The 57,671-nt window shown below is 72.4% G+C and carries 46 protein-coding genes (2 of these 46 only partly in view); 28 read left to right on the forward strand and 18 right to left on the reverse strand.

From position 1 onward, the window contains the following. The 3 genes from ACSNN8_RS02815 to ACSNN8_RS02825 all read right to left on the reverse strand — a co-directional run. Positions 1-43: the beginning of an ABC transporter substrate-binding protein gene (locus ACSNN8_RS02815; protein ID WP_436646788.1), read on the reverse strand. 1,646 nt of this gene lie to the left of the window's left edge; 43 of the gene's 1,689 nt are visible here — the first part of the coding sequence; its start codon is at positions 41-43; its stop codon lies off the left edge, out of view. Positions 44-144: 101 nt separating this feature from the next. Continuing rightward, entirely contained in the window at positions 145-1,146 is a 1,002-nt protein-coding gene (locus tag ACSNN8_RS02820; protein WP_436646790.1) for a LacI family DNA-binding transcriptional regulator, read from the reverse strand. A gap of 154 nt (positions 1,147-1,300) precedes the next feature. After that, the gene (locus tag ACSNN8_RS02825) at positions 1,301-2,161 is read right to left on the reverse strand and encodes an NAD-dependent protein deacetylase (RefSeq protein ID WP_436646792.1); all 861 of its coding nucleotides are present in this window, start codon (positions 2,159-2,161) and stop codon (positions 1,301-1,303) included. Between the two features lie 47 nt (positions 2,162-2,208). On the opposite strand from ACSNN8_RS02825, the gene ACSNN8_RS02830 reads away from it, so the two are divergent. The 3 genes from ACSNN8_RS02830 (at position 2,209) to ACSNN8_RS02840 (ending at position 3,622) form a co-directional block, all read left to right on the forward strand. Continuing rightward, positions 2,209-2,517: a TM2 domain-containing protein gene (locus ACSNN8_RS02830; RefSeq protein WP_436646794.1), complete on the forward strand. Its 309-nt coding sequence runs from the start codon at positions 2,209-2,211 to the stop codon at positions 2,515-2,517. Positions 2,518-2,605: 88 nt separating this feature from the next. Continuing rightward, positions 2,606-2,968, forward strand: a complete 363-nt coding sequence (locus tag ACSNN8_RS02835; protein ID WP_436646796.1) for a DUF2203 domain-containing protein — start codon at positions 2,606-2,608, stop codon at positions 2,966-2,968. 33 nt (positions 2,969-3,001) lie between these two features. Continuing rightward, a complete protein-coding gene (locus ACSNN8_RS02840; protein WP_436646798.1) occupies positions 3,002-3,622 on the forward strand; it encodes a hypothetical protein in 621 nt (206 codons plus the stop codon). A 422-nt stretch (positions 3,623-4,044) separates the two neighbouring features. Here the strand turns inward: ACSNN8_RS02840 and ACSNN8_RS02845 are convergent, their stop codons facing one another. The 4 genes from ACSNN8_RS02845 to ACSNN8_RS02860 all read right to left on the reverse strand — a co-directional run bounded on the left by ACSNN8_RS02845 (position 4,045) and on the right by ACSNN8_RS02860 (position 10,537). Then, positions 4,045-4,212 (reverse strand): hypothetical protein, encoded by a 168-nt coding sequence (locus ACSNN8_RS02845; protein ID WP_436646800.1) that lies wholly within the window; start codon positions 4,210-4,212, stop codon positions 4,045-4,047. A gap of 958 nt (positions 4,213-5,170) precedes the next feature. Further along, positions 5,171-7,693, reverse strand: coding sequence for a DNA gyrase/topoisomerase IV subunit A (locus ACSNN8_RS02850; protein ID WP_436646802.1), 2,523 nt, complete (start codon positions 7,691-7,693; stop codon positions 5,171-5,173). 14 nt (positions 7,694-7,707) lie between these two features. Continuing rightward, positions 7,708-9,747, reverse strand: a complete 2,040-nt coding sequence (locus ACSNN8_RS02855) for a DNA gyrase/topoisomerase IV subunit B (RefSeq protein WP_436649383.1) — start codon at positions 9,745-9,747, stop codon at positions 7,708-7,710. 157 nt (positions 9,748-9,904) lie between these two features. Beyond that, positions 9,905-10,537 carry an adenylate/guanylate cyclase domain-containing protein gene (locus ACSNN8_RS02860; protein WP_436646803.1) on the reverse strand — a complete coding sequence of 211 codons (633 nt, stop codon included), beginning with the start codon at positions 10,535-10,537 and terminating at the stop codon, positions 9,905-9,907. A 179-nt stretch (positions 10,538-10,716) separates the two neighbouring features. Here ACSNN8_RS02860 and ACSNN8_RS02865 point away from each other — a divergent pair, with 179 nt between their 5' ends. The 5 genes from ACSNN8_RS02865 to ACSNN8_RS02885 all read left to right on the forward strand — a co-directional run bounded on the left by ACSNN8_RS02865 (position 10,717) and on the right by ACSNN8_RS02885 (position 18,825). Further along, entirely contained in the window at positions 10,717-13,512 is a 2,796-nt protein-coding gene (locus ACSNN8_RS02865) for a helix-turn-helix transcriptional regulator (protein ID WP_436646805.1), read from the forward strand. A 160-nt stretch (positions 13,513-13,672) separates the two neighbouring features. Beyond that, positions 13,673-14,449, forward strand: coding sequence for a DUF5995 family protein (locus ACSNN8_RS02870; protein ID WP_436646807.1), 777 nt, complete (start codon positions 13,673-13,675; stop codon positions 14,447-14,449). A 184-nt stretch (positions 14,450-14,633) separates the two neighbouring features. After that, on the forward strand, positions 14,634-17,642 hold the full coding sequence (locus tag ACSNN8_RS02875) for a discoidin domain-containing protein (RefSeq protein WP_436646809.1): 3,009 nt from the start codon (positions 14,634-14,636) through the stop codon (positions 17,640-17,642). Between the two features lie 123 nt (positions 17,643-17,765). After that, entirely contained in the window at positions 17,766-18,140 is a 375-nt protein-coding gene (locus ACSNN8_RS02880) for a VOC family protein (RefSeq protein ID WP_436646811.1), read from the forward strand. A gap of 70 nt (positions 18,141-18,210) precedes the next feature. After that, complete coding sequence (locus ACSNN8_RS02885) at positions 18,211-18,825, forward strand: DUF305 domain-containing protein (RefSeq protein WP_436646813.1); 615 nt, start codon at positions 18,211-18,213, stop codon at positions 18,823-18,825. Positions 18,826-18,874: 49 nt separating this feature from the next. Here ACSNN8_RS02885 and ACSNN8_RS02890 read toward each other — a convergent pair whose 3' ends face one another. After that, a complete protein-coding gene (locus ACSNN8_RS02890; protein WP_436646814.1) occupies positions 18,875-20,272 on the reverse strand; it encodes a DUF1996 domain-containing protein in 1,398 nt (465 codons plus the stop codon). Positions 20,273-20,429: 157 nt separating this feature from the next. On the opposite strand from ACSNN8_RS02890, the gene ACSNN8_RS02895 reads away from it, so the two are divergent. Beyond that, positions 20,430-21,461: a LacI family DNA-binding transcriptional regulator gene (locus ACSNN8_RS02895; RefSeq protein WP_436646816.1), complete on the forward strand. Its 1,032-nt coding sequence runs from the start codon at positions 20,430-20,432 to the stop codon at positions 21,459-21,461. Positions 21,462-22,146: 685 nt separating this feature from the next. On the opposite strand, the gene ACSNN8_RS02900 is transcribed toward ACSNN8_RS02895, so the two are convergent. The 3 genes from ACSNN8_RS02900 to ACSNN8_RS02910 are packed head-to-tail and all read right to left on the reverse strand — an operon-like array spanning position 22,147 to position 25,996. Continuing rightward, positions 22,147-23,247, reverse strand: a complete 1,101-nt coding sequence (locus ACSNN8_RS02900) for a calcium:proton antiporter (RefSeq protein WP_436646817.1) — start codon at positions 23,245-23,247, stop codon at positions 22,147-22,149. 26 nt (positions 23,248-23,273) lie between these two features. Beyond that, complete coding sequence (locus ACSNN8_RS02905) at positions 23,274-23,912, reverse strand: response regulator (protein ID WP_436646818.1); 639 nt, start codon at positions 23,910-23,912, stop codon at positions 23,274-23,276. Continuing rightward, a complete protein-coding gene (locus ACSNN8_RS02910) occupies positions 23,909-25,996 on the reverse strand; it encodes a sensor histidine kinase (protein WP_436646819.1) in 2,088 nt (695 codons plus the stop codon). Before ACSNN8_RS02910 ends, ACSNN8_RS02905 begins: the two co-directional genes overlap by 4 nt. Positions 25,997-26,160: 164 nt before the next feature. On the opposite strand from ACSNN8_RS02910, the gene ACSNN8_RS02915 reads away from it, so the two are divergent. Together ACSNN8_RS02915 and ACSNN8_RS02920 are read left to right on the forward strand one after the other, a co-directional pair. Beyond that, a complete protein-coding gene (locus ACSNN8_RS02915) occupies positions 26,161-26,799 on the forward strand; it encodes a hypothetical protein (protein ID WP_436646820.1) in 639 nt (212 codons plus the stop codon). An 89-nt stretch (positions 26,800-26,888) separates the two neighbouring features. Continuing rightward, entirely contained in the window at positions 26,889-27,896 is a 1,008-nt protein-coding gene (locus ACSNN8_RS02920; RefSeq protein WP_436646821.1) for a glutathione S-transferase family protein, read from the forward strand. Positions 27,897-27,933: 37 nt separating this feature from the next. Here the strand turns inward: ACSNN8_RS02920 and ACSNN8_RS02925 are convergent, their stop codons facing one another. After that, a complete protein-coding gene (locus ACSNN8_RS02925) occupies positions 27,934-28,569 on the reverse strand; it encodes a MarR family winged helix-turn-helix transcriptional regulator (protein ID WP_436646822.1) in 636 nt (211 codons plus the stop codon). A gap of 94 nt (positions 28,570-28,663) precedes the next feature. On the opposite strand from ACSNN8_RS02925, the gene ACSNN8_RS02930 reads away from it, so the two are divergent. The 7 genes from ACSNN8_RS02930 to ACSNN8_RS02960 all read left to right on the forward strand — a co-directional run bounded on the left by ACSNN8_RS02930 (position 28,664) and on the right by ACSNN8_RS02960 (position 39,856). Next, a complete protein-coding gene (locus tag ACSNN8_RS02930; RefSeq protein ID WP_436646823.1) occupies positions 28,664-30,247 on the forward strand; it encodes a DMT family transporter in 1,584 nt (527 codons plus the stop codon). Between the two features lie 9 nt (positions 30,248-30,256). Next, the gene (locus ACSNN8_RS02935; protein ID WP_436646824.1) at positions 30,257-33,028 is read left to right on the forward strand and encodes a DUF5691 domain-containing protein; all 2,772 of its coding nucleotides are present in this window, start codon (positions 30,257-30,259) and stop codon (positions 33,026-33,028) included. Between the two features lie 73 nt (positions 33,029-33,101). After that, positions 33,102-34,163: an ATP-binding protein gene (locus ACSNN8_RS02940; RefSeq protein ID WP_436646825.1), complete on the forward strand. Its 1,062-nt coding sequence runs from the start codon at positions 33,102-33,104 to the stop codon at positions 34,161-34,163. After that, complete coding sequence (locus ACSNN8_RS02945) at positions 34,156-36,474, forward strand: DUF5682 family protein (protein ID WP_436646826.1); 2,319 nt, start codon at positions 34,156-34,158, stop codon at positions 36,472-36,474. The genes ACSNN8_RS02940 and ACSNN8_RS02945 overlap by 8 nt, the downstream gene beginning before the upstream one ends. Beyond that, entirely contained in the window at positions 36,471-37,670 is a 1,200-nt protein-coding gene (locus tag ACSNN8_RS02950) for a VWA domain-containing protein (protein WP_436646827.1), read from the forward strand. The genes ACSNN8_RS02945 and ACSNN8_RS02950 overlap by 4 nt, the downstream gene beginning before the upstream one ends. Positions 37,671-37,700: 30 nt before the next feature. Beyond that, positions 37,701-38,462 carry a class I SAM-dependent methyltransferase gene (locus tag ACSNN8_RS02955; RefSeq protein ID WP_436646828.1) on the forward strand — a complete coding sequence of 254 codons (762 nt, stop codon included), beginning with the start codon at positions 37,701-37,703 and terminating at the stop codon, positions 38,460-38,462. A gap of 260 nt (positions 38,463-38,722) precedes the next feature. Next, positions 38,723-39,856 carry a DUF5925 domain-containing protein gene (locus ACSNN8_RS02960; RefSeq protein WP_436646829.1) on the forward strand — a complete coding sequence of 378 codons (1,134 nt, stop codon included), beginning with the start codon at positions 38,723-38,725 and terminating at the stop codon, positions 39,854-39,856. Here the strand turns inward: ACSNN8_RS02960 and ACSNN8_RS02965 are convergent, their stop codons facing one another. From ACSNN8_RS02965 to ACSNN8_RS02975, 3 genes are all read right to left on the reverse strand, one after another. After that, the gene (locus ACSNN8_RS02965) at positions 39,857-41,233 is read right to left on the reverse strand and encodes a multicopper oxidase family protein (RefSeq protein WP_436646830.1); all 1,377 of its coding nucleotides are present in this window, start codon (positions 41,231-41,233) and stop codon (positions 39,857-39,859) included. A gap of 3 nt (positions 41,234-41,236) precedes the next feature. After that, positions 41,237-41,392, reverse strand: a complete 156-nt coding sequence (locus ACSNN8_RS02970; protein WP_436646831.1) for a hypothetical protein — start codon at positions 41,390-41,392, stop codon at positions 41,237-41,239. A 389-nt stretch (positions 41,393-41,781) separates the two neighbouring features. Next, a complete protein-coding gene (locus ACSNN8_RS02975; RefSeq protein WP_436649385.1) occupies positions 41,782-42,075 on the reverse strand; it encodes a DUF1540 domain-containing protein in 294 nt (97 codons plus the stop codon). Between the two features lie 804 nt (positions 42,076-42,879). Here ACSNN8_RS02975 and ACSNN8_RS02980 point away from each other — a divergent pair. Continuing rightward, positions 42,880-45,132 (forward strand): IPT/TIG domain-containing protein, encoded by a 2,253-nt coding sequence (locus ACSNN8_RS02980; RefSeq protein WP_436646832.1) that lies wholly within the window; start codon positions 42,880-42,882, stop codon positions 45,130-45,132. A 139-nt stretch (positions 45,133-45,271) separates the two neighbouring features. On the opposite strand, the gene ACSNN8_RS02985 is transcribed toward ACSNN8_RS02980, so the two are convergent. Then, positions 45,272-45,892, reverse strand: coding sequence for a hypothetical protein (locus ACSNN8_RS02985; RefSeq protein WP_436646833.1), 621 nt, complete (start codon positions 45,890-45,892; stop codon positions 45,272-45,274). A gap of 739 nt (positions 45,893-46,631) precedes the next feature. On the opposite strand from ACSNN8_RS02985, the gene ACSNN8_RS02990 reads away from it, so the two are divergent. After that, positions 46,632-47,627 (forward strand): IPT/TIG domain-containing protein, encoded by a 996-nt coding sequence (locus ACSNN8_RS02990; RefSeq protein ID WP_436646834.1) that lies wholly within the window; start codon positions 46,632-46,634, stop codon positions 47,625-47,627. A 197-nt stretch (positions 47,628-47,824) separates the two neighbouring features. Continuing rightward, positions 47,825-49,627 (forward strand): S8 family peptidase, encoded by a 1,803-nt coding sequence (locus ACSNN8_RS02995; protein ID WP_436646835.1) that lies wholly within the window; start codon positions 47,825-47,827, stop codon positions 49,625-49,627. Between the two features lie 22 nt (positions 49,628-49,649). On the opposite strand, the gene ACSNN8_RS03000 is transcribed toward ACSNN8_RS02995, so the two are convergent. Next, a complete protein-coding gene (locus ACSNN8_RS03000) occupies positions 49,650-50,327 on the reverse strand; it encodes a hypothetical protein (RefSeq protein ID WP_436646836.1) in 678 nt (225 codons plus the stop codon). Positions 50,328-50,461: 134 nt separating this feature from the next. Here ACSNN8_RS03000 and ACSNN8_RS03005 point away from each other — a divergent pair, with 134 nt between their 5' ends. From ACSNN8_RS03005 to ACSNN8_RS03025, 5 genes are read left to right on the forward strand one after another with little or no spacing between them, the layout of a single operon-like run. Beyond that, positions 50,462-52,144, forward strand: a complete 1,683-nt coding sequence (locus tag ACSNN8_RS03005) for a S8 family serine peptidase (RefSeq protein ID WP_436646837.1) — start codon at positions 50,462-50,464, stop codon at positions 52,142-52,144. A gap of 41 nt (positions 52,145-52,185) precedes the next feature. Further along, positions 52,186-52,785: a sulfite oxidase-like oxidoreductase gene (locus ACSNN8_RS03010; protein ID WP_436646838.1), complete on the forward strand. Its 600-nt coding sequence runs from the start codon at positions 52,186-52,188 to the stop codon at positions 52,783-52,785. Continuing rightward, the gene (locus ACSNN8_RS03015; RefSeq protein WP_436646839.1) at positions 52,755-53,513 is read left to right on the forward strand and encodes a ferredoxin reductase; all 759 of its coding nucleotides are present in this window, start codon (positions 52,755-52,757) and stop codon (positions 53,511-53,513) included. The genes ACSNN8_RS03010 and ACSNN8_RS03015 overlap by 31 nt, the downstream gene beginning before the upstream one ends. Beyond that, on the forward strand, positions 53,510-53,776 hold the full coding sequence (locus ACSNN8_RS03020; RefSeq protein ID WP_436646840.1) for a DUF6510 family protein: 267 nt from the start codon (positions 53,510-53,512) through the stop codon (positions 53,774-53,776). Before ACSNN8_RS03015 ends, ACSNN8_RS03020 begins: the two co-directional genes overlap by 4 nt. Before the next feature lie 2 nt (positions 53,777-53,778). Next, positions 53,779-55,782, forward strand: a complete 2,004-nt coding sequence (locus ACSNN8_RS03025) for a HelD family protein (RefSeq protein ID WP_436646841.1) — start codon at positions 53,779-53,781, stop codon at positions 55,780-55,782. A gap of 228 nt (positions 55,783-56,010) precedes the next feature. Here ACSNN8_RS03025 and ACSNN8_RS03030 read toward each other — a convergent pair whose 3' ends face one another. Beyond that, positions 56,011-56,391 carry a hypothetical protein gene (locus ACSNN8_RS03030; RefSeq protein ID WP_436646842.1) on the reverse strand — a complete coding sequence of 127 codons (381 nt, stop codon included), beginning with the start codon at positions 56,389-56,391 and terminating at the stop codon, positions 56,011-56,013. A gap of 204 nt (positions 56,392-56,595) precedes the next feature. Between ACSNN8_RS03030 and ACSNN8_RS03035 the strand changes: the two genes are divergently transcribed. Next, positions 56,596-57,396 carry an SGNH/GDSL hydrolase family protein gene (locus ACSNN8_RS03035; protein WP_436646843.1) on the forward strand — a complete coding sequence of 267 codons (801 nt, stop codon included), beginning with the start codon at positions 56,596-56,598 and terminating at the stop codon, positions 57,394-57,396. Between the two features lie 98 nt (positions 57,397-57,494). Then, positions 57,495-57,671, forward strand: partial view of a PLD nuclease N-terminal domain-containing protein gene (locus ACSNN8_RS03040; RefSeq protein WP_436646844.1) — the 5' portion only. 114 nt of this gene lie beyond the right edge of the window; 177 of the gene's 291 nt are visible here — the first part of the coding sequence; it begins with the start codon at positions 57,495-57,497; the stop codon falls past the right edge of the window.

Raw genomic sequence — 57,671 nt, forward strand, 5'->3', positions numbered from 1 at the left:
GCGCGCCCGCCAGGGCAACCGCGAAAAGTTGCCTTCTCTGCATCGCTGAATCTCCTCGAATGTGACGTGATCGGGCGTGCTTCATCGCGGCGCCGGCTCGATGCGCCGGCCCCGATTTCATGCGTTATTTCGGCCTGTTTGCGACTAGGCCACAGTGGATGGGCGGATGGTGAACGTGGTGGGGATGACGGTCGGACGGTTGGGCAGGGGTGTGCCCTCGAAGTGGGCGAGCAGCGTACGGGCCGCGGCCTCACCCATCTCGCGCAGAGGTTGGTGCACGGTCGTCAGCGGCGGCTGGGTGTGCGCCGCGGTCGGTATGTCGTCGAAGCCCACCACCGCCACGTCCTGCGGGATGCGGTGGCCGGCGTCGAGCAGCGCCTGCATCGCGCCGATCGCGGCGAGGTCGTTGTGGGCGAAGACGGAGTCGAAGGCGACTCCGGACGCGAGTGCGGTGTGCACCGCGTCCGCGCCGCGGGCGACCGTGAAGTCGCCCAGGAACTGCCGGTCGGCGCCGATCGGGTGGCCGGCCTCGGCGAAGACCGACGCGAAGCCGGCGTGGCGCTGCTGGGTGCAGCCGAACCGCTCCGGCCCCGAGATCACCAGGGGCCGGGTGCGGCCGATCTCGAGCAGGTGCCGGGCGGCCGAGCCGGCGCCGAGGTGGTTGGTGGTGCCGACGCTCGGGATCTCGCCGGAGGTCTGGTCGCGGTCGTCGATGAGCACGACGGGCAGGCCCCGGCGGTGCAGCGTGGCGATGTAGTCGAGCGTGCCCTCGGGCTCGATGACCAGCAGGCCGTCGAACGACTTCGCGGAGACCTGCGCGCCGAACTGGCGCATCGACTCCTCGCCGCGGTTGCAGGTGAACAGCAGCAGGCCGTACCGCTCGGTCTCGAGCACGTCGACCGCGCCCTGCAGCACCTCGCCGATCCACGGCCAGGCGAGCGAGGGCACCAGCATGCCGACCACGCGGGTCCGCCCCCGGGCCAGTCCGACGGCGCGCGAGCTCGGCACGTAGCCCAGCTCGTCGATCACCGCGCGCACCCGCGCGGCGGTCGACTCGTCCAGCTCACCCTTGCCGTTGAGCACCCGGGACACGGTCGTCTTGCTGACCTTCGCCCGGGCCGCCACATCGGCGATGGTGATTGGCACTGGTCCTCCTGACGTGTTCCCGCCGCGTTGCCACCGGATTTCGGAACCGGTTTCGGAAGCGGTTTCGGCAGTTAACGCCAGTGAGGACAGTCACGTCAACGGGACGTGTGGATTATTTAGGTTTCAGAACCGTAACCACGTCTGGTAGGGCCGGTTAAACGCCCAGGTTTGCGGGCGAAACGGTCGCAACCGCAGCGACGAGGTTCGGCAGAACAATGCCCAATGGGGCATCGATGACGAGTCCCGCGTACGGTTCCCCGCGCGTCACGCCCCGGTTGACGATCGCGACCCGGATGCCCTCCTTCGCCGCGCGCAGCACGAAGCGCCGGCCCGACATGACCGTGAGCGAGGAGCCGAGGACCAGGAGCGTACGGGCGCTCGTCACCAGCTCGAAGCTGCGCTCGACCCGCTGCGCCGGCACGGTCTCGCCGAAGTAGACGACGTCCGGCTTGAGCATGCCACCGCAGCCCTCGCAGTCGACCGTCCGGAACCCGTCCAGCTCGGCGTCGTCGAGCTCCGCGTCGCCGTCCGCGTTGATCGCCGTGGCGGCCGCCGCGAAGCCCGGGTTCGCCCCGTCGAGCCGCGCGGCCATCAGCTCGCGCGGGGTCAGCTCGCCGCAGTCCAGGCACGTGATGCGGGCCAGGTTGCCGTGCAGCTCCACCACGTGCTCGGCGCCCGCCGCCTGGTGCAGCCCGTCGACGTTCTGCGTGATGATGCCGCCGACCAGCCCGCGCCGCTGCAGCTCCGCCACCGCCCGGTGCCCCTCGTTGGGCCGCGCGTCGCCGATCGTCCGCCACCCCAGGTGGGAGCGGGCCCAGTAGCGCCGCCGGGCGATCGGGTCCCGGGTGAACGTCTGGTAGGTCATGGGCGTGCTGCGCCGGGCCGACCCGGAGGGCCCCCGGTAGTCCGGGATCCCCGACTCCGTCGACAACCCCGCGCCGCTCAGCACCACCACGCCGCCCTCGGCCACCCACGAGCCGAGCTCGGCCACCTGCTCCACAACCTGAAGGTCCACGCTCCCATCGTCTCTCGCCCGGCCTCGTTTCCCCTATCGTTGCCCGCGTGACCTACGCCGAGGCCGGCCCGCTCCCCGAGTGGGAGCGCCTGCGACTGCTGCGCGCCGAAGCCGAGTTCGACTCCGTCAAGAAGGACGTCCGGGTCGCGTACGCCCTCTGGGCTGTTGTCGGCCTCATCGGCGGCCACCGCTTCTACCTCGGGGACACCGCCCGGTCGATCGCCATGCTGTTCACCCTGGGCGGCCTGGGCCTCTGGACCCTGACCGACGTCTTCTTCCTCACCCGCCGCGTCCAGGCCGTCAACCACGCCCGCCGCGCCGCCATCCTCTCCCGCCACGGCCTGATCGACGCCTGACCACCGCCCGCCCTTCCCGCCCTTTGCCGGGGAAGAAAACCACCTCGCGCCCGTAGGCAGTTCGATCTTCTGCTGGCAGGCTCGCCCCATGGGGCTATTCACGGTGAGCGAGGCGCGGGACGAGCTCGAGCGGTTGCGGCCTGTGTTGGAAGAGATCGTGACGCTGCGTGCCGATGCGGCGGAGCTCGGGGCGGTGATCCGGGCAGGCGGCCCGCCCACGCCGCTCGGCGGGATGCCGGAGTGGAAGGCGGCGACCGCGCGGCTCGACGACCTCATGACCCAGGTGCAGCAGACGGGTGCGGTGCTCAAGAGCCTCGCCCCGCTGCTGGTGGACTTCCCCTCGGAGCTCGACGGCGTCGACGTGGACCTGTGCTGGCTGGAGGGCGAGACCGGCCTCGACTGGTACCACCGTTCCGACCTCGGCTTCGCCGGGCGCCGCCGCCTGCCGTGACGAAATCGGCGTCCGTCACTACGCTGGGGCGTGATGGCGGCGATCGCACTGGTGCCTCTGGTCCTGCTGATCGGCTTCGGCGTCCTGGGCACGTGGTATCCGGTCCCGGGCCTGGTCGGCGCCATCGCCGTGCTCGTGGTCGCCCCGGTCGGCTACGGCGTCCTGATGGCACGACGACGCGTCGGCCTGGGCCGGTGGGCGACGGCGAACGGCTGGACGCCGGTGGGCGCGGGCAGCCGCGGCTGGCCCTGGGAGGGGCTGGCGCTGAACGGCAAGGCGGAGGCCGGACGGGCCTGGGCTCGCGAGGATGTCACGTTCGGTGAGGTCCGCTGGTCGGGCGGGGCCTTCGCCGGGGCAGTGACCCAGCGGGAGGGCCACGGCGTGTTCGTGGTGATCCGGCTGCCGGAGCCCCAGCCCGGGATGGCGATGCGGCTACCGTACGTGGTCGTCGGCGACTCGCCGCGGCTGCAACGACCCAAGCTGCGCGAGGCGTTCCTCAACGGCGACATCCCACCGTGGACGGTGCGGGACGGTGAGCTGTTCACCGTAGAGGCCGTCCCGGTGGAGGCGGCCGCCGCGGAACGCGCGATCGGCCGCGCACGGCGGATCGCCGGCCTGCTGGATCTTGACGGGGACTCCTACGCTGACCAGTGATGCGCGTCGATCGCAAGGCCTGGTGGACGGTCGGATGGTCGGCGTTGTCGGCAGGTCTGCTGTTCTGGTGCGGCCTCTCGCTGACGGAGTGCGCGTACCCGTTCGCGGTCGTGCTCGCCGGCTACTCGATCCACGCTGCCCGCCGCGCGTTGTCGCTACGGGCGATCGCCCGGTGGGCCACCGCCGGCGAGTGGGCCGCGACCGACCCGCGCGACCGGGTGTGGCCGTGGCAACCGCTGCATCTCAAGGGCACAAGCCGGGTCGAGTACGCGTTCGACCGCCACGTCGACGGAATGCTCATCACGCTCGGTGAGGTCCGGTGGTCGGGCGGCGCGTTCGCCGGCGCCACGGTCAACGCCGACGGCCGCGGCACCTTCGTGGTGGTGCGCCTGCCTCAGGACGCTCCCCCGATGGCGATGCGGCTACCGTACGTGGTGGTCGGCACGTCCCACCGCCTGGACCAGCCGACCCTGCGCGAGGCGTTCCTCACCGGCAAGATCCCACCCTTCACCGTACGAGGCGACGAGCTGTTCACCCTCGAGCCCCGCGAGGCCGACCTCGACCCGTCCGAAGCCGACCGCGCCGTCCACCGCGCGCTGCTGATCGTCCGCCTGCTGGACCTGGGCCCCGACACCGCCCTCCCACCCCCAGCTGAGCCCGAACCCAGCGCCCCGCGCCAGACCAGCCCACGCCGAACGCCCCGCCAGCCCTATGCCGCACACGAACGACCCGCCAGGCCTATGCCGCACGCGAACGGGCCGCCGCCCATGCTCGAACCACACACGAACGGGCTGCCCAAGCGCGGCCGCATCCCAACCGCCCCTGGCACTAGGCCAGACCGCACACCAACCGGCCGCCCCAGGCGTGGACCGCTTCCCCCACTCCGAGCAACGCCCCGGCCCAGCGCCGCCGGGGCATTGGGCAAGTCTCAGCTGCGTTCGTCCCGGCCCACCCGCATCCCCAACCACCCCAGACGCCAAGCCCAGACCGCACACCAACCGGCCACCCCGGGCGTGGACCGCCTCCCGCCCGCCCCCAGCCGGGCCCCGGCCCAGCTCCGCCGGGGCATTGCGGGCAAGCCTCAATTGCATTCGTCCCGGCCCACCCGCATCCCCAACCACCCCAGACGCCAAGCCCAGACCGCACACCAACCGGCCGCCCCCGGCGTGACCGCATACCAACCGGCCGCCCCAGGCGTAGACCGCCTCCCACCCGCCCCGCGCCGGGCCCCGGCTCCGGCCCCGGCCCAGCCACGCCGGGGCATTGCGGGCAGCCTCCGCTGCATTCGTCCCGGCCCGCCCGCATCCGACCGCGCCGGGCCGGGGCAGCTCCCGAACGAGCTGCGCCAGCTCCGGACCAAACCCCAACCGCCGCCGCCTGGCCCGACCACACCCAACCGCCGCCGCCTGGCCCGACCACACCCAACCGCCCCCGCCTGGCCCGGACCACACGGCGACGCCCCCGGCATGCGGCCCAAGCCGCTCCGACGGAAACCGCACACGAACGAGCGGCCCCGAGCCGGCCCCGCGCCGCGCCTCGGCCCGGGGGTCAGCCGCGTTCGATCAGGTGGCCGATGATCTGGGGGCCCATCAGCACGGCCTCGCCGGAGCCGTCGCGGCGGGCGTCGGGGTCGGGGAGGTCGATCGGGTCGCCGGTGTTGCTCGAACCGACCGGTCGCGGGCCTACCCAGGCGACGGTCAGGCGCGTCTCGCCCTTGAGGAAGCGTTGCACGCGGACGCCTCCGGTCGCGCGGCCCTTGGCAGGGTAGGAGGCGAACGGCGAGACCTTGACCTGGGTGCCCGTGGAGGTGACGACCATCGGCTGGCCGTGGTCGTTGTCGGCGGTGACCACCGCGTTGAACGAGATCACCTCGGCGTCGGCGGACAGGTTGATGCCCGCCATGCCGCCGCCCTTGAGGCCCTGCGGCCGCACGGTCTTGGCGGGGAACCGCAGCAGCGACGCGTCAGACGTGACGAACACCAGCGACTCGGAGCCGTCGGTCAGCCAGGTGGCCTGCAGCACCTCGTCGCCGTCCTTGAGCGTGATCACCTCGAACTCGTCGGAGCGCACCGGCCACTCGGGCGAGCAGATCTTGACCACGCCGTGCCGGGTGCCCATCGCGATGCCCGGCGAAGAGCCCGCGGTCAGCGGCGCCAGGCCCACGACCTTCTCGCCCTTCTCGAGCGGGATCAGCTCGGACGCCGACATGCCGCCCCGGATCGACACCGTGCCGGACTGCTCGGGCAGCACCGGCAGCGGCAGCACGTCGGTCTTGAACGCCCGGCCCCGGTTGGTGATCAGCAGGATGCGGCCGCGCGCGGTCGAGTGGACGACGGCGCGGACGGCGTCGTGTTTCACCCGGCCCGAGCGGCGCCGCGCCTCGGTGGCCTCCTCGCTCTCGGCGGCCGTGCGGGCGATCAGCCCGGTCGCCGACAGGATGACCTGGCACGGGTCGTCGGCCACCTCGAGCGGCCCGGCCGGCGCGGACGCGGCGAGCACCTCCTTGAGGTCGCCGTCGATCAGCGTGGTGCGCCGCGGCGCGCCGAACTCCGACGCGACCTCGGCCAGCTCGTCGGAGACGACCTGCTTGAGCACGTCCTCGTTGTCGAGGATCCGGCTCAGCTCGGCGATCTCGTTGCGCAACCGTTCCTGCTCGGTCTCGAGCTCGATGCGGTCGAACCGGGTGAGCCGCCGCAGCGGGGTGTCCAGGATGTACGTCGCCTGGATCTCCGACAGGCCGAACTCCTGCATGAGCGACGCCTTGGCCGCGGCCGCGTCGTCGCTGGCCCGGATGATCGCGACCACGCGGTCGATGTCGATCAGCGCGATCAGCAGGCCGTCGACCAGGTGCAGGCGGTCCTGGCGCTTGCTGCGGCGGAACTCGGTGCGCCGGGTGACGACCTCGTAGCGGTGCTGGACGAAGACCTCGAGCAGCGCCTTGAGCCCGAGCGTCTGCGGCTGGCCGTCGACCAGCACCAGGTTGTTGATGCCGAACGAGGTCTCCAGCGGGGTCAGCCGGTAGAGGTCGGCCAGCAGCGCCTGCGGGTTGACGCCGACCTTGCACTCGATCACCAGGCGGGTGCCGTGCTCGCGGTCGGTGAGGTCCTTGACGTCGGCGATGCCCTGCAGCCGGGCCGCCTGCCGCTGACCGCGCTTGGGCCCGGAGACGATGAGCTTGCCCTTCACCTCGTCGGTGATCGCCTCGATGATCTTCTCGGTGCCGACGCCGTACGGCAGCTCGGTCACCGTGATGGCCTGCCGCCCGCGGCCGCCCTCGAGCGGGCCGGTCTGCGCGCGGGCCCGCATGCGCACCACGCCGCGGCCCGTCTCGTACGCCCGCCGCACCTCGTCGAGGCCGAGCAGCTGCCCGCCGGTGGGCAGGTCGGGCCCGGGCACGAAGCGCATGAGCTTGTCGAGGCTCGCGTCCGGGTTGGTGATCAGGTGCCGCGCGGCGGCCACGACCTCGCCCAGGTTGTGCGGGATCATGTTGGTCGCCATGCCGACCGCGATGCCGGACGTGCCGTTGACCAGCAGGTTGGGGAACGCCGCGGGCAGCACCTTGGGCTCGACGTCGTCGCCGTCGTAGGTCGGCTTGAAGTCGACCGTGCCCTCGCCCAGCTCCCCCACCAGCAGCATCGCCTCGCGCGACATGCGGGCCTCGGTGTAGCGCGCGGCCGCGGGACCGTCGTCCGGTGATCCGAAGTTGCCGTGGCCGTCGATCAGCGGGGCGTTGAGCGAGAAGTCCTGCGCGAGCCGCACGAGCGCGTCGTAGATCGCGACGTCGCCGTGCGGGTGGTACTTGCCCATCACGTCGCCGACGACGCGCGCCGACTTCACGTACGCCCGGTCGGGGCGGTGGCCCTGCTCGGACATCGACCAGAGGATGCGCCGGTGGACGGGCTTGAGGCCGTCGCGGGCGTCGGGCAGGGCTCGCGAGTGGATGACCGAGTACGCGTACTCCAGGTAGGAGTCCTCGACCTCGGTGGTCAGCGGGTTGTCGATGACGCGGGCGCCGGCCTGGTCGAACGCGGACAGGTCGACGCGGTTCTCGGTGTTCTTGCGGCGTGCCATGAAACAGCGACCTCTCAGGCGTCGATCGTCTCTTGGTCGATGCGGCCGGCGGCCTCGATCAACCAGTTCTTGCGGGGCTCGACGCGCTCGCCCATGAGCAGCTCGAGGGTGGCCTCGGCGCGCTCGGCGTCGTCGATCGTGATGCGGCGGACGGTGCGGGTCGCCGGGTTCATGGTGGTGTCCCACAGCTCGTCGGCGTCCATCTCGCCGAGGCCCTTGAACCGGGGCACCGGTTTCTGCACCGTCTTGCCGGAGCGCTCGAGGCGGGAGACGGTCGCCTCCATCTCCTGCTGGGTGTACGTGAAGATCGTTTCGGAGTTGCGGCCCTTGGTGACCACCTTGTGCAGCGGCGGCATCGCGGCGAACAGCCGGCCCTGCTCGATCACCGGACGCATGTATTTCGCGAACAGGGTGATCAGCAGCGTGCGGATGTGCGAGCCGTCGACGTCGGCGTCCGCCATGATCATGACGCGGCCGTAGCGCATGGCGCCGAGCTCGAACGTGCGGCCGGAGCCGGCGCCGAGCACCTGGACGATCGCGGAGCACTCGGCGTTGTCGAGCACCTGCTGCAGCGACGCCTTCTGCACGTTGAGGATCTTGCCGCGGATCGGCAGCAGCGCCTGGTATTCCGAGCTGCGGGCCATGCGGGCGGTGCCGAGCGCGCTGTCGCCCTCGACGATGTAGAGCTCGGAGCGGGCGATGCCGGTGGCGCGGCAGTCGACCAGCTTGGGCGGCATCGACGCGCCCTCGAGCGCCGTCTTGCGGCGGGCGGCGTCCTTCTGCTGTTTCTGGGTCAGCCGGACGCGGGCGGCGTCGACGACCTTCTGCAGCACGGTGCGGGCCTCGGCCTTGGTCCTGCGGCCGTCGATCCACTCCTTGAGGTGCGCCTCGACCAGACCCTGCAGCACGCGGGTGATGCCGGCCGTGGACAGCTCGTCCTTGGTCTGCGAGGTGAACTGCGGCTCGGGGATGCGCACGTGGATGACCGCGGTCATGCCCTCGAGCAGGTCGTCGAGGACGGGCGGGTCCTCCTTGGGCTTGAGCAGGCCGCGCGTGTTGCGGATCGCCTCGGTGAGCGCGCGGACGAGGGCCCGCTCGAAGCCCTTGCGGTGGGTGCCGCCGTGCATGTTGCGGATCGTGTTGGTGAAGCACTCGACGGTGCGCTCGTAGCCGGTGCCCCAGCGGAACGCGATCTCGACCTCGGCCCGCCGCTCGACGTTCGACTGCATGACGCCGTTGGCGTCGGCGGCGTTCTCCTTGTAGGTGCCCTCGCCGGCGACCACGAGGACGCCCGAGACCGGCTTGTCGCCCGAGTGGGTCAGGAAGTCGACCATGTCGACGAGCCCGTGCGGGTAGTGGAAGGTCTCGTTGGTCGTCTCCTCGGCGGTCTCGTCGCGCAGCGAATAGATCACGCCGGGGACCAGGAACGCCGTGTTGCGCAGCTTGGTGCGGACGGCCTCGACGTCGAGCCGGGCGCCGGTTTCGAAGTAGCGGGCGTCGTACCAGTAACGGATCGAGGTGCCGGTGGGCTCGCCCCGCTTCATCCTGCGCGCCACGCGAAGCCCCGACGCGGGCGTGAACCGGGCCTGCGGGCCGGGGCCGTCGAACGACCCGGGGACGCCGCGCTGGAACGAGATCTCGTGGACCTTGCCGTCCCGCTTGACCGTGACATCGAAGCGCAGCGCCAGCGCGTTGACCGCGGACGCGCCGACGCCGTGCAGGCCGCCGGAGGTCTTGTAGCCCGAGCCGCCGAACTTGCCGCCGGCGTGCAGGCGGGTGAGCACCAGCTCGACGCCGTTCAGCCCCGACTTGGTGTTGACGGCGGTCGGGATGCCCCGGCCGTCGTCGTCGACCTGCACCGACCCGTCGGCGTGCAGGATGACGGCGACCTTGGTGGCGTGGCCGCCCACACCCTCGTCGGTCGCGTTGTCGATGATCTCGTTGGCCAGGTGGTTGACGCCCCGGCTGTCGGTGGAGCCGATGTACATGCCCGGGCGCTTGCGGACGGCGTCCAGCCCCTCCAGGTGCGTGAGGTCATCGGCCCCGTACAGCATCTCCGCGGTCACTTGGGTGGCACTCCCGATCGGGACAGGTGGTGATTCAAGAACGCGGCGAGCCTACCGGCACCCACCGACACTTCTGCTCAACCGAGCCGGGACACCCTCCCAACTAACCCGACGATACGGGCAAAAGACACGGTGGTGACCGGTCTCACGCGGCCGCGGGGACCGCGTAGAGGTGCCGCGCCGCCGTCCGGGGCCCGCGCGGCTCGAGCGCGCGGAACAGGTCCAGCGGGTAGGGCTTGCCCGAGACCCGTACGGGCGGCAGTTCCTGGTAGGAGACCAGCTCGCCGGTCACCGCCCGGGTGCGCGAGCACACCACGACGGTGTCGTGCGGGGCGTACGCCTGCAGGCGCGCCGCCGTGCTCACCACGCTGCCGCTGATCATCGCGTGCCCGAAGTCGTGCGTCGCCACCGGATCGACCATCACGTCGCCGGTCGCGAGCCCCACCCGGGTGCGCACAGCGAACCTGCCGGCCAGGAGCTGCCCCCTCAACGCCTCCTGGACCGACAGGCCCACCCGTACCGCCGCGGCGGCCGCCTCCGCGCCGAAGCCGGTCGGGCCGGTGCCGAACACCGCCATGACCGCGTCCCCGACGTATTTCTCCACCACTCCACCGCCCGCGCGGACCACGTCGGACACGATGCCGAAGTAGTCGTGCTGCAGGGCGTGGACCTCCGCACAGTCCAGGTCGTCGACGAGCGAGGTGAACCCCACGATGTCGATGAAGAGGACGGTGACGGTCTGACGCCGCGCCTGCTCCGCCATAGCGATTGCGGTCATGTCTTCACGCTCCCCCTTGGTCTTGCTTGCCCCGAGGACAGACGGTGCCAGGCTCTGTCCAGATACGGATCTGCAGAACGACGTATCTCCGACAGCGGGAACGGCCTCAGACATGTGTGACCCAGATCAGACCGAACCGACGACAACGTCCGGGATCCGGGGGCACTAGGGTGACCGTCATGGCCAGCGCGGAGGAGGACGGGCCACTTGTCGGGCGCACCGGCACGTTGACCCAGATCCTGTCCGACCTGCGCAGCGCGGGCCCTGGAGGCTCCTCCGCGGTGTTCGTCACCGGGGAGAGCGGCGTCGGCAAGAGCCGGCTGCTGCGCGAGACCGTCACGGCGATGCGCGACGCGGGTTTCTCCGTGCTGTCCGGAACCTGCCTCGACATCGGCGACGCGATCCCGCTGCACCCCGTGCTGCAGGCCCTGCGGCAGTTCGACCACGAGGTCCCGGCGGCCGGCGACCCCGGCGCGCTGCTCGACCGGGTCTCGCAGAGCCTGCGGGCGGTGGCCGGCGACCGCCGCCTGCTGCTGGTGCTCGACGACCTGCAGTGGGCCGACCGCAGCACCCGTCAGCTGCTGCTCTATCTGCTGGCCGGGCTGGGCGACATGCGGGTCGCCGTGCTGGCCGCGATCCGCGCCGAGGCCCTGCAGGGCGCCCACCCGCTGCGCAAGGTGCTGGCCGAGCTGCGCCGGCTGCGCTCGGTGCGGGTCGTCGACCTGGCGCCGCTCGACCGCGACCAGACCGCCGAGCTGGTCACCGCGATCGCGGGCGACGACGTCGAGCCCGAGGACGCCGACCGCATACACAAGCGCAGCGGCGGCAACCCGTTCGTCGCCGAGGAACTGGCCCGTGACCTGCGCGACGGCCGGGCGGAGCTGTCCGACACGCTGCGCGAGATCTTCCTGTCCAGGGTGGACGAGCTGCCTCCGGCGGCGCACTCGGTGGTGCACGCGATCGCCGCGGGCGTCGAGCCGGTCGGCCACGACGTGCTGGCCAGGGTCGTGCCGCTGCCCGAGGCCGAGCTGATCGAGGCCGTACGGGTCTCGGTGGCGCAGCGCTTCGTCACCAGCGACGAGCGCGGCTACCGGCTGCGCCACCGCCTGGTCTCCGAGATCCTCGCCGCCGAGGTGCTGCCCGCCGAGGCCGCCGCGCTGCACCGGCGCTACGCCGAGGCCCTCGAGGCGACCGGCGCCGCCGACCACGCCCGGCTCGCGCACCACTGGCAGCGGGCGGGCGAGCCGGCCCGCGCCCTGCCCTCGGTGGTCGCCGCCGCCCGTTCCGCCGAGGAGCTGTACGGCTTCACCGAGGCGCACCGCTACTGGTCCTCCGCGCTCGAGCTGACCACCGACGACGCGCCCGAGCGCACCGAGCTGCTCGCGCACGCCGCCGAGACGGCCCACCACAGCGGCGAGCACGTCAGCGCGCTGACCAGGCTCGACGAGCTGTCCGAGCGCGCCGACGCGCCCGGCCGTTGCGACCTGCACCTGCGCCGGGCGCGCTACCTGGCCGCCGCCGGGCGTACGGCCACCGCCGAGCAGGAGTACGAGCTGGTCCTGCAGGCGCCCGACTGCTCGTCGCGGCAGCGCGCCTCGGCCGCCGCTTCCCTCGCCGAGCTGCTGCTGCATCTGGGCCGCTACGCCGACGCCAACGCCCGCGCCCAGGAGGCGCTCGAGATGGCCGAGGGCAACGGCGCGACGGCTGACCTCGTCCGCGCCAGCGCCGCGCTCGGCTTCAGCGCGGCGTTCCGCGAGGACCCGGAGGCCGGCCTCGCGGTGATCCGGCACGCGGTCGAGATCGCCGAGCGCAGTGGGCATCCCGACGAGCTCGGCGTGGCCTACCTGCACCTGGCCGAGCTGCTGACCGGCCCGCTCAACAACATCGAGGAAGGCGTGCTGGTCGCCCGTCGCGGCGCCGACCGGCTCGCCAAGCTCGGCGCCGGCCGCACCTATCAGACCCGGCTGCTCGCCATCGCCGCGAAGGGCCTGTTCCGGGTCGGGCAGTGGTCCGAGGCCGAGGGCGTGATCGACGCCGCGATGCGGCACCGGCCGTCCGGCGCCGACGCGGTCGAGCTGCTGCTCTCGCGCTGCCAGCTGTGGGTCGGCTTCGGCGACGTCGACGCCGCGCACCGCGACCTCGACGCGGTCGCCACGCTGCTGGCCGGCGGCGGCGCCCGGCACGTGCTGCCGATGCTCACGCTGCGCGCCGGCCTGGCGATGTGGCAGGGCCGGCACGCCGAGGCGCGCGCCGCGGTGCAGCGCGGGCTCACCGAGACCCGCTCCGACGACCTGGTGCTGATCGGCGTGCTGGCCTGGCACGGGCTGCGCGCCGAGGCGGAGGCGCACGCGGCGGGCCAGCCGGTCGACCCCGGAGCGCTGCGCCGGCTCAAGGTCGCGGTCGAGCGGATGGCGGCCGGGGTGGGAAGCGCGGCGGCTCCGGTCCGCGCGACGATCGACGGCTACCTCGACCTGTGCGCGGCCGAGCTGAGCCGGGTCGAGGACAGGCGCGACCCCGACCTGTGGGCCAAGGCGGCCGTGGCATGGGACAGGCGGCGCCAGCCGTACCCCGCCGCCTATTCGCGGTTGCGGCAGGCGGAGGCCGCCCTGCAGCGCAAGGCGCGACGGCCCGCGGCGATCGAGGCCCTCCGGGAGGCGTACGCCACGGCGACCGCGATGGGCGCCCGGCCGTTCGCCAACGAGATCGTGTCGGTGGCGCAGCGCTACCGGGTGCCGCTCGCCGACGACGTGCCGACCGTCCCGATGATCCTGCAGGACGCCGACGAGCTGGGCTCGCTGACCACCCGTGAGCGGGAGGTGCTCGCGCTGATCGCCGAGGGGATGACCAACCGCGAGATCGGCGAGCGCCTGTTCATCAGCGAGCGCACGGTCGGCGTCCACGTCGGGCACATCTTCGACAAGCTCCAGGTCCGCACCCGGGTGCAGGCCAGCCGGGTCTTCCTCACCGCGGCGTGACCTTTTCGTTATCTTCGGGCCCGCGTACGTACGTCGTTCTACCGATCCGTACGTAGGTCGTCTGCGGAAGTCTGTGTCCACGGGGGAGCACCGGCCCGGCGGTCACCGCCGCCGGGCCGGTGCTAGGGGCCCTCCGCCGACATCACGTGGAGGACCCGAGATGAACCAGTCGGTCTGGGGGCCGGCCCAGCGGGAGATGACCGATCTCCTGAGCCACCACCCCGACGACGTCCCCGGCGTGGTCGACCAGCTCGCGGAGCTGCAGAGGATCCTGGCGCGGGTGCCCCCGCTGCTGGTCGGGAACCCGCTCTGCGAGTTCAACAGGCTGTACCTGACGATCACCGAGGGCGTGCTCGAGCGGCTGTACGCCGGCGTGTTCAAGGACCCGGCCTTCCTGTCGCGGCTCGACGTCGAGTTCGCCGCGCGCTACTTCGACGCGCTGCGCGCCTGGGCGGGCGCCGGGATGAGCGCGCGCTGCCCCGAGGTGTGGGCGTGCCTGTTCCAGCGGGTGCCCGGGCCGGACCGCCGGCCGCTCCCCTCCGCGTGCGCCGGCGTCAACGCGCACATCAACTTCGACCTGCCGTTCGCGCTGGTCACCACGTTCGACCACCTGGGCAGCGACCCGATCGACGACAGCGACCAGCACCACGACTACCTCGAGATCAACGAGATCTTCGCGGAGGCGATCCCCGGCCTGCGCCGCGGCTACCTCGAGAAGTGGCAGCTGCTGTTCGACACGATGAACGGCTGCCTGGACGACTGGTGGCAGGGCGAGGCCGTCGAGTACACGCGCAACGTGGCGTGGCGCAACGCGCAGAAGCTGTGGGGCATCCGCCACGACATGGTGGCCACCGACCGCGAGCGCTCCAGCCTGGACCGTACCGCCGCCGGCCTCAACAGGCTGTTGCTGTCCCCGCTCGGGACCTTCCTGCAGTAGCGACGGAAATCGCTCTCCCATCGCGGTCGAGCTTCCGGCTCGACCGCGGCATTTGATTCCGGTTTGTTCGGGAACACCCCGGGGCTCGCTCTCGCGCCTATTGACACACATGAAAGCCCGGCGTAACACTTCGGCCATTCATGGAGAGCGCTTTCCCAGTCTCCCGACATCCCCAGGAGTCCCCGTGAACACGGCAACCTCCCCGCCACGGCTGTGGCGCCGGCTCGTCATCCCCCTCGCGGTCGCGCTCGCGGGCGCGTCCCTGGCCGTGTCCCCGCACGGCGCGTACGCCGCCGACACCCTGCTGTCGCAGGGCAAACCCACAACCGCCTCGTCCAGCGAGACCGCCGACACGGTCGCCGCCAACGCGACCGACGGCAACACCGGCACCCGCTGGTCGAGCCAGTTCGCCGATCCGCAGTGGCTGCGGGTGGACCTGGGCGCCACCGCGACCATCACCTCCGTCGTCCTGCAGTGGGAGGCCGCCTACGGCACGGCGTACCAGATCCAGACCTCCGCCGACGGCAACGCTTGGACCACTGTCCATTCCAAGACCAACGGCGCCGGCGGCACCGAGACGATCGCCGTGAGCGGCACCGGCCGGTACGTGCGCCTCTACGGCACGCAGCGCAACGGCGGCTACGGCTACTCGCTGTGGGAGTTCAAGGTCTACGGCACCACCGGGGGCACCCCGCCGGCCGACCCGCCGCCCGGGAACTTCACGACGATCTGGCAGGACACCTTCGACGGCCCGGCGGGCACCTCGCCCTCGAGCGCCAACTGGCTGCTGCGCACCGGCACGTCGTACCCCGGCGGCGCCGCCAACTGGGGCACCGGCGAGGTCGAGACCGCCAGCGCGAGCACGGCGAACGTGTCGCTCGACGGCAACGGCCGCCTCTCGATCAAGGCGATCCGCGACGGCAACGGCGCCTGGACCTCCGGCCGCCTCGAGACCCAGCGCGCCGACTTCGAGCCGCTGCCCGGGCAGCAGACCAGGTTCACCGCGGTGCTCAAGCAGCCGGACGTCGCCAACGCGCTCGGTTACTGGCCGGGGTTCCGGGCGACCGGAGCGGCGTACCGCGGCAACTACACCAACTGGCCGGGCATCGGCGAGACCGACATCATGACCGACGTCAACGGCCGCAGCCGGCTCGCCCAGACGCTGCACTGCGGGACGGCGCCGGACGGACCGTGCGCGGAGTACAACGGGCGCTCCTCCGGCTTCGCCACCTGCGCCGGCTGCCGGACCGGCTACCACGAGTACACGCAGATCATCGACCGGACGAGGACCGACGAGGAGATCCGCTTCTACCTCGACGGGCGGCAGACGTGGGTGGTCCGCGAGTCGCAGGTCGGCGTCGCGGCGTGGAGCGCGGCCGTGCACCACGGCTTCTTCCTGCGGCTCGACCTCGCGATCGGCGGCTCGCTGCCGAATGCGATCGCGGGCCGTACGACACCGACCGCGGACACCACCCCGGGCGGCGTGCTCAGCGTCGACTCGGTCAGCGTGGCCCGCACCGCGACCGGCACGGTTCCGCCCGCGATGACCGACCCGGCCGCGCCGGCCGGGCCCAGCGTCGTCAAGGTCACCGGCGGCCAGGGCAACTGGCAACTGCAGGTCAACGGCTCGCCCTACCAGGTCAAGGGCCTGACGTACGGTCCTCCGCAGGCAGCCGCTGACGGGTACATGCGCGACCTGCGGAACATGGGCGCGAACACGATCCGCACCTGGGGCGTGGACGACGCGAACACCCCGACGCTGCTCGACCGCGCCTCGCGGCAGGGGATCAAGGTGATCGTCGGCCAATGGCTCAACCAGGGCGCCGACTACGTCAACGACACCGCGTACAAGAACTCCGTCAAGGCCGAGATCGTGGCGCGGGTCAATACCTTGAAGAACCACCCAGGCGTCCTGCTGTGGGACGTCGGCAACGAGGTCATCCTCACGATGCAGGACCACGGGCTGTCCGCGGCCGAGGTCGAGGCGCGGCGCGTCGGCTACGCGAAGTTCGTGAACGAGGTCGCGCAGGCCATCCACGCCGCCGACCCGAACCACCCGGTGACGTCGACCGACGCGTACACCGGCGCCTGGCCCTACTACAAGCAGTACGCGCCCGACCTCGACCTGCTCGCGGTCAACTCGTACGGCGCCATCGGCAACATCTATCCGGACTGGGTGGCCGGCGGGTACACCAAGCCCTACATCGTCACCGAGGCCGGCCCCGCGGGAGAGTGGGAGGTGCCCAACGACGTCAACGGCGTCCCGGCCGAGCCCACCGACCTGCAGAAGCGTGATCAGTACGCGAGCAGCTGGGCCGAGATCGCCGCGCACCCCAAGGTGGCGCTGGGCGCGACCGAGTTCCACTACGGGCTCGAGAACGACTTCGGCGGGGTCTGGCTCAACACCTTCACCGGCGGATGGCGGCGGCACGGCTACTACTCGCTGAGCCGGGCGTGGACCGGGCAGGCGCCGGCCAACACGCCGCCGGAGATCACCGGCATGACCGTGTCGAGCCAGACCGCCGTACCCGCCGGGGGTTCGCTCACGGTCGGGGTGACGGCGTCGGACCCGCAGGGCGACCTGATCCGCTACAACCTCATGTACTCCGACAAGTACGCGGGCGGCGGCACCGGGCTGACGAACGTGACCTTCACCGACAACGGCAACGGCACGTTCACCGCCAGGGCGCCCGAGCGGCTCGGGGTGTGGAAGGTCTATGTGTACGCCTACGACGGGCACGGCAACGTGGGGATCGAGCAGAAGTCGATCCGCGTGGTGGCGCCGCCCGAGACGGGCACCAACCTCTCACGCGGAAAGACCACGACCGCGTCCAGCCACCAGCCGACCGGCGCCAACGGGCCGCAGCTTCCCGCGTACGCGACCGACGGCGACTACGGCACCCGATGGGCCAGCGAATGGACGGGCTCGGCGTGGCTGCAGGTCGACCTGGGCTCGGTGCAGTCGTTCACGAACGTGCGGTTGGCGTGGGAGGCGGCGTACGCGACCGGTTACCAGATCCAGACGTCGAACGACGGCTCCACCTGGACCACCGTCTACGCGACGACCAGCGGGGACGGCGGCTTCGACGAGCTCGACGTCTCAGGGTCGGGGCGCTATGTCCGGATGAACGGCACGGGGCGCGCCACCACCTACGGGTACTCGCTGTGGGAGTTCGGCGTCTATCGGCGCTGACGTCTCCGGAGGGCGTCGTGGCGTCGTGGCTTTGCGCCACGGCGCCCTCCGCGCTTCCCGTACTTTCGACCCTTCTGCACCTGCGGCCGGCGTCCTAAGGTCGGAGGTCGAGGAGGTGACGAGATGGACAGGGTGATCCATTTCGAGGTTCCGTTCGACGACGGCGAGCGCGCCACGACGTTCTACCGCGAGGCCTTCGGCTGGGAGCTCAACTCGATGCCGAACTTCCGATACACGCTGGTCACGACCACGCCCACCGACGAGCAGGGCCGGCCCGCCGAGCCGGGCGGCGTCAACGGCGGCATGCTGGCCCGCCAGGGTCCGATCACGGCGCCGGTGATCACCGTGGGCGTCGACAGCATCGACGACGCGCTGGTGACGATCGAGAAACTGGGCGGCAAGGTGGCGATCGGCCGTCAGCCGGTCGGCACCATGGGCTTCAGCGCGTACTTCCACGACACCGAGGGCAATCTCATCGGCCTGTGGGAGAACGCCTGACGGCGAGCGGCGGCGCGAATAACAGAAAAATCATTGTTCGAGCCGGTCGCCATTCATCGCTGTCGAATCATTGACACCGGATCTCGGAATTGCCAGACTCGCGGACGTGAAAGCGCTTTCTCGTCTGTTGCTCGTTGCCGTCCTCGGGGTGGCGGGCTGCTCGACGCCGGGGAGCGGCACGACCGCGGCGCCGGCGGCTCAGTCGTCAGGCCAGCCGTCGGGGCAGGCCTCGTCGGCCGCGTTCGGCGGCACCGACCTGGCCTGGATCGAGATCAACATCGCTATGGACGAGCAGCTGCTGCCGCTGCTCGAGCTGGCGCCGAAACACACCACCGACGCGAGCACGCTGGCCCTGACGGCGCAGGTCAAGACGTTCACCGATGCCGAGCTGAGCGTCCTGCGGCAGCTGCACGCGCGCGCCGGGCTGCCGGCGGAGAACCCGCACGAGGGCATGCCGATGCCCGGGATGGTCACCCCCGAACAGGTCACCGAGCTCACCCGGCTGACCGGGCCTGCCTTCGACCGGACCACGACGAAGCTCATCAAGGCCCACCTCGAGCAGAGCCGGAACCTCGCGCGCAGTGAGGACAGTTCGGGGGTCGAGCCGCAGACCCGCGCATTGGCGCTGCAGATTCTGCGTTCTCGCCAGGCAGTTCTGTCCACAATGCCGAGCACCGCGCCGTAAAAGCGGGCGCCGCCTTTCCGCAGCGGCGCCCGCTTCTTTTCGCCGGGGTTTACGGCAGTTCGTAGTTCGCGTTCAGGGCCGCTCCGCGGTCGGGCTTGTAGAGATCGAACCCGCGCGGGTCGCACTGGAGCCCGCCGTTGATGCAGTGGCGGACGAGCGCGGCCAGCGTCGGGCCGTCCCAGGCGTTGAAGACGTCGTAGTGGAACGAGAAGCCGCGGCCGCTGGAGAACCGGACGTTGCTCATGCTCCCGCTGACCGGCCACGCCATCTTGAACTCGATCATCGGAACCGCGACCGGGTGCGAGGCCGGGCAGACGCCGAGCACCGGGTACGCCATGTGGCTCTTGTGGTCCGGCGTGTCCAGGTGCAGCCCGTTCCAGCAGCTCGGCGCCTGGTAACGGACGTTGAGCTGGGTGCCCGCCGCGCAGGTGGCCGGAATGTCCCAGTTGAACGACAGGTCGCCGCACTCGAAGCCCTCGACCGCGCCGGGGCTGTTGCGGAAGTCGTCGATCGAGGCGGTGGGGCTCCCGACCACGTAGCGCAACCCGGCCGGGAACGGCCGCACGCTGCGGTAGTCGATGACCCCGGACTTGTAGTAGATGACCTGCCGCCCCACCGGCTGCACCGCGGTGTCGCCGTTGAGCAGCGTGGGCATCCAGTAGCCGGTCTTGTCACCGGGCGTGATGCACGAGGTGCCGCCCGCCTGCAGGCTTGCCAGCGTGCTTCCGGCGTACGTGGTGGTGTTGCCCATGAACGTGTGCGAGTGCGAGGCGCCGGGCAGCCCGGGGAACACGATCGGGTCGTCGTTGAGGTTGCCGCGGCTCACCGAGCAGTTCGCCTGGAACTCGTGGTGCGTGGTGGGCGGGTTGGTGTCCGGCGGCACCGCGGTCGACGGGGTCACGCCGGTCACGGGCGGGTTCGCCAGCACGTACCCCGGTCCGCCCGTCGGCGGCGGGGTGGAGAGCGTTCCGTACACCTGGAACTCGTACAGGGAGTAGCCGTAGCCGGTGGCCCGCTGCGTTCCGTACACGCGGACGTAGCGACCCGAGCCGGCGACCGGGAGGGTCTGCGCGCCGCCCGTGGCCGTGGTTGTGCTGTAGACGGTCGACCACGCGGCGCCGTCCGCCGAGGTCTGGATCTGGAAGGCCTTGGCGTACGCGGCCTCCCAGGTGAGCTTCACCTGGCTGATGGTGGCCGTGCCGCCGAGGTCGACGCGCAGCCACTGCGGGTCGCTCCACGCGCTGCCCCACCGGGTGGTGAGGTTGCCGTCGACGGCCGCGGCGGCCGGGGCGCCACCGTTCTCGGTCGACGAGGCGAGGGCGGGTCTGCCCTGGGAGAGCAGGGTGTCCGCGGCCTGGGCCGTGTGGACACCGGTGAGGACGGCGGTGGCGGTGAGGGCCGCGACCGCCGCCGAAGTAAGCAAGCGCCTTGGGGTTCGGGGATTCACGAGGTCTCCTTCGGGGTTGGAGAGCGCTTTCCGAGTGTTACGCCGCGATGTCAAGGGCGTCAATACGTACGGGTGTTTCCCCTGGTTCCGGAACTCGGCCCGCCTCCGGCCGACGCATCGAAGGAGAGCGCTCTCCTGCCGTGCTATAAAGACGGTCATGAGAACGGAGCGGCTCCCCACCCTGGAGGACGTGGCCCGGATCGCCGGAGTGTCCCGGGCGACCGTCTCCCGCGTGATCAACGGGATCCGCAACGTCGACCCCCAGCTGCACGAGGTCGTGTGGGACGCCGTGGGCCGCACCGGCTACGTGCCGAACCGGCTGGCCCGCTCGCTGGTCACCCGCCGCACGGGCACGGTGGCGCTGGTCGTCTCCGACTCCGAGCCGCACGACGACGACCCGTTCATGGGCCGGTTCTTCGCCGACCCGTACTTCGGGCGGGTCGTCGGCGGGCTGATGAGCGTGCTCCGCGAGCGGGGCGTCCAGCTGGCGCTGCAGATCGTGGGCCCCGACGACGGCCGCCGGCTCGTCGGCGACCTCCGCAACGGCCAGGCCGACGGCGCCATCGTGCTGTCGCTGCCCCCCGTCGACCCGCTGCCGCGGATGCTCACCGAGGGCGGCGTGCCCGCGGTGCTGATCGGCCGCCCCGCCGAGCCCGTGCCCATCGACTACGTCGACCTCGCGAACGACACCGGCGCCGCGCTCGCCGCCGACCACCTGCTCGCCCGCGGCTGCCGGCAGATCGGCATGATCTCCGGCCCCGCCGACGTGCCCGCCAGCAGCGACCGCATAGCCGGCTTCCGGCGCGCCCTGGCCCGCCGCGGCCACGGCTGGGTGCCGACCGCCACCGGCAACTTCACCCGCGACAGCGGCGAGGAGGCCATGCGGACCCTGCTGGCCACCGACCCCGACCTGGACGGCGTCTTCGTCGCCAACGACCTGATGGCGCTCGGCGCCCTCGCCGCCCTGCGCGCGGCGGCCCGCCGCGTGCCCGACGACGTGGCCGTCGTCGGTTTCGACGACAGCAGCGCCGCCGTCGCCGCCTCCCCGGCGCTGACCACCATCCGGCATCCGCTGGAGGACATGGCCGCCGAGGCCGCAAGGCTCCTTCTGGCCCGCATCGAGGACCCCACCATGCGCGTCTCCTCCGTGATCTACGAGCCCTCGTTGGTGCAGCGAGACTCGGCCTGAGGGCTGCCACTCCGCCGCCCCGCCGGTTCGACCTCCCCCACGACACCCGTCGGCTCTACCTCTCCGCCGCGACGCTCATCGGCTCGACCTCTCCGCCGCGACACCCGCCAGCTCGACCTCTCCGCCTCGGCGCTCGCCAGCTCCACCTCCCGCCACGGCGCTCGCCAGCTACACCTCTCCACCGCGACGCTCGCCAGCTCCACCTCCCGCCACGACACCCGCCGGCTCTACTCCCCGCCGCGACGCTCACCGGCCCGACCTCCCCGCCACGACACCCGCCGGCTACACCTCTCCACCGCGACGTTCCCCAGCTCGACCTCCCCGCCACGGCACTCGCCAGCTCCACCTCTCCACCGCGACGCTCGCCAGCTCCACATCCCCGCCGCGAGGCTTGCCGGCGGCCCGATACTGACCGCTGGACTCGCCGTCAACGGCGGCATTCGCGTGTGCTGATGACTCGCATCGCCCGGCGGGAGGCGGCTGAAGTTCCGCCGCGGCCCCGATCGACCGGGCGCCGATCTCAGCCCGGTTCATCACAGGCTGAACGGATGGTGATCGGCGCGCAGCGACGCCGGACGGACCCCACCCTCCTCCGGGGGAACCCCCGCCAGCCATTGTGCCGGGTTGGGCCGATCTTCGCGTCGCGCGATGTGGACAACTCGCCGCTGTGGACAACGCCGGGACGTCAGGGACTCGCGGCCAGGAACAGGAACGCGGCCAGCAGCGCCAGGTGGACGCCACCCTGCAGCACGTTGGCGCGGCCCGGGACGACGGTCAGCGTGCCGACGACGACGGTCAGGCCCAGCAGCACCATCTGGGTGCCGCCCAGACCGAGCACCAGCGGCCCCTCCAGCCAGATCATCGCGATCGCGATCGCCGGGATGGTCAGCCCGATGCTGGCCATCGCCGAGCCGAGCGCCAGGTTGAGGCTGGTCTGCACGCGGTCGCGGGCGGCGGCGCGGACGGCGGCGATGGTCTCGGGCAGCAGCACCAGCAGCGCGATCACGACGCCGACGACCGCCTGGGGCAGGCCGATCGAGGCGACGCCGGACTCGATCGCCGGGGAGACGCCCTTGGCGAGGCCGACGACCGCGATCAGCGCGACCATGAGGACGCCGACGCTGGCCAGCGCCGTACGGCTCGACGGCGGGTCGAGGTGCTCCTCGGCGTCGATCACCTTGCCGCTGGTGGTGATCGGCAGGAAGTAGTCGCGGTGCCGGCGGGTCTGCACGGTCACGAACAGCGCGTACAGGGCGAGCGAGGCGACGGCGGCGAAGGCCAGCTGCGCGGGTGAGAACTGCGGGCCGGGGCGGCTCGTCGTGAAGCTGGGCAGCACGAGGCCGAGCGTCGCGATGGTGGCGACCGTGGCGAAGGCGCCGCCGGTGCCCTCGGCGTTGAAGACCGCGACGTGCCGGCGGAGCGCGCCGATCAGCAGCGACAGGCCGAGCAGGCCGTTGCAGGTGATCATCACGGCGGCGAACACGGTGTCGCGGGCGAGCGACTGCGCCTTCTCGCCGCCGCTGATCATCAGCGTGACGATGAGGGCGACCTCGATGATGGTGACCGCGACCGCGAGCACGAGCGAGCCGAACGGCTCACCGACCCGGTGGGCGACCACCTCGGCGTGGTGCACGGCCGCGAGCACGGCGCCGCCGAGCAGGCAGGCGGCCAGCACCACCACGGGCGGCGGCAGGTCGCGGCCCCACGTCAGGACCAGCACGGCCACGGCGATGATCGGGACGAAGACCGTCCACTGGGCGAGGTATCGACGAATCTTGGCTGCCATCCGGCAACTCTGCCAGACGGCGGCGGTCAGCGCCCCAGACCGGCCTCCCGGGCCCGGACGATCGCCTCGGCCCGATCGGCCACCTGCAGCTTGGCGAACACATTGGACACGTTGTTGCGGACGGTCTTGGGCGACAGGAAGAGGGCGGCGGCGATCTGCTGGTTGGAACGACCGGCGGCGAGCAGCTCGAGGATCTCCCTCTCACGGGCGGTGAGCTGCGGGAACGCGTCGGTGGGCGCGGGCGGGCCGGCAGCGAAGAACTCGGCGATGCGCTGCGCGAGGGTGGCGCCGAAGACCGCTCCCCCGGCCGCCACGGTGGTGATCGCGCGGACGATCTCCTCCTGCTCGGCGCCCTTGACCAGATAGCCGCGGGCGCCCGCGCGGATCGCCGCGAACACCGTGCCGTCGTCCTCGGACATGGTCAGCACCACGATGCCCACGCCGGGAGCCTCGGTGGTGAGCGTGCGGGTGGCCTCCACGCCGTTGAGCCGCGGCATCTGCACGTCCATCACCACGACGTCGGGCAGCAGCCGGGTCGCCGCTGCCACCGCCTCGACCCCGTCGGCCGCGGTGCCGACCACTTCGAGGCCGTCGACCGAGGCGAGCAGCACGGCCAGCCCGTCCCGATAGATCGGATGGTCGTCGGCGACGAGTACCCGGATCACACCAGCACCCCCATCGGCAGTCGGGCCCGCACTACCGTTCCGCGGCCGTCGGGGCACTCTATGCGGCAGTCGCCGCCCAGCTCGGCGGCGCGCTCACGCAACGACACCAGACCCACCCCGCTGGGGGTGCCGGCCGGGATGCCGACGCCGTCGTCCGTCACCTCGACCACCAGCGCGCCATCCTGTCTCGCGAGCGTGATGCGGGCGGCGGTCGCCGACGCGTGCTTCGCCACGTTGGTCAGCGCCTCGGACGCGATGCGGTAGGCCGCGACCTCGACCGCGGCGGGCAACCCGTCGAGGTCGTCGCCGCCTTCGACGGTGACGGTCAGCCCCGGGGCACGCAGCCGGGCGGCCTGCTGGCGTACGGCCCCCAGCAGTCCCACGTCGTCGAGCGCCGGCGGCCGCAGGTCGTGCACGAGACGCCGCACGTCCGTGACCGCGGCGGTGACGTCCTCACGGGCCTGCCGCAGCAGCCGGTCGGCCTCCTCGGGCCGGCGACCGGCGAGGTTGCGCGCGGTGTCGATGCGCAGCCCCACCCCGCCGAGCGTCGGCCCCAGCCCGTCGTGCAGGTCGCGGCGCAGGCGGCGGCGCTCCTCCTCGCGGGCCGCCACGATCTGCTCGCGGCTGCGCTGCAGCTCCTGGGCCAGGTGGGCGGACCGGGCGGCGATCGCGGCCTGACGGACGACGTCGGCGAGCAGCCGCTCGTCGCGCGCCGACAGGCCGACCCGCGGACCGCGTGCGGGGAGCACGACCCGGCCCACGGTCTCGCCGCGATAGGCGATCGGCAGCGTCCGCGTCTCGCCGCCCGGCTCGCCGAAGGTGGCCACCACCCGTTCGCCGCCGGGCCGGTCGACCTCGACCACGACGTACGGCAGGCGGAACGCCTCGGCGATCTTCCGGGCCACGGCGAGCAGCTCGCCGGAGGGCGACTCCGAGCGCTCGAGCTGCTCGGCCAGGCCGGCCACGACCCGGTACGGATCGTCGCGGCGCCCCAGCACGAGCCGGCGGATCGCCATCCAGAGCCGGTGCCGCAGCGGCCCGTAGCCGGCGGTGACGACGAGCATCGCGACCACGGCGGCGTCGCGTTCGGGCAGGCGCTCGCCGAGGAAGGCGCCGGTCGCGCCGAGCACGCAGGCGTCCACGAGCAGCACCGTTATCGCCATCGCGCCGTAGAGGACGGTGCCGCCGAGCAGCCGGTCGACGTCGAACAGGCGCGGCCGGACCAGGCCGATGGTGATCGCCGCGCCGGTGAGCGTGACCACGGGCCCGATCGCGACGTCGGAGAACCCGGGCAGCAGCAGGGTGGACAGGAACACGAGCAGGTCGGCGAGCGCGGCCCAGAGCAGCCAGCGCAGGGCCAGCCGGTCGTCGCCGGTCGCCTTCCGGAACCGGCGGACGACCACGGCGAACGCGACCACCATGCCCAGCGGCAGCGCGATCCACATCGCGGACAGCAGCGGCACCCACAGGCTGTCGGGCAGGGGAAGCGAGGCGGGATCGAGGTCCAGGCCGGCGAGCGCGGCCGGCGTCGGCCCACCCTCGCGGGCGTCGGCGACCCGGGACGGCACCACCAGGGTCGCGAGCGGAGCCAGCGAGGAGAGGACCAGACCGGCGTACGCGGCGACGCGCCACCGCCCCTGAGGCAGGCGCCCGCTCGGATAGATGAGCAGCAGCAACGGCAGCCAGATCAGCAGCGCGGCGCCGAGCCGGTTGTAGACCCAGAACGCCGCCGAGGCGCCGGGCAGCTCATGCAGCGTCGCATATCCGAGCCAGGTCGCGGCCGCGCCGTCGAAGATCCAGTGCAGCCCGGAGCCGACGAGCAGCCAGGCGACCGGATGCCGGGGCAGCCGGCGCAGCATGATCACGCCGGGGACGAGCAGACCGAGCCCGGGGAGACCGGCCTCCCACGACATCTCGGTGAGCGTGGCGTCCCGATGGGCGGCCGGCACCCGCAGGTCGAGCACGGTCGAGGCCACGAAGGCCACGAGCCCGACCGTCAGCGCTCCCCAGGCGAGAGCGCGGGCCACGTCGCGGCTGCCGCGAGCGTACGGGCCGGCGGGCGGAAGGCTGTCGGCGAGCGTCACGCGGGACATCGTCGCAGCTCGGGCGTCCCTCGGGCAGCGGGCAAAAGTCCCGGGTGATCCGGGACTTTCGTGGGGACGCCACCGGTGGCGCGCGGCCCTTTCGGCCCGGGACTTGACCCGACGAAAGTTTGGTCGTCGCACCGAACCGAGCACCGGAGAACAAAATGTCGATCACCGTGAAGCCCGCCACCGCCCGCACCGACGAGACCGCGTCCGCCGAGCAGGGCGGTGCGAACCGTACGTTCGTCCGCCGGGCGGGGCTGGGCGTCGCCGCCGGCTCCGCGCTGTGGGCCGCCGGAATGCTGGCCTACGGCATCAACCCGGACGGCGAGGTGGCCGGGCAGGTCGTCAACATCAGCTCGCTGGCGTTCCAGCTGAGCCTGTTCGGCCTGATCACCGCGCAGCTGCGGACCCGGGCCACGGGCACCTCCCGCGCCGCCCGCGCCATGCTCAAGGTCGAGTACGTGCTGCTCGCCCTCGGCACGCTCTGGACGATCCTGTGGAGCGCCCTGCCCGGCGCCCGCGAGAGCGTCCCCATGATGGTCCTGGACTTCTTCTGGCCGCTGTCCATGCTGGGCATGTTCATCATCTCCATCAAGATCGCCACGGCGGGCCGCTGGAAGGGTCTGCTGCGCGGCTGGCCGCTGGTCGCCGAGAGCTGGGCGATCGTCAACGTCCCGCTGGCCGGCGCCTTCGGCGACGAGGTGCTGCGCTACACCGCCTCGGGTCACCTGGTCGTCGGGTACATCACCCTGGGCGTGCTGATGGTGCTGCGCCCCGAGCTCACCGGCGCCCGCGACTGACCGCCCGCCGAAGGCGATGGCCGTCCTCCTCGAGGGCGGCCATCGCCGTTCGCCGCGCACATCCGCTCCGCTGCTTGCAGGATGGGTGGATGGCGTACGTGAACCCGACCGGCGAATTCACCCGGGACCAGCGGTACATCTCCACCCGGATCACCGCGGACGGCCGGGACGGCTACCCGGTCGAGCCCGGCCGGTACCGCCTCGTGGTCTCCCGCGCCTGCCCCTGGGCCAACCGGGCGATCATCGTGCGGCGGCTCCTCGGCCTCGAGGACGCGCTGTCGATGGGGATCGCGGGCCCGACGCACGACGAGCGCAGCTGGACCTTCGACCTCGACCCCGGCGGCCGGGACCCCGTCCTCGGCATCGAGCGGCTGCAGGAGGCGTTCTTCAAGCGGATGCCCGGCTACGACAAGGGCATCACCGTGCCGGCCATCGTCGACATCCCGACCGGCCAAGTGGTCACCAACGACTTCGCGCAGATGACCATCGACCTCTCGCTGGAGTGGACGGAGCACCACCGCGAGGGCGCCCCGAAGCTCTACCCCGAGGAGCTGCGCGACCAGATCGACAAGGTCAACCGGTTCGTCTTCGCCGACGTCAACAACGGCGTCTACCGGGCCGGGTTCGCCGGCACGCAGGAGGCCTACCAGAAGGCGTACGACCGGCTGTTCTCCCGCCTCGACCAGCTCTCGGAGCACCTGGCCGACCACCGTTACCTGGTCGGCGACACGATCACCGAGGCGGACGTGCGGCTCTTCACGACGCTGGCCCGCTTCGATGCCGCCTACCACGGCCACTTCAAGTGCAACCGCAGCAAGCTGACCGAGATGCCGGTGCTGTGGGCCTATGCGCGGGACCTGTTCCAGACGCCCGGCTTCGGCGACACCACCGACTTCGTCCACATCAAGGAGCACTACTACATCGTTCACAAGGACATCAATCCGACCGGCATCGTGCCGGCCGGCCCCGACCTCTCCGGCTGGCTGACCGAGCACGGCCGCGAGAAGCTGGGCGGCCGCCCGTTCGGCGACGGCACACCGCCGCCGCCCCCGAGGCCGGACGAGGTCGTCCCCGCCGGCCACGGCGCCCCCGCCTGAGGCGAGCCCCGACCCGGCGGCCGGCTCGAGCCGGCCGCTACGAGGCGCCGCGGCCCGAGCCGGGCCGCTGCCCGGCGTCCGGCTTCGGCGGCGACCCGGCCGGCTCCTCCAGCCGGACGGACAGGTTCGCCCCGAGCCAGCGGACGTCCGCGTCGGTGCGCACGCCGGCCAGCGCCTCGCGCAGCAGGGCGTCGAGCTGACGCTGCTTGCTCTGCGGCAGATGCGCCAGCATGCGCCGCTGCTCGGCGAGCCCGGCGCCGACCGCCTGCTCGATGACGTCGAACCCCTGGGGCGTCAGACGCACCAGCACCCCGCGGCGGTCGGTCGGCGACGGCAGCCGCTCGATCATCCCCGCTCTCTCCAGGCGGTCGAGCCGCGCCGTGGTGCCGCCGGTGCTCAGCATCATCGAGGCGGCCAGCTCACCCGGGGAGAGCTGGTAGGGATCGCCGGCCCGGCGCAGCGTGGCCAGCACGTCGAACTCGGGCCGGCCTATCCCGAAGGCGGCATAGGCCTTCTCCATCCGGTCGCCGGCGAGGCGGGACAGGCGGAAGATCCGGCCGAAGACCGACATCGCGGTGGTCTCGAGGTCGGGCCGCTCGCGCGCCCACTGCTCGACGATGCGGTCGACCCCGTCACGGTCGTCGGCGGACTGCTGAGCTGCATCTCGCGTCACCCACTCATTATCTCGATGCCGAGCTTCTTGACAACGAGAGATTATCGCGGTGTTATCTCGATGTCGAGATACTTTCCGTCGAGGGAGTCGGGTCATGAGGTCGTCGCTTCTTCTCACCGCTGTGACGCCCGCCGTCTGGGGCACGACCTACGCGGTCACCACGGAGTTCCTGCCGCCGGGTCGTCCCCTGCTCGCCGGCGTGCTGCGCGCCCTGCCCGCGGGCCTGCTGCTTCTCGCAGTCACCCGCCGCCTGCCGAGCGGGGTGTGGTGGTGGCGCTCGGCGGTGCTGGGCGCCCTGAACATAGGGCTGTTCTTCGCGCTGCTGTTCGTCACGGCCTACCGGCTGCCCGGCGGCATGGCCGCGGTTCTGGGCGCCGCTCAGCCGCTGGTCGTCGCGGGCCTGACCGTCCTGCTGCTGACCGAGCGGGTCCCGGTGCGCACGGTCGTGGCCGCCGTCGCCGGGGCCGGCGGCGTCGCGCTGGCCGTGCTCACGGCGTCGGCCCGCCTCGACACCATCGGCGTGCTCGCCGGGCTCACGGGCACGGCGTCGATGGCCTTCGGGCTCGTGCTCACCAAGCGCTGGGGCCGGCCGGGCGTCTCCCTGCTGGCCGCGACCGGCTGGCAGCTGACCGCCGGCGGCCTGCTGCTGGCGCCGGTCGCGCTGCTGGCCGAGGGGCTGCCGCCCCGGCTGAGCGCGACCAATCTGGCCGGCTACGCGTATCTCGCGCTGATCGGCACGGCGCTGGCCTACTCGCTGTGGTTCCGGGGCCTCGATCGCCTGCCCGCCGCGCGCGTCGCCCTGCTGGGGCTGCTGTCCCCGCTGGTGGCCGCGGCGGTCGGCTGGGCCGCGCTCGGCCAGCAGCTCACTCCGCTGCAGCTGACCGGCATGGTCATCGCCTTCGCGGCGGTCGCCTGGGGCCAGACGGCGACCCGGCCGCGCGAGCGGCTCCGCGTCCGGATGGCGTCAGCGCAGGTCGGCGTTCTCGACGATGTGGCCGGGAAAGCCGACGCGAGCGGCCCGGAGCATGGCCTGGCTGACGCGGTCGCTGGTGGTGACGTATTTCGGCGCGACCCGCACCAGCAACGGGATCAGCGGGCCGACGGCCGTGTAGATGGCGTTGTAGAGACGGGTCTTGGACCGCACGCCGCGGGTCGGCTGGATCACGCCGGGGCGGAAGGCATAGCCGTTGGGCAGCAGCGCGATGATGTCCCGCTCGGCGCGCCCCTTCACCCGGGCCCACATCTGACGGCCCTCGAGGTTGGTGCCGGCGCCCGAGACGTACACAAAGGTGATTTCGGGGTTGAGCTCCGCGAAGGTGCGCGCGGCGGTCATCGGGTAGTCGTAGGTGATCCGGGTGTACGCCGCCTCGTCCATGCCGACCGAGGACACGCCCAGGCAGTAGAAGCAGGCGTCGTACCCGCGCAGCTGCTCCCTGATCGGGGTGAGGTCGGCGAAGTCGTCGAGACGGACCTCGCGCAGCCGGGGGTGCGAGACGCCGGTCGGCGTGCGGACGACGGCCAGCACCTGTTCGACGTCCGGCGCGAGCAGGCTCTCCCGCAACACGCCCTGCCCGACCATGCCCGTCGCGCCGAAGACCACGACCTTCATCGTTCCTCCCTCGGTGAGCCCGCCGCCCGATCATGTCACCGCGCCCAAAGTGTCGTACCCGCCTCCTAGGGTTTTCCCGTGCCCGTTGAACGCTGGTCGGCCGCGCAGGTCGAGACGCTCGCCCCCGATCCCCCGTCGGTGAAGGCCGCCCGCGGCCTGTCCGCCTCCGCCTCCTGGTCGGCGACCGGGCGGCTCGACGACATCCTGTGGGGGCAGTGCCGCGGCTATCAGGTCTGCGTCGACCTCGCCGGCCCCGCGTTCAAGTGCTCCTGCCCCAGCCGCAAGATCCCCTGCAAGCACGCGCTCGCACTGCTGTTGCTCTGGGCCGAGTCCGATGTGGCCGGCGGCCCCCCGGCCGACTTCGCCCGCGAGTGGCAGTCGGCCCGGGCGGCCCGCGCCGCGGCCAAGCCCAAGGCGGCAGCGGCCCCCGATCCCGCGGCCGCGGCCAAACGCGTCGAGCAGCGCGCCGAGCGCGTCGCCGGCGGCATGGCCGAGCTGCGCCGCTGGCTCGACGACCAGATCCGCCAGGGCCTGGCCGGCGCGCAGCGCGGCGGCCATCAGCCGTTTGAGGCGATGGCGGCCCGGCTGGTCGACGCGCAGGCGCCGGCCGCCGCGAGCGCGGTGCGGCGCCTCGGGTCGTTCGCCGGCATCGGGCCGCACTGGGCCGACCGGCTGCTCGGCGCGCTGGCGCTGCTGCGGCTGCTCGTCTCGGGCTACGACCGGCTCGCCGAGCTGCCGCCCGGGCTCGCCGCCACGGTGCGCAGCCGCATCGGCTTCCCGGTCGGCACCGACGAGGTGCTGGCCGGTCCCCGGGTCTCCGACCGGTGGCAGGTGCTCGGCCAGGTCGAGGTCGACGACGGCGCGCTGACCACCCGCCGCACCTGGCTGCGCGGCTCGGCGCACGGCCGGTTCGCGCTGGTGCTGACGTTCGCCGCGCCAGGCCAGCCGATGACCGCCGATCTGGTGCCGGGCACGGAGTTCCGTGGCGACCTGACCTTCTATCCCGGTTCCGCGCCGCTGCGTGCCCTGGTCGCCGAGCAGGTCAGCGCGGCGGAGCCGTTCGACGAGCCCGACGGCGCGATGCCGCTCGCCGACGCCCTCGCCGGTTACAGCGCCACGGTGGCGGCCGAGCCCTGGCGGTTCGACGCGCCCGTCCTGCTCGCCGGCGTCGTTCCCAGCCTGGACGGCTGGCTGGTCGACGCGACCGGCGCGGCCCTGCCGCTGGCCCCGGGCCACCGCGAGCCGTGGTGGCTGCTCGCCGCCGCGGGCGGGCGTCCCGCGACCGTGGCCGCCGAGTGGTCGCCGAGCGGACTGCGGCCGCTCGCCGCCTGGGCCGAGGGCGAGTTCGTGGCCGCCGCTCCCCCGGTGCCCGACCCGGACGCCCCACGCCACCCCGAGCTGCCGCCCGAGTTGCTCGCCGCGGCCCTGGTCGGCACCAACCGACGACCGTGGACGGGCGATTCCTCGCTGTTCGAGGCGGCCGCCGTGGCTCTGACCCGGCGTCGCGCCGGGGTGCTGCCCGGCAGCGGTCACGAGGCGGTGCCGCCCGCGCCCGACGAGACGGCGCCGGCTCTGCCCGGCCCGGCCGGCTCCCGCCTGCTGCGGATCCTCGCCGGGGGTGTGCCCGGCGGCGGGCAGCTCGCGCAGGAGTTGCTCGCCCAGTGGCTCGCGGCCGCCGCCGAGCACGGCGGTCACGTGCCGCCCGCCGCGCTGCCGCCGCTGCTCGACGCGGGCCGCCGCAACTCGGTCGTGCGGCCCGCTCTGGCCCGGGTCTCCGGCCGTCGGGGCGCCTGGCTGGCCGGCCTGCGGGCCGACTGGCGCTGGTTGCGCGACGAGGCGCCGATGGCGATCCTCCTTCCCGACTGGCACACGGGCAGCTCGGGCGAGCGTCTCGCTCACCTGGCCCAGCTCCGGCAGACCGATCCCGCCCGCGCCCGCGAGCTGGTCGAGAGCACGTGGGCGCAGGAGTCCTCCGACGACCGCGCCCGGTTCGTCGGCGCCCTGACCACGGGTCTGTCCACCGATGACGATCCCTTCCTCGAGCAGGCGCTCGACGACCGCCGCAAGGAGGTGCGCGAGGCCGCGCTCGACCTGGTGCGCCGGCTTCCGGGCTCGCAGCTGCGCACGCGGATGGCCGAGCGCGCGCGGGCCGCCGTCCGGCGCGAGCGCCGGCTGGTCGGCGCGGACCGGCTCGTCGTCACCCCGCCCGAGGAGCTCGACGCGGCGCTGCGCCGCGACGGTGTGGCCGCCACCCCCGCCCGGGGCATCGGGGTGAGCGCGTGGCTGCTCGAGGAGATCGTCGCTGCCACGCCGCTCGACACGTGGTCCGATCCGGCGACCATGCTCGCCCTGGCCCGCGGCAACGACTGGGAGGCGCCGCTGCTGCACGGCTGGGCCAAGGCCGCGGTCGTGCAGCAGGACGCCGCATGGGCGACCACGTTCCTGCACCGATCGTCCGGCTCGCTGCGGGAATCCGTACGGTGGGATCTGCATCTGGTTCTTCCGCCCGGCGAGCTGGGCCGGCTCGCCGCCGACGCGCTGCGCCGCGACGACGGGCTGGCCAACCGGCTGCTGGCCCTGCATCCCGGTCACTGGCCCGAGGAGCTGTCGGTCGCGGTCCTCGAGACGATCGCGCACCGCGCCCGCACCGACCGGCACAGCTGGCAGCTCGGCGAGTTGTGCCGCGCGGCGGCCCTCGCCATGCCCCCCGACTACGCCGATCTGGTGGGCCGCCTCGCGCTGCAGCTCGACCAGGAGCCGGCCGAGGCCTCGCGGGTGCGGCCGGTCGCCGACCTGGCCCGCACGCTGACCTTCCGCCAGCAGATGCTCGACGAGCTGAGAGTTTCCTGACCGCCATGTTCCGCCGCCGCTTTCTGTCAGGGGTGGGCGATAGCCTGCGCCGGCATCGATTGAGGAGTTGCCCGTGACCGCACTGCGCCCGCACGCCGAGGACCAGTACGCCGAGGAGCTGGCCCAGCTCGCCGCCGCCGACGACCGGCCCCGCCCGCCCGGCTGGCGGCTGTCCCCGCAGGCCGTGGTGACCTATCTGCTCGGCGACGGTGCCAAGATCACCCCGAAGTACGTGGGACCGCGCCGCCTCATGGAGGTGGCGGTGTCCACACTCGTGACCGATCGCGCCCTGCTGCTGCTCGGCGTCCCCGGCACCGCCAAGACGTGGGTGTCCGAGCACCTGGCCGCGGCCATCTCGGGCGACTCCACCCTGCTGGTGCAGGGCACCGCCGGCACCGCGGAGGAGGCGATCCGCTACGGGTGGAACTACGCGCGCCTGCTCGCCGAGGGGCCGACCGAGGCGGCGCTGGTGCCCAGCCCGATCATGCGGGCCATGCAGACCGGTACGATCGCCCGGCTCGAGGAGCTCACCCGCGTGCCGTCCGACGTGCAGGACGCGCTGATCACGATCCTGTCCGAGAAGACGCTGCCCGTTCCTGAGCTCAACACCGAGGTGCAGGCGCAGCGCGGCTTCAACCTGATCGCCACCGCCAACGACCGCGACCGCGGGGTCAACGAGCTGTCCAGCGCGCTGCGCCGCCGGTTCAACACGGTCGTGCTGCCGGTGCCCGCGTCGGCCGACGACGAGGTCGAGATCGTCGCCCGGCGCGTGTCCCAGTTGGGCCGCTCGCTCGACCTGCCCGAGGTGCCCGCCGCGCTCGACGAGATCCGCCGCGTGGTGACGGTCTTCCGCGAGCTGCGCAGCGGCCTCACCGAGGACGGACGCACCAAGCTCAAGTCCCCGACCGGCACGCTGTCCACGGCCGAGGCGATCTCGGTGATCACCAACGGCATGGCGCTGGCCGCGCACTTCGGCGACGGCCGGCTGCACCCGGGCGACGTGGCCGCGGGCATCGTCGGCGCGGTCGTCAAGGACCCGGTGTCCGACGGCGTGGTCTGGCGGGAATACCTCGAGACGGTCGTGCGCGAGCGCGCCGACTGGCGCGACTTCTACCGGGCCGCCCGCGATGCCTGAGCGGCTCTACGGCATCCGCCACCACGGCCCGGGCTCGGCCCGCGCGGTGGTGGCGGAGCTCGAGCGGCAGCCGCCCGGCGTGCTGCTGGTCGAGGGACCGCCCGAGGCCGACGCGCTGGTGCGCTGGGTGGCCGACGCGGGCTTGGAGCCGCCGGTGGCGTTGCTGGGCTACGCCTCCGACGACCCGCGGCGGGCGGCGTTCTGGCCGTTCGCCGTCTTCTCGCCGGAGTGGCAGGCGATCCGCTGGGCGGTCGAGCGGGGAGTGCCGGTTCGCTTCTTCGACCTGCCGTTCGCCTACCGCCTCACCGGCGACGCCCGCCCGGCGCGGCCCGCACCGGCCGGCCCCGCCGCAGACCCTGAGCCCCAGTCCGAGCCCGAGCCCGCCGGTCCGGCCGCCCAGCCGCTGCCCGACGCCGCCGGCGAGCCGGAGGGCGGCCCCGCCGAGGAGCGGCCGGAGCCGCTGCGGCCGGTGGACCCCATCGGCGAGCTGGCCGCCGCGGCCGGCTACGACGATCCCGAACGCTGGTGGGAGGACGTCGTCGAGCATCGCGGGATGCCGGCGTTCGAGGCGATCGCCGAGGCGATGACCGCCATCCGCGACCGGTCCCCCGAGGACCCGGACGACCTGGTGCGCGAGGCGTACATGCGCAACGTCCTGCGGGAGGTGCGCAAGACCCACGACGACATCGCCGTCGTGTGCGGGGCCTGGCACGTGCCGGCGCTGACCCGCAAGGTCGCCGCCAAGGACGACAACGCGCTGCTCAAGGGCCGCCGCAAGGCGAAGGTCGACTTCACCTGGGTGCCGTGGACCTACGGCCGGCTGGCCTCGTGGTCGGGCTACGGCGCGGGCGTCAGCTCCCCCGGCTGGTACCACCACCTGTTCGCCTCGGCCGACGAGGTGGTGCCGCGCTGGCTCGTCGACGCCGCAGGCGTGCTGCGCGCCGAGGGGGTGCCCACGTCGTCGGCGCACGTCATCGAGGCGACCCGGCTGGCCGAGGCGCTCGCGACCCTGCGCGGGCGGCCGCTCGCGGGGCTGGCCGAGGTGACCGAGGCGGCCGAGGCCGTGATGTGCGACGGCGAGCCGCTGCGGGTCGAGCTCATCACCCGCAAGCTCGTGGTGGGCGAGCGGCTCGGCGGGGTGCCCGACGACATGCCGTCCGTGCCCCTGGCCAAGGACCTCGCGGCCCAGCAGCGCGCCACCCGCCTCAAGCCGGAGGCGCTCGAACGCGCCCTCGATCTCGACCTGCGCAAGGACACCGATCTGCGGCGCAGCCGCCTGCTGCACCGCCTGCGCACGATCGGCGTGCCGTGGGGCGAGCCCACCGCGGCGCGCCGCGGCACCGGCACCTTCCGCGAGGAGTGGCGGCTGCGGTGGCAACCCGAGTTCGCCGTCCGCCTCGTCGAGGGCAGCATGTACGGCACGACGGTCGCGTCCGCGGCCACCGCCAAGGTGACCCGGGCGGCGGACAAGGCCGAGACGCTCGCCGACGTGACCGCGCTCGTCGAGACCTGCCTGCTCGCCGACCTCGCCGACGCGTACCCGCGGGTGCTTGCCGCTCTCGACACGCGGGCCGCGCTCGACGCGGACGTCAACCACCTGATGGCGGCGATCCCGGCGCTGGCCCGCACCCTGCGCTACGGCGACGTGCGACGCACGGACGTGGCCGGGCTCGCCACCGTGACAGCGAGCCTGCTGGGCCGGGTCTGCGCCGGGCTGCCCTCGGCGGTCGGTTCGCTGTCGGACGAGGCGGCGGCGATGCTGCGCGACCGGATCGACGGCGTGCACTCGGCGGTCGGCCTGCTCGACGACGCCGGCCTGCGTGAGCGCTGGGTGTCCACGCTGGAGTCGCTGGCCGGGCGAGCCGATCTGCACGGGCTGATCGCGGGGCGGCTGACCCGGCTGCTGCTCGACGCGGGCCGGCTCGACGGCGCCGAGGTGCGCCGCCGGCTGCGGCTGCCGCTGACCGTCGGCACGCCACCGGCGCACGCGGCGGCCTGGGTCGAGGGCTTCCTCTCCGGCGGCGGGCTGCTGCTGGTCCACGACGACGCGCTGCTGGCGCTGCTCGACGACTGGCTCGCCGACATCCCGGCGGACGCCTTCGACGACGTGCTGCCGCTGCTGCGCCGCACGTTCGGCGCGTTCGAGGCCGGCGAGCGGCGGGCGATCGGCGAGCGGGTGGCCGGTCCGCGCGCCGGCGACCCGGAGGCTGCCGCGGGCGGGCTCGGCTTCGACCCGTCCCGGGCGGATCTGGTGCTGCCCACGCTGAGCGCCCTGCTGGGCCGCGAGATCACCGCCGGGGAGGCGCGATGAGCCGGGACGACGTGGACGAGGCAGCGCGGGAGAGGCTGCGGCGGTGGCGGATGGTGCTCGGCGCGCCGGCCGAGCAGTCGCTGGGCAAGGCCGAGGGCCGCGACGGCGCGATGGACTCGGCGCTGGCGGCGCTCTACGACGCGGGCGGCGCGGGTGACGGCGAGAGCAGCGGCCGGCGGTCCGCGGGACTGGGCGGCTCGGCGCCGAAGGTGGCGCGCTGGCTCGGCGACATCCGCGAGTACTTCCCGAGCACGGTCGTGCAGATCATGCAGCAGGACGCGATCGAGCGGCTCGACCTGACCCGGCTGCTGCTCGAGCCCGAGATGCTCGGCGCGGTCGAGCCCGACGTGCACCTGGTCGGCACGCTGCTCTCGCTCAACCGGGTCATGCCCGACCAGACCAAGGACGCGGCGCGCCAGGTGGTGCGCACGGTGGTCGAGCAGCTCGAGAAACGCATCGCCCAGAAGACGCGGGCGGCGGTGACCGGGGCGCTCAACCGGGCGGCGCGGATCAACCGGCCGCGGCACGCCGACATCGACTGGAACCGCACGATCCGGGCGAACCTCAAGCACTACCAGGCCGAGCACCGCACGGTGATTCCCGAGCGGCTGATCGGGTACGGGCGGCGGACCACCGCGGTGCAGCGCGACGTGGTGCTCTGCGTCGACCAGTCGGGGTCGATGGCGGCCTCGGTCGTGTTCTCGGGCGTGTTCGCCGCGGTGCTGGCGTCGATGCAGTCGCTGCGGACGTCGCTGGTCGTGTTCGACACCGCGGTGGTCGACCTGACCGAGCAGCTGGAGGACCCGGTCGAGGTCCTGTTCGGCACGCAGCTGGGCGGCGGCACCGACATCAACCGCGCCATCGCGTACAGCCAGCAGTTGATCACCAGGCCGCGCGACAGCATCTTCGTGCTGATCAGCGACCTGTACGAGGGCGGCGTCCGCGAGCAGATGCTGCGGCGGGTCGCGGAGATGACGGCTGCCGGGGTGCAAGTGGTGGTCCTGCTGGCGCTGTCGGACGAGGGCGCGCCGGCGTACGACCACGACAACGCGGCGGCGCTGGCGGCACTCGGAGTCCCGGCCTTCGCGTGCACACCGGACGCGTTCCCGGACCTGATGGCGGCGGCGATCGAGCGGCGCGACCTGAAGGCGTTCGTGGCGAGGTTCGCCGACGAGCGCGCGGGAGGAGGGTTGTGACGGCCTGAGGAGGTAACTAGCGTTGCGGGCATGACTGCTTACCTGGGCAACCCGCACGTGTGGCAGGAGAGCTGGGATCGGCAGCAGGAGGCGTTCCTGCCCGACCGGGAGGCCCGGTTCGCCGCGATGCTCGAGGCGGTCGCCGCGACCGCCGAGGGCCCCGCGCCGCGGGTGCTCGACCTGGCGGGCGGCACCGGGACGATCTCGCTGCGGGTGCTGGCGCGGTTCCCGGGCGCGCGGGTCACGGTGCTCGACCAGGACCCGGTGCTGATGGCGATCGCGGAGGCGTCGCTGCGGGAGCGGGCCACGGTGGTCGACGCCGACCTGAGCGATCCGGGGTGGCGGACGAAGCTGCCGGAGGAGGGCTTCGACGCGGTGCTGACCGCAACGGCCCTGCACTGGCTGCCGGCCGAGCGGGTGGCGGCGCTCTACGGCGAGGTGCGGGAGGTGCTGCGGCCGGGCGGCATCTTCGTGAACGCCGACCACATGCCGGAGGAGTCCCTGCCGACGCTGTCCGAGCGGCTGCGGGGGCATGCGCGCCAGGAGAGGGAGGCCCGGTACGCAGCGGGCGCCGCGACGTCGTGGGACCAGTGGTGGGCGCGGGCGGCCGCCGACGAGTTCCTTGGGCCGCGGGCGGTCGAGCGGGAGCGGATCTACCCACGGACCCGCCACAGCCAGGAGTGGACGCCGCCGGCGCTGTGGCACGTCGACGCGCTGCGGGTGGCCGGGTTCGCCGAGGCCGGCGTCCTGTGGCGGGGCGGCACCGACGCGGCGGTCGTCGGCGTGCGCTGAGGCGCGCCCGCCGGAGGACCCGCACGCCGAGCGCCCTGCAGACCGCGCGCCAGCCCGCACCGGCCAGCCATTCGACCCCAACTCACGGCCCACCCAAGTGGCCGGCCTGCATGACAGCGCGCCAAGACGCCCGTCTGCAGGACCCGCGCTGAGGCGCCCGCCGGGGAGACCGGGCACTGAGGCGCCCGGAGCTGCTCTCGATCGGGCGCACCTGCGGAAAATGAGGTGCCATTCACGCATCGACGGACGATCATCGTTGCATGCGTGCTCCCCACCAGTCCGTCGACCGGCTCGGCAGCCGGCTCGTCGAGCACGCGCCCGGGCCGGCGCTGCCGCTGGCCGGCGCGGTGGACGACGGGGACCGGCTGGTCGACGTGGTGGACCTGCTGGCGCTCGACGGGTTCGTGACGGGGCGGGAGCCGTACGGTCGCAGCAAGTACCTGGAGAACGTGCGGGCCGACGCGACGCTGACGGTCGACGGGGCGCGTCTGGTGCGCGACGCGATCGACGAGGACGGGCACGGCTGGCTCGCGGTGGGCGACGGCTGGACGCTGCACGTCAACCGGTGGAAGCAGAGCCGGCGCGCCCGGGTGACGGTAACGGCGGTCAGCCAGGAGCTGGCGGACTCCATCCTGGACGCGGCGACGCGGGACGCTGTCGAGCAGCCGAAGCCGGCGCCGGAGAACGTACCCATCGGGTTCTGGCACTTCGGTCAGCACGGGCCGCGCCGGGCCGCTCGGGAGATCGACGCGGCGCCGTGGGCCGCGATCCGGCGCAACTACGCCGGTCCGGTGGCGGCGACGCTGGAGCGGCTGATGGCGCTGGACGGCACGACGATCAGCGGGCGGCTCCTGCTGCTGCACGGCGAGCCGGGCACGGGCAAGACGACCGCGCTGCGGGCGCTGGCGCAGCAGTGGCGTTCGTGGTGCCAGGTCGACTGCGTGCTGGATCCGGAGCGGCTGTTCAACGACCCGGCGTACCTGATGAGCGTGGCGCTGGGCAGCGACGACGAGGACGAGCCGCGCTGGCGGATGCTCATGCTCGAGGACTGCGACGAGCTGATCAACGGGGAGGCCAAGGCGAGCGCGGGGCAGTCGCTGTCGCGGCTGCTCAACCTCACCGACGGCCTGCTCGGCCAGGGGCGCAACGCGCTCATCGCGATCACCACGAACGAGGACCTCGCGTCGCTGCACCCGGCGGTCGTGCGTCCGGGGCGGTGCCTCGCCAGCATCGAGGTGGGCCGGCTCCCGTACGCGGAAGCCGTCGGCTGGCTGGGCACCTCGCGCGGCGTCGGGCCGTCGGGGGCGACGCTCGCCGAGCTGTACGCGCTGAAGACGGGCGCGGAGCCGGTGACCGTACCGAAGGCTCCGCCCAGCACCGGCATGTACCTGTAGCTACTCGGGCCGGTTGCCGGCGCTCCCACCGACCCGGTAGGAGGAGCCGATCCCCGCGTACGCGAGATGGGCGAGCAGCCCGTCCGCGGCGTGTTCGAGGTTGTGGCAGTGGTCGGCCCAGATGCCCGGGTTGTCGGCGACGAACGCGACCTCGTACGTCTGCCCGTCGCCCACGTCGAGCGAGTCGAACCACCAGGGGCTGCCCATGGCCGCCACGCCGTCGCGGCTGAGCACGACGGCGTGGTGCCCGTGCAGGTGCATGGGGTGCACGTCACCGCTGCTGTTGGAGATCCGCATCCGTACGACGTCCCCGGTGGCCACCATGTACATCGGCACGTCGGGGTAGAGCCCGCCGTTGATCGACCACCAGTACCCGGGACGCCCGTCGAGGAAGCCGACCCGCCGCCCGATCCGGTAGTCGAAGTGCCGCTGCGCGCGGGCCGGGTCGAACCCGAGCGCGGCCGGGGTCCCGTACGCCAGAAGGTCCAGGGTCTCGCGCGGCTCGGCGGTCACCTCGCCGAGCGCGGCGCCTCCCCCGGCGTTGAGCTGCCCGGCGCCACCGAACGCAAGATCGACCCTGCCTCCCGCGGTGACGACGACCGCCCGGTCCGTGACGTCGGCGGGCTCGTGCACGTCGTGACCGTCGACGGCGACCACACGGTACGGCGCACCGGACACCCACACCCGGATCGGGCCGGCGTCCGTGTTGATCACGCGGATCCGGTGGGACCGGGCGGGAGACAGTGACTGCGCCCCGCGTACGCCGTTGATCGTCCGCCGTCCGTCGTAGGTGTGCACGGCGGCCACCTGATCGCCGTCAGCGGCCGGCCCGCCGGTGACCACGAGCGCGCCGAACAGACCACGCCGCACCTGCTCGTGCGCGACCTGGTGGGAGTGGTACCAGTACGTGCCCGCGTCCGGCACGACGAAGCGGTAGACGTGCTGCTCGCCCCTGCGCACCGCGTCCTGAGTGACTCCGGCGACCCCGTCCTCCGCGTTGGGCACGTCCACCCCGTGCCAGTGCAGCGTGATGCCGTCCGGCACCGACTCGTTGACCAGCGTCACCTGCACCAGCTGCCCGCGCGCGGCCCGGATCTCCGGCCCCGGCGTCCGATGGTTCAGCGTGTAGCGCCCCTGCTCGGCGCGGGCGGTCAGCGTGACACTGACGTCCGCCGCGCCGGTCCGCGGGCCGGCCAGCGACGCGACCGCCAGCCGGTGCTCGTGCGCGGCGACAGGCCCGCCGCCGAAGTCCTCGTGTCCCATCGCCGCCATGTCATAGGTGGACGGCACGAGGCTGTCCACCCAGAACCAGCCGAGCGGCCCGAGGATCGCGAGGGCCGCCGCCACGCCGACGGCGATCCGAGCCGGCTTACGCATCGCTCAGACTGCCACGGGCTCTTTGACGGGCTCGGTCTGCCGCGCCTTGCGCATCGCGACCGACGCGATACCGGCCAGCGCGAACGCGTTCATGCCGTGCAGCACGCCGAGCGCCGGCGCGAAGAAGCCGACGACAGCGAACGCGAACTGCAGCACCACCACCCCGAACGAATCACCACCGAGCCGAACCAGCTGTGGGCGGCGTGCCCCCAGTTGCCGGTGGAGTTCTCGTCGAACACGGCGCCCGACTCGGTGTCGTGCAGAACGGTGAACCAGGCAGCGGCGATCACCGCGGCCTGGACGACGACGCAGAGCGCGATGAGCATCGCGAGGACCCGATAGGTAGCGCGCATGGCTGCCCCCCTTCGATCGGCCTGTCGGGTCAGCAGACACCTGGCCGAAGGGGCGGACAATCGGATCTCCGACGCTCGCCGGGATCCGAGCCGAACGGATGAGCGCGGCACCCAAGAAAGGCTACCCAAAGAAAGGTACGCCTTACCTCAACAAATGCGTCCGCCGTCGCATGGGCGACAGCGGACGCAGACAGTTCAGCCCTTTTCGTACGTGAGGCAGTCGGCCTTCTCGCCGGACTCGCCCACCACGATCGCCGGGGCGTGACACTCGAGGTCGGTGTTGTGCACGCAGTCGGCGCGCTTACACGCTCCCACCTGCGCCAACGGCTTGCCCATGCCACCCTTGTCGCCGGTCTGGACGAAGGTGTCGCACTCTGCCGACAGCGCGCTGCCGATGGTCACCGCAAAGGCGGTGCAGCCGTCGTGGTTGTAGCCACAGCTGGTGACGGTGCAGGTCTGCACGCGGGGCATTTCCAACATCTGAGTCATGGCGTCGCCTCCATTTTTCCGCATCCCGGTCAGCTCGACCATAAACCATTTCCCGAAAATGCCGAAACCACACCACGATTTCTCTTCATTAGGTAAGGCGTCCCTAACATATCCCCTTTTCCGCCGAACTGAGCCCGTACGATTCGACCCACGACCGGCGCGCCGAGCAGCCCCTCTACGGCAGCTGCGCAGTTACGCGGGCGCCACAGCGCGCCCTGCTCAGCCGGGCCGCGAACGCCGCTGATGGTCGAGCTCGCGGGCCAATCCCGGGGACGATGCGCTCCATCGGCTGCCGTCGACCACGTACGAGTCGCAGACGCGCAGCGCCGGGCACCGGTCCGGGAAGTCGACGGTGCGTGACGGCCGGCCCGTCCACCCCGCCGGCGACCTCGACCGCGCACCGCAATGCAGGATGCAGCCAGGCTTCCTTCGGATTGGGGGTCGAGAGGCTCCGTGCGCGGGCTGAGCGGCCCCTCCTGTAACGAACGGGCCAGGCGCGGACCGGCCATGCCGGCTCGTATGCGTGCCTCCTGCACCTCCTGCAGGATGCAGCTACTCCGTTCGACTCTGCGATTCCTCAACTCTGCGTAATCCGGCAGTCGCTTTTGGTTACGCTTCGGCGAGATGGCTGGCACCGAAGATCACACCGGCTGCACAGCCTCACCCAATCCAGAGACCGCGGGTCATGGCGACCCGCAGGAGGACACTCGCATGCGCATGTCCAGAACAGGTTCGAAGGTTCGGCTGGCGACGGCCGCCGGGCTGACAACCGGAGCGGTAGGTGCCGCTCTGCTCGTCGCGCCCATGGCGGCGTTTGCCGCCACCACCGTCACCCCGCCCGTCGTCGCGGTCGGCGGGGCGGTCACCATCGTCGACGACGCCTCGGTCTTCCCGAGCGGCATCGTCAGTGGTGGTACGCCCGGCGGTACTCCGGCGCGGGTGCAGGTGCTGCTCGGCGGCACCGCCACCGGCACGGTGACCACGTGTGCCGCGACGATGCCGGTCGCCGGCACGACGAATGTGGCGGCCACGACCGTCAACTCGAGCGCCTCGAACTCGTCGGTGACTTTCACGTCGCCGGGCACCGCGACCGCCGACACCAACGGCAAGGCGAAGCGGTACATCGCCTGTGTGTACGGGCCCACCGGCACCGACACCCGGATCGGCCCGGCCACCGGTTACCCGTACTACGTCGTCGGCAGCGTCCCGGTCGTCACCCCGCCCGGTGGCGTATCGGGTGGCGGGGGCAGCATCACCGTCAACTCGGCCAGCGCCGTGTTCACCGGAGCCACCAACGTCGGTGCGCTGTTCACCACCGACCAGTGCCCGCAGACCTACGGTTCCCCGGCCGCGGGAACCGGAGCGACGGCGACCAAGCTGTCCGACAACTCGGTCTCGCTGACCGTGCCATCCGGAGTCACCGCCTCCTCCACGGCGGTGCGTACCACCTCGTACAGCCTGTGCCTGTACAACAACAACACCTCTGCCGGGACTCTGGTCACCGCCGCTTCCTACCTGGCCAGCCCGCTCACCCTGAGCCAGGGTGCCGGGTCGTACGCCGGCGGTAACGCCCTGAACATCAACTCGTCGACCGCCTTCCTGGCCGGCATCGACACGCCGGGCGTCTCGTTCTCCAACGTCGCGTGCCCGGCGAAGTACAACGCACCGGATGCGTCGCCCGACAACCTCGTGTTCGTCAACTCCAACAACGTGCGCAAGGTGGGCACGACCAACACCCGGCTCGCGGTGACCGTCCCGCAGCTGCTGGCGAGCGCGCCGGCCAGCGCCGCCACCTGGTACGTGTGCGTCTACAACGGCACGGCCAACGCCTCGTCGGACCTGATCGGTTCCTCCGCCTACGGTGTCACCACCGTGCAGACCGCCACCGCGATCTCCCCGAGGGCCGGTTCTGCCCTCGGCGGCGCCCGCATCGTGGTCGCCGGTACCGCGTTCCCGACCACTCAGGGTGCCATCTCGGCGACGCTGGGCGGCACCCCGCTGCTCGACATCAAGCCGCTGACCTCGACCGCGTTCGAGGCGACCACCCCGGCGCACACCCCGGCGAACAACGTCGCCCTGGTCGTGACCACTGCCGCGGGCTCCACCACGCTGCCCAGCGCGTACTCGTTCACCGCCGCGCTCAACGTCACCCCGAACACCGCGCCGAACACCCGTACGATCGACGTGATCGTCAACGGCATCGGGTTCCAGAGCGCCAGCTTCAACCAGGGTGGCGCGGTCACCGGTTCGCACTTCTACCTCGTCGACGGCGTGTACTCCGGCAACGAGGGAACAGCGTCCAGCGGCACCCGGGCCAACGCCCCCGTCGCTGACTGCAGCAACGTGCTCGTCATGACCGACACCGAGGCCCTGTGCACCCTGGACCTGCGCCAGCGGCTCAACGCCGCCGGCACCACGGCGCTGGCCCCGGCCGCGCCGGGCACCGGCATCGCCGCCGCCAACGGCCTGGCCACCGCGACCAGCACCACCGTCGCTGCCGTGCAGGGCAGCCGGATCCTGCGGGCCGCCGCCACCGCGTTCACCAACGACATGATCGGTCTGGTGCTGTTCGAGCAGGTGCCGGACAAGCTGCCGGTCGGCACGACGATCACCGGCGTGCTCAGCCCGACGCTCGCGGTCATCTCCGCGAACGCGGTCGGCAGCGGCAACCTCACGGCCGCGCTGCTCCCGCCGGCGGCCAAGCAGGTCACGATCACCAGCACGAACGGCAGTGCGAACATCACCGGCCCGGCCGGCACGTTCGCCTCCACCGACGACGACGCCTTCATCGTCGGTCCGGGTATCGCACCCGGCGCCACGATCGACTCCTACACCAGCCCGACCGCGGTGACCCTGTCGGGTAACGCGACCACCGGTAACGGTGCGGGCACCGGTACCGCGTTCATCATCCCGGCTTCGGCGAAGGTGCCGGTCCCCGAGGGCGCGTACAACATGACGTTCGTGTCCAACGGTGCGCTGAACGCGGTCAGCAGCGACCCGAACTACGTGCAGTCGCAGGTCTCGTCCGGCTCGACGTTCACCGTGTCGGCGTTCTGATCACCGGACCACCCGGAACCCTGTCGTTCCGGAGTACCGAGAAGTTACCGCGGCCCGGAGCATCCCTGCTCCGGGCCGCGGCCTGTCCGGCGCCGTTCTGCCGGTCCGGGCCGAGGCGCCGACCAGCGGACTCCCAGGCTCAGCCGAGCTTGCTCCACTGCTTGTTGACGGTCTCGACAGTGTCGTGCCGCGACGGCTTGCCGTGCACGTCGGCGGTAAGCACTACGACACTGCGCTGGGCGGCGGTGCGCCAGCACACCAGCAGGTTCTTCCGCACCGCCGGCTTCTCCTCGTTGGCGAACTTGAACCGCTGGGAACAGCTCACCGGCCCGACCGGGATGACGTCGCCGGCGACCGAAGCCAGTTCCCGCTGACCGGTGAGGTCCCCGCGGGCGGTGACGATCCGCATGGTGGTACCCGACTTCGCCGACCCGACAACGGTGACCTTGGCGTTGGCGGCGGCTTCTGACATAGCCGACGGAACATTTTTCGGCTCGACCGGGTGCATCAATTTCGCCCCGTGCTTTGCAGCCAGACTGCGGGCGGCTGCGACGCGCTCTTTTGCGCTCTTCGGCAGCGGCGGATCGCTGACCTTCGGGACGACCGAGCCGGCCGGGGCTGGTTCGCGGGTGCCCTCAGCCGAGGGCTTGCGGGTGGCCGTGGGGCCGCTCGTGGCGGGCCCGGCTGGTGACGGGGCGATGTTCGAGCCGGCGCTGGAGACGTCGGCGGAGCCGCCGTGCCCGCCGAGCGCGTTGCTCACGGCGTACGCCCCAACGCCCAGCACCGCGGTGACGGCGACCACACCGACTGCGGTTCGGGCGCGGCGCCGCCCGCCGGAGGTGTCCTCCTGCCGAGCCGGACGGGTGGCGCCGGCCTGCCCCGTTGGGCCTGAATCGGATACACCGTCGGACATGCTGACTCCTTCGCGAAATCTGCGGGTTTCGGTTCCCCATCGTGGCAAAGCAGTTGTCCGGCAGGCCGTGAACCAGGAAACTCTCAGCTCCCGAGTACCCCCTTCTCGAGACTGCCGGTCCGGGTCGACGCGTTCGTTCATGCCGCCGCACCGACGGTTCTGACGTCATTGGTCCCTCGTTCCGTGACGATGTCGCCTGCGCCCGAGTGACCCGCCAGGAGAAAGCATCGGAATCCGCATTACGCACACTCCGGGCGTACCGCGACGCTAGCCTTCTGACGACATCTGTTCCGTGCACGGCCGGAACATGACCAGCGGAGGACCTGCGATGCGTACGTCTCGCCGGAGGCTCGGCCGAGCCGGCTCGATCACTACCGCCCTCTCGTCTCTCCTGCTCGCGGGGACGGCCATGCCGGCCGGCGCCGCGCCCCTGGTCATGACACTCAGCAGCGCCGGCGGGCCCAGCGGAGGCGGAAACTCGATCTCGGCGACGGTCAGTGGAGCCAACGCCAGTCCATTTCCAGCAGGCAGCACCCCAACCGTCCAGTTCCAGTACGTCGGCACGGGTGCGACAAGCTGCGGCCCGATGGCCAAGGCCAATGCCCCGATCGCCGCGACGGGCACGACAACCACAGCCGGTGTGCTGACCGTCAATCCCGATGATGTCAAGTGGATCGCGGCAAACAAGATTGCTTTCCGGGTGCCGAACTCGCCCTATCCGGCGGAAGTCGCGAGCAAGCCGAGCGAGGTCAACCCGAACGGACTGGTGCTCGCCGGAACACAAACCACCGCTCGGTGGAATGTCTGTGTCTACGACAACCCGTCCACGACGAGCAGCACTCTGCTGGCTACTGCTGCCTATACGCTCGCCGTCCGACCCAAAATCACCGCGATTATTCCGGCCAGCAGTCCGGCCTCGGGTGGCCAGCTGATCACGGTTACCGGCACGGGTTTCGGAGCCGGCACCACAGCGTCGATCGGCGGCGCCGCTCTCACTGGCGTCAAAGTCGCGCCGAATGGCGCCAGTTTCACCGGGATCACACCGTCCCGTACGGCGGCCTCCAACCTGACCATGACCGTCAACACCCCGGGCGGTCCGGTCCTGAGTTCCGATCCGGACAACAATGGTCGCGAGCAGGACGACGTCGACGCGACGCCCGACGAGCCGATCTACTTCACCTATCGCAACGGCGTCACGGTCTCCCCGAACACCGCCACCGCGGGTTCGAAGGTCGATGTGTCGATCAAGGGCGTCGGTTTCCAGTCGCTGACGTTCAAGGAAACAGCCGCCTCGACCGATGCCACGGCCCACGTCTTCCTCGTCAAGGACGCGTACAACCAGCTCACCAACCGGGGCGTCCAGGAGTGCAAGAGGGTCATGGTCGTCAGCAACACGGAGCTGATCTGCACCTTCGACCTCCTGGGTGCGCGGCTCAACCCGGACGGCACACCGGCCGACGGGCCGGTAGCGGAGGGCACGTACACGGTGACCGTGGTGGCCAACGGCGCCACCGACGCCGGCGATCTCGCCGCTCCGACGGTTCTCAGTAGCGGCGCTACCTTCACGGTCGGCCCCTTCTGATTCAACGTCGCCGTAGCGGGGGTCTTGCTTTGGCTGCCCTGCGTCCCTGTTGGTGCGATGCGGCAGCGGCAAACCCCGTACCCGCGGCCAAGCTGTTCTGCCGGCCGGGACCCGCAACGCAGCTGCACCGCTGAGAAGTCTGGCGGAAGCCGGACCACGGCCGATTCCTCTCCCTGACCACCAAGGGGAGGACGACCATGAAGAAGCACCTGCGCCGCTATGCGGTGGGCGCGCTTGCGATCGGTGCGGTTGCCGGAGGGGCTGCGATCGCCCTGCCCGCCAACGTCACGGCCGCGACGGAGTGGCAGCCGGCCACCTACAACCTCGCCGAGAGTGCCGACCAGCTGCTGCCGGCCACGGTTTCGGCAAAAGCTCCCGTACGGGTGGTCACCACCAGCCTCGACGCCGACGGCAAGCCGGTCATCAAGGTCACCACGGCTACGACCAAGGCGAAGGCCGCCTCCGCCGTCAAGGCGGGGCAGACGGCGGACAACGCGGTCGGTGTGGAGATCGACGCGATCGCCACGGCGACAGAGGTGCCGGCCGGAACCGACGCCTACCGCAGTCAGCAGTGGGACTTCAGCAAGATCAGCGTCAGCGCGGCATGGCCGAAGTCGACCGGCGCGGGCGTCGTCGTGGCTGTTCTGGACACCGGGGTTGACGCCAAGCACCCGGACCTGGCCGCCAACCTGGTCAGCGGGTACGACGCCGTCGCCGACACCGCGGGGGTCGCCACCGACGGGAACGGGCACGGTACGCACGTGGCCGGCACCATCGCGGCGGCCACGGGGAACGGCGTGGGGGTCAGCGGCATCGCGCCGGACACGAAGATCATGCCGGTGCGGGTGCTGGGGGCCGACGGGTCGGGCTACATGTCCGACACCGCCGAGGGGATCATCTGGGCGGCCGACCACGGCGCGAACGTCATCAACATGTCGCTGGGGTCCGGTTCCAAGGTCACGGCGGTCTCCAACGCCATCTCGTACGCGCGCAGCAAGGGTGTCGTGGTGGTTGCGGCGGCCGGCAACGAGCGCGCCCAGGGCAGCCCGACCAGCTACCCGGCCGCGGACGCCGGCGTGATCGGGGTGGCCGCCACCGACTCGTCGGACAAGGTTGCCGGCTACTCGAACGCGGGCAGCTACGTCGACGTGGCCGCCCCGGGGTCGGGCATCCTCAGCACCTACCCGACGGCCCTGGGCGGCAAGACCGGCTACGCCACGATGAGCGGCACCTCGATGGCGTCGCCGCACGTGGCTGCGGTCGCCGCGCTGCTCAAGGCGTACAACCGGAACCTCACCCCGGACCAGGTGGAGTCGGCCCTGGAAAGCTCGGCCGTCGACCTGGGCACGGCCGGCCGCGACAACGACTTCGGGTACGGCCGCATCGACGCCGTCGCCGCGCTGGGCGCCGTGCAGACGGGCAGCCCGTCCCCGGCGGCGAGCAAGACCACGAGCGCCGTGCCGTCACCGAGCGCGAGCACGACGACCAGCCCCACTGCGAGCCCGGCGCCCAGCAGGACCACCACGAGCCCGACCCCGACGCCCAGCAAGACCACCACGAGCCCGACCCCGACGCCCAGCAAGACCACGATCAGCCCCACGCCCACCCCGATCCCTACGAGGACCACGGCGGCACCCAAGGTCACCCCGACGGTCACGGTCACCGCGTCGTCGACCTCGATCGTCAGCGGCAGCGCGGCGCTGATCAGCTACACGGTCACCGCGGGTAACGCTCCGTGGGCGAACAAGCCCGTGCAGGTCGGTCTGAACGCCACCGGCTCGTCGAAGATCTCCTACACCGGCGCCACCACCGACGCGTACGGAAGGGTCGCCTTCTCGGTGACGGCGACCGGCAACTTCCAGATCCGCCTGGTCGTGCCGGCGACGACGACCTCCGACGCCGTGACGTCGACGGTCACCTCGGTCACGGTCCGGCCGGCGGCCACCGCCCGCAAGACGACGGCCAAGCCGAGCAGCCTCAAGGTCAAGAAGATCCGCTGATCCGTACGGGCGGAGGGAGCGGCTACGGGCTTCGGCTCAGCCGCTCCCACTCCCGTTCGAGCGCCGCCACGCTCTCCCCCGCCGACGGCCGCCCCTTGGCCGCGACGGCGACGGTCACCACGCTGCGCGACGGCGACGTGCGCCAGCAGACGAGCATCGAGGGCACCGCCTTCGGGGGCTGGCCGGGGGCGCTACGGAGCGTCTTGGTGCAGCGGGCCCGGCCCATCACCCATCCGTCGTCGCCGACGACCGCGAGCTCGGGCTGGCCGGTGAGGTCGAACCGCGCCGACGTCACCCGGATCGTCGCCTGCCGGGTGGTCTCGCTGTGCCGCTTGACCAGCGCCGCGGCCACGACGCCCGGTGAGGCGGATGCCGACGTGGAGGGGGACGGCGAGGGCGTCGGTGTCGGGCTGGTCTCCTGCCGGGCGGCCGATCGCAGCAACCGTCCGGGCACGGGCGTGACGGCCCGTGACCGCGCGCCGGACACGGAGGGCGACGGCGACAGCAGGGCGGGCGGCCCCAGGGCGTACGGCTCCCGGGTCGAGGTGGTCCGCGCGAGGTCGACGAGCTGGGACTGCGCCACGAACGCCCCCGCGCCGGCGATCGCGGCCAAGCCGGCCAGGCCCACCCCGAGCTGCTTGCGGCGCTGGTTGCGGCGCTCCCGCATCACCGAGCGGTAGACCCCGTTCTCCTCGGACACGCCACCATGCTGCCACTCAAGGCGGACAAACATCATGAAAACGGCTTCAACTCATCCGCACCCGATCGCTCCTCGTCCGGGCACCCGACGGTTCCGAACTGCCAGACCGTAAGCCAACGGGGAGGCAGGTCAGCATGAAGAAGGTCTACGCAGGGCTCACGGTCGTGGCGGCCGGTGTGATCGCCGTCGTCGTACCCGACGCCCAGCCGGCGTGGCAGCCGGTCACGCGCGGTCTGACCGCGGCACCGGAACGCGTGCTCCCCGCCGTGATCTCCAAGACCCGTCCCGTACGCGTCGTCAGCACCGCGATCGACGCCACCGGCCGCCCCGTCGTGTCCGTCGGCACCGCCACCGGCCGGGACGCCGCCACCGCGCTGGTCGCCCGGGGGCAGCGCGCGCCCGGCGCCGTCAGCGTGGAGGTCGACGCGCGCGTGACCGTGGCCGCGGCCGACCCGCTGCTGCCCGCGCAGTGGGACCTGGCCCGCATCCGCGTGGACGGGGCGTGGACGCGCTCGACCGGCGCCGGCGTCACGGTCGCGGTCGTCGACAGCGGCGTGGACGCGGCCCACTCCGACCTCGCCGGGCAGGTACTGCCGGGCGCCGACTTCATCACCGGCACCGAGGGCACCGCCGTCGACCCGCACGGGCACGGCACCCACGTGGCCGGCACCATCGCCGCGCTCACCGCCAACGGCACGGGCGTCGCCGGGGTGGCGCCGAACGCCCGCATCCTGCCGGTGCGGGTGCTGGGCGCCGACGGCTCCGGCTACATGTCGGACGTGGCCAACGGCATCGCGTACGCCGCCGACCACGGCGCCGACGTGATCAACATGTCGATCAGCTCGACCACGCAGGTCGCGGCGGTGAGCAACGCCGTCGCGTACGCCCGCAGCAAGGGTGTCGTGGTGGTCGCCGCCGCCGGGAACGCGCGCGCCCAGGGCAGCCCGGTCAGCTACCCGGCCGCCGACCCCGGGGTCGTCGCGGTCGCCGCCACCACCTCGGCCGACACCGTGGCCGGCTTCTCGACCCGCGGCGGGTACGTCGACCTGTCCGCGCCGGGCACCGACATCCTCAGCACCTACCCGGGCGAGCGCTACGTCCGGATGAACGGCACCTCGATGGCCGCCCCGCACGTCGCCGCCGTGGCCGCGCTGCTCAAGGGCGCCGACCGCGCGCTCACGCCCGACCAGGTCGAGCAGGCGCTCACCTCGTCGGCCGTCGACCTGGGCGCCCCGGGCCGCGACGACGACTTCGGCGCGGGCCGTCTCGACGCCGCCGCCGCGCTGGCCACCGTCCCGCAGCCCGCCCCGCCCGCTCCCGCTCCGACCACCCCGGCACCCACCACCCCGGCGCCCATCACGCCGTCCGCCACCACGCCTGCCCCGTCCGCCACCACGCCGTCCCCGTCCGACAGCCCCGTCCCGTCCGACAGCCCGACCCCGTCCAACGGCCCGGTCCCCTCGGACAGCCCGACCCCGTCCAACGGCCCGGTCCCCTCGGACAGCCCGGCCGCCCCGGCGCCGGCCACGCCCGTCACCCCGACGCCGACCGTCTCCGCATCCCCGACCCGGCCCACGCCCGCGCCGGCTCCCGCCGAGCTGATCGTCCGCCTGGTCCGCCCCGGCGCCGGCAAGCTCACCGTCGTCGTTCTGGGCGTGGAGGGCGTACCGGTCGAGGTGCAGCAGTGGAACGGCCTGGAGTGGCAGACCGTCCGCACCTACCCCGCCACCAGGATCGCCCGCTTCACCGATCTGACCCCCGGGCTGGAGCACCGGGTGGTGGTGGCCGGCACCACAAGCGACGCGATCCGGCTCTGAGTGCTGTCGGATGAAATGATCATGCGGTTTACTCAACAGCCATGGGCATCATTTCCCGAGGGTTCGGCGGCCGGCGGCGTGAGTCGGTGCCCGGCCTGCCGCCCGGCCAGTATCTGACACACGACTTCCCGGTGCTCTCCGCCGGGCCGACCCCGCGCATCCCGCTCGATCGCTGGCGCTTCACCATCACCACGGAGACCGGCGAGAAGACGAGCTGGAACTGGACCGAGTTCCAGGCGCTGCCGGCCGAGGACGTCACGGTCGACATCCACTGCGTCACGAAGTGGTCCAAGCTGGGCACGACGTGGCGCGGCGTCTCGCTGGACACCCTGATGGAGAACGTGGAGTCGGCCGCCGACTACACGATGGTGCACAGCTTCGGCGGCTACACCACCAACGTGCCGATGGAGGACCTGCTCGACGGCAAGGCGTGGGTGGCGTACAAGTTCGACGGGGAGGATCTCGAGCCGGAGCACGGCGGACCGGCCCGTCTGCTGATCCCGCACCTGTATTTCTGGAAATCGGCGAAGTGGGTCAACGGCCTGCAGCTGTTGCCCGAGGACGAGCCCGGCTTCTGGGAGGCCGCCGGCTACCACATGTACGGAGACCCATGGCTCGAGCAGCGGTACCAGGGAGACTGACCTGGCGGGCGGCGACGCTCGCCGAGGCGCGGCAGGAGACGCCGTCGGCGCGGACGCTCGTGCTCGACGTTCCGGACTGGCCGGGGCACCTGCCCGGCCAGCACGTCGACGTGCGGCTGACCGCGGAGGACGGCTACCGGGCGCAGCGCAGCTATTCGATCGCCTCGGCCTGGCACGAGGACGACCCGCGCCGGGTGGAGCTGACCGTCCAGCGGCTCGACGACGGCGAGGTGTCGCCCTATCTGACCGACGTGGTCCAGGTGGGCGAGCAGATCGAGCTGCGCGGGCCGGTCGGTGGCTGGTTCGTGTGGCGTGAGAAGCAGCCCGCGCCGGTGCTGCTGATCGCCGGCGGCTCCGGGCTGGTGCCGCTGATGGCGATGGTCCGCGCCCGGGCGGTGGCGGGCGCCCGGCAGCCGTTCCGGCTGATCTACTCGGTGCGTACGCCGGAAGACGTTCTGTACGCCGGGGAGCTGCGCAGGCGCGTACGCGACGACGCGGGCCTCGACGTGCACTACGTCTACACCCGCAAGACGCCCGACGGCTGGCCGGCACCGCCGCAGAGGATCGACGTGGCGACGCTCAACACGTACGGTTGGCCGCCGGACTTCGCGCCGGACTGCTACGTCTGCGGTCCCACGACGTTCGTCGAGACCGCCGCGGACATCCTCGTCGCGCTCGGCCACGACCCGCGCCGGATCCGCACCGAACGCTTCGGGGGTACGTCGTGACCGAGAAGCTCGACGGCAACGCCATCGCGGGCGACCTGCGCGAGATCTTCGCGGTCGACGTGACCGCGGCCCGGTTCCTGTGCGCGGGCTGCAGCCACGCGGACGCGGTGGCCACGCTGCTGGTGTGGACGCAGTCGCCGGGGCTGGTGGCGCGCTGCCCCAACTGCGAGGACGTGGTGATCCGGGTGGTGCGGGCGCCGGACCGGGTCTACCTCGACCTGCGGGGCAGCGTACGCCTCGAAGTGCCGCTCGAGGACGGCTGACCTTGTCCGCCGCCGGCGCGCTCGACGAGGACCGGGAGGCCCCCGGGCCACCGGACGATCCGCTGCTGGCCGAGCTCGCCCGCGCCACCACCGAGGCCGGCCCGGATTTCGTCGCGACCATCCGGGCCGGGCAGGACGACCTCATCCGTACGCCTCCCGGAAGTGTGCTGGTCATCCAGGGCGGCCCGGGCACCGGCAAGACCGACACCGCGCTGCGCCGGGTCGCGCGGCTGCTGGCCGGGCCCGGCTGCGAGCTGACCCCGGGCGAGGTGCTCGTGGTCGGCCCGTCCGCCGCGTTCGCCCGGCACACCCGTGCGCTGCTCGACGCGTGGGGCCACGAGGGCGTCACGCACACCGGCGTCGACGACCTGCTGCCCAAGGCCGCCACCGGCCGGCCCGAGGCGCCGCACGTCACCCGGCTCAAGGGCGAGGCCCGGATGGCGGGGCTGCTCGAGCGGGCGATCGGCAAGCGCCGCGAGCGGCAGAGCGTGCTGCCGGCGGTGGTCACCGTACGCGGGCGGCCGGTGCGCCTCGATCCCGCCACGGTCCGGCGGGTGATCACCACGGCCGAGGCGAGCGAGGCCACCCCCGGCGACCGTCGGCGGCTGCTGCGCGCGGCGCTGGTGGCCGGCACGCAGGACCCGCGGCTGATCCTGGACGCCGCCGACCTGCTCGCCGACCGGCTGTGGCCCGAGTTCGACGCGGCCACGTTCCTGACCGAGCTGTTCGGCTCGCGGGCGCTGCTGGCCGAGGCGGCGGGCGGCGAGTTCACCGACCGCGAGATCGGCGCGCTCTATCGGGCCGCCGACGCCGACCCGCCGTTCAGCGACGCCGACCTGCCGCTGCTCGACGAGGCCGCGCACCTGGCGGGCGAGGAGCCGCAGACGTACGGCCATGTGGTCGTCGACGAGGCGCAGGACTACTCCCCCATGCAGCTGCGCGCGATCTCGCGCCGCTCGGCGAACGGCTCGCTGACCGTGGTCGGCGACATGGCGCAGTCCACCGGCCCGTGGGCGCGCGACGACTGGCACGACGTGCTCGCGCACCTGCCGTCGCGGCTGCCGCACGAGCACCGCGAGCTGCGCTTCGGCTACCGCGTGCCGCGGCAGATCTTCGAGCTGGCCGCCGAGCTGCTGCCGACCGCCGCGCCCAGCGTGCAGCCGCCGACGACCGTACGGGACGGCCCGTCCGACCCCGTGATCGCGCCCGTCGGTCCCGCCGACCGCGCCGCCGTCGTGGTCGCCGCGGCCGCCGGCCATGCCGCCGAGGGTCGTTCGGTGGCCATCGTCAGCCCCGCCGCCTGCCACGACGAGATCGCCGCGCTGCTGCGAGCCGAGGACCTTCCCTGGCGTACGTCCCTCGACGACCAGCCCGGCCACGCGATCACCTTGCTGACCCCCCACGAGGCCAAGGGCCTGGAGTTCGACGCCGCCGTCGTGGTCGAGCCCGGCCTCATCGTCGACGAAGACCCCCGCGGCCACCGGCTGCTTTACATCGCCCTGACCCGCGCCACCGCTCACCTGCACCTCGTCGGCGCCCTCGAGGACCTGCCCGCCGCAGCCTCCCCCGCGGCTCCGGCACAGCCGTCCCCGGCCGCAACCTCCCCCGACGCGGCTCCGGCACAGCCGTCCCCCGCCCCGACTTCCCAGACGTCCCCAGCCTTCGCCGCCGTCTCCCCCGCCCCGGCCTCACAGACATCCCCGATCCCGGCGGCCACCTCCCCCGCCCCGGCCTCACAGACGTCGCCGATCCCGGCCGCCGTCTCTCCCGCCGCGGCCTCACAGACGTCCCCGGCTCCAGCCGCCGTCGCCGCAGCCTCCCCTGCCGCGGCGCCCGCCGAACCCGAGTCGCCGTCGCCGTCGCCCGAGGTGCCCCTCGACCCGGCCGTACGGGAGCAGATCGACGCGGTCGCCCACGCCCTGGCCGAGACCATGCTCGTACTGACCCCCGACCTCTGGCCCGCCGCGCTGGACCGGCTGATAGAGCTGATCAGCCCGGACAGCTGACAGTCCAGGTACTCAGCCCGACAACTCCCAGACCGACATATCGGCCCAGCCCGGGCCCCTCAGCCCCGACACCGGCTCAACCCGGACATCGTCAGCCGGGCACACCACCAACCTGCCCTCCTCAGCGTCGACCCCCTCAACGCGGACACCTCCAACCCGACATCGAGCCGGCTCGGACGTCCTCGGCCCAGCACCCCGAGCCGGATCCTCGGCGCGCGAAGTCAAGTCTCAGCCGCGGAAGCCGCTCCTCAACCGCTGCGCCAGCGAGACCGGCGCGGGTGGTCGGCTTCCGGCGGGTCGAGCGCGCGACGGCACCGACCGGCCCACCGGGCGGTCGTAGTCGGCGGTCGCGATCGCCTCGACGATCTGGCCGTCGCCGAAGTTCTCCGACTCGGCGATCGAGGGCACGAACCCGACCAGGATGCCGTTGCGCATGATCTGCGCCTCGAGGCCCGCCGTGCCGTCGTTGTCCCAGATGGCTTCCCGGCCGTCGGGCAGCACGACGCGGATGCCGTACTGCGTGATGCCGGCCTGCGGCAGTTTCACATGGGCGAAGACATTGCGCGCCCGCAGGGTTTCGACGATCCGACGTGCCCGTTCCTCTTCCATGCGCAGAATTTAGTACCGCGCCCTGAGGGCATCCTGAGGATCGCCTGTGGTGCTCGTGTGAATGCCGACCCGTCGGCACATCGATGAACGTTACTCCCCAGTAATGGGAATGTCACCGTGTTTCTTTTCTCGCGACCCCGGCTTAGCGTGCGTTCACCGGAGCGCTCCGGCTTCCTCTCCCTTCACGGACCGGAGGCCACCGGCATGGGCAGGCGTCTCACCCTCCTCGGCTGTCTTGTCACCTCGACCCTGATCTCGCTCGGCACGGCCGCGCCCGCCATCGCGGCGCCCGACCCCGCCACCACCGACTACGTCGCGCTCGGCGACTCCTATTCCTCGGGAGTCGGCGCGCCCGGCCAGAGCCTGTTCTGCCTGCGCAGCCCTCAGGGCTATCCGGGCCAGTGGGCGGCACGCAACAAGCCCAAGTCGTTCACCGACCTCAGTTGCGGCGGCGCCGAGACCGGCGACGTGCGCAACCTGCAGGTCCCGTTCCTGTCCCGGGGCGCCGACCTGATCAGCATCACGATCGGCGGCAACGACGCCGGCTTCGCCTCCACGGTGCTGGGCTGCCAGGTCGGCACCGACGCGGCCTGCGCCCAGACGGTCGCCGACGCCCGCGCCGACATCACGACCACGCTGCCCGCCGCGCTCGACGCCACGTACGCGGCCATCAAACGAAAGGCGCCCAACGCGAAGGTCGTCGTGCTCGGCTATCCGCGGTTGTTCGACACCTCGTCGGCCTCCTGCGGCCTCACCGGCATGAGCCTGGCCAAGCGCCGCACCCTCAACGAGGGCGCCGACGTGCTCAACGACGTGATCGCCGCCCGGGCCTCCGCCGCCGGTTTCGTCTTCTCCGACGTACGGGACGAGTTCGCCGGCCACGGCATCTGCTCGTCCAGCCCGTACCTGAACGGCCTGACCGTCACGCCGCCGCAGAACTCCTTCCACCCCAACCTCAACGGCTACACCAACGGCTACCTGCCCGCCCTGGTCAGCGCCCTGTAGCCCGGCCGGGTGGCGCTCGAACCCCTCGGTCGAGCGCCACCCGATCGCACCCGTCCGGGACCGCCCGATCGAGGCCCGAACCGGGATCGTCCTACGGCATGGCCCGCGTCTTCGCCCTCCTGCTGCTGATCGACCTCGCGCTGGTGATCCTCGCCCTGGTCGACTGCCTCCGCGCCGACGAGAACGCGATCCGCACCGCGCCCTGGGTCGCGTGGATGTTCGCCATCCTGCTGGTCTCCCCGTTCGGCGCGATCGCGTGGTTCGTCCGGGGCCGC

Origin of the sequence: Actinoplanes sp. URMC 104 (assembly GCF_051386375.1) — a bacterium.
GTDB lineage: Bacteria > Actinomycetota > Actinomycetes > Mycobacteriales > Micromonosporaceae > Actinoplanes.

Excerpts from the sequence above, each read along its gene's own strand:
- ACSNN8_RS02995 (WP_436646835.1), top strand. The coding sequence starts at position 47,825 with ATGAAGAAGCACCTGCGCCGCTATGCGGTGGGCGCGCTTGCGATCGGT.
- ACSNN8_RS02860 (WP_436646803.1), bottom strand. The coding sequence starts at position 10,537 with ATGACCGCAATCGCTATGGCGGAGCAGGCGCGGCGTCAGACCGTCACC.
- ACSNN8_RS02900 (WP_436646817.1), bottom strand. The coding sequence starts at position 23,247 with ATGGCAGCCAAGATTCGTCGATACCTCGCCCAGTGGACGGTCTTCGTC.
- ACSNN8_RS03015 (WP_436646839.1), top strand. The coding sequence starts at position 52,755 with ATGGCTCGAGCAGCGGTACCAGGGAGACTGACCTGGCGGGCGGCGACG.
- ACSNN8_RS02955 (WP_436646828.1), top strand. The coding sequence starts at position 37,701 with ATGACTGCTTACCTGGGCAACCCGCACGTGTGGCAGGAGAGCTGGGAT.
- ACSNN8_RS02975 (WP_436649385.1), bottom strand. The coding sequence starts at position 42,075 with ATGACTCAGATGTTGGAAATGCCCCGCGTGCAGACCTGCACCGTCACC.
- ACSNN8_RS03035 (WP_436646843.1), top strand. The coding sequence starts at position 56,596 with ATGGGCAGGCGTCTCACCCTCCTCGGCTGTCTTGTCACCTCGACCCTG.
- ACSNN8_RS03030 (WP_436646842.1), bottom strand. The coding sequence starts at position 56,391 with ATGGAAGAGGAACGGGCACGTCGGATCGTCGAAACCCTGCGGGCGCGC.
- ACSNN8_RS02950 (WP_436646827.1), top strand. The coding sequence starts at position 36,471 with ATGAGCCGGGACGACGTGGACGAGGCAGCGCGGGAGAGGCTGCGGCGG.
- ACSNN8_RS02865 (WP_436646805.1), top strand. The coding sequence starts at position 10,717 with ATGGCCAGCGCGGAGGAGGACGGGCCACTTGTCGGGCGCACCGGCACG.
- ACSNN8_RS02870 (WP_436646807.1), top strand. The coding sequence starts at position 13,673 with ATGAACCAGTCGGTCTGGGGGCCGGCCCAGCGGGAGATGACCGATCTC.
- ACSNN8_RS03010 (WP_436646838.1), top strand. The coding sequence starts at position 52,186 with ATGGGCATCATTTCCCGAGGGTTCGGCGGCCGGCGGCGTGAGTCGGTG.
- ACSNN8_RS02930 (WP_436646823.1), top strand. The coding sequence starts at position 28,664 with ATGAGGTCGTCGCTTCTTCTCACCGCTGTGACGCCCGCCGTCTGGGGC.
- ACSNN8_RS02960 (WP_436646829.1), top strand. The coding sequence starts at position 38,723 with ATGCGTGCTCCCCACCAGTCCGTCGACCGGCTCGGCAGCCGGCTCGTC.
- ACSNN8_RS02895 (WP_436646816.1), top strand. The coding sequence starts at position 20,430 with ATGAGAACGGAGCGGCTCCCCACCCTGGAGGACGTGGCCCGGATCGCC.
- ACSNN8_RS02840 (WP_436646798.1), top strand. The coding sequence starts at position 3,002 with ATGGCGGCGATCGCACTGGTGCCTCTGGTCCTGCTGATCGGCTTCGGC.
- ACSNN8_RS02990 (WP_436646834.1), top strand. The coding sequence starts at position 46,632 with ATGGCCAAGGCCAATGCCCCGATCGCCGCGACGGGCACGACAACCACA.
- ACSNN8_RS02915 (WP_436646820.1), top strand. The coding sequence starts at position 26,161 with ATGTCGATCACCGTGAAGCCCGCCACCGCCCGCACCGACGAGACCGCG.
- ACSNN8_RS03005 (WP_436646837.1), top strand. The coding sequence starts at position 50,462 with ATGAAGAAGGTCTACGCAGGGCTCACGGTCGTGGCGGCCGGTGTGATC.
- ACSNN8_RS02920 (WP_436646821.1), top strand. The coding sequence starts at position 26,889 with ATGGCGTACGTGAACCCGACCGGCGAATTCACCCGGGACCAGCGGTAC.
- ACSNN8_RS02980 (WP_436646832.1), top strand. The coding sequence starts at position 42,880 with ATGGCGGCGTTTGCCGCCACCACCGTCACCCCGCCCGTCGTCGCGGTC.
- ACSNN8_RS02880 (WP_436646811.1), top strand. The coding sequence starts at position 17,766 with ATGGACAGGGTGATCCATTTCGAGGTTCCGTTCGACGACGGCGAGCGC.
- ACSNN8_RS02855 (WP_436649383.1), bottom strand. The coding sequence starts at position 9,747 with ATGCTGTACGGGGCCGATGACCTCACGCACCTGGAGGGGCTGGACGCC.
- ACSNN8_RS02945 (WP_436646826.1), top strand. The coding sequence starts at position 34,156 with ATGCCTGAGCGGCTCTACGGCATCCGCCACCACGGCCCGGGCTCGGCC.
- ACSNN8_RS02835 (WP_436646796.1), top strand. The coding sequence starts at position 2,606 with ATGGGGCTATTCACGGTGAGCGAGGCGCGGGACGAGCTCGAGCGGTTG.
- ACSNN8_RS02850 (WP_436646802.1), bottom strand. The coding sequence starts at position 7,693 with ATGGCACGCCGCAAGAACACCGAGAACCGCGTCGACCTGTCCGCGTTC.
- ACSNN8_RS02965 (WP_436646830.1), bottom strand. The coding sequence starts at position 41,233 with ATGCGTAAGCCGGCTCGGATCGCCGTCGGCGTGGCGGCGGCCCTCGCG.